We start from the raw sequence: 56,145 nt of genomic DNA, 5'->3' as shown, positions 1-56,145 counted from the left end.
CCAGACCGAGATGGACCGCTGGCACAGCCAGGGCTTCGACGTGGCGCCCTATGCCAAGCTGTTCGCGCAGGTGCGGGCCCGGATCGAGGGCCGATCGCCGCCGCTGCCCGATCCCTTCGGCACCTTTGCCGATGCGGTGGCGGGACAGGCCGTGCTCGATGCGGCGCGGCGATCGGACGCGGAACGGCGCTGGGTGGAGGTGGAGCAGGACTGATGGGACCCAAGCATGACTTTGCCGGGGCTCATGTCCTGGTCACCGGTGGCACGAGCGGGATCGGCGCGGCCACTGCGGCGGGCTTTCGCGCGGCCGGGGCCGAGGTGACGATCACCGGGACCCGGGGCAGCGCGGCCGACTATGACGCGGACCTGTCGGGCTACCGCTATCTCCAGCTCGACGTGGAGCAGCCCGCGCAGATCGACGCCGTGGCCGCCGCGCTGCCCCGGCTTGACGTGCTGGTCAACAGCGGCGGCTTCGCCCTGCCCTCGATCGGGCTCGACGAGTGGGAACCCGACGTGTTCGACCGGGCGGTGCGGATGCTCCTCAACGGCACCTTCCGCATGGCCCGGCGCAGCGTCGACCTGCTGGCGGACAGCACGATCCCCGGAGGCGGTTCGGTGATCGCGATCGCCTCGATGAGCAGCTTCTTCGGCATCCCGATCGTGCCGGGCTATGGCGCCGCCAAGACGGGGCTGGTCGGGCTGACCCGGACCATGGCGGCGCAGTGGGGCGCCCGCGGGGTCCGGGCCAACGCCGTGGCGGCCGGGCTGACCCGCAGCCGGATGACGGCCGGGACCTTCGCCGAGGAGGCCTGGACCGCCCCGATGCTGGCCCGCACCCCACTCGGCCGGCTGGGTGAGCCCGAGGACATTGCCCAGGCGATCCTGTTCCTGGCCAGTCCGGCGGCGAGCTGGATCACCGGGCAGACCCTGGCCGTGGACGGCGGCTATACGATTTCCGGCTGACGCGCTGCGCCGCCGCTGGGTTCAGTCGTCGAGCTGGGGCGCCCAGGCAACCCCGTTGATGTGCCCGCCGCCATCGACGAACAGCGTGTTGCCGGTGACATAGCGCGCATCCTCGCTGGCGAGGAAGGCGGCGACCGGGCCGATGTCGGCCTCGGGATCGCCCATCCGGCCCATCGGATTGGCCGCCTCGATCGCCTCGATCATGCCAGGCTGCTGGGCCATCACCCGCCGCATCGAATCCGCCAGCGCCGCCGGGCAGATGATGTTGCAGCAAATGCCGTAAGGCGCCCATTCGCGCGCGGCGGTGCGGGTCAGGGCCCGCAGGCCCTCCTTGGCGACATTGTAGTCGGCCGTACCGATATGGGCATTGACCCCGTTGAGCGAGGCGATGTTGACGATCCGGCCCCAGCCCTGCGCCTTCATGTGCGGCAGCGCCGCCCGCATCGCCCATTGCGCGGCATAGACCCCGAAGCGCAGGGCGAGATCGAACTGATCGTCGGTCTTGTGTTCGATCCGCTGCTGCCCGCTGCCGCGCCACGCGTTGTTGACCAGGATATCGACCGGCCCGGCCGCCGTCATCATCGCCTCGACGCTGGCGCGATCGGTCACGTCGGTCGGGATGAACCGGGCTGTCCCGCCGCGCGCGCCGATCTGCTCGACACACGATTCACCCAGTGCCGGATCGAACTCGGCCACCACCACGGCCGCGCCCTCGGCAGCGAAGCGCAGGGCAATGCCCCGCCCGATTCCACCGCCGCCTCCGGTGACGACGGCGGTGCGTCCAGCCAGCCTGTTCCCACCCATCGCTCAACCCCTTTCCCTTCCGCAAATGGCAAATGCTCTGCGAATTGTTCTGCTTGTTTGCGTATACTTTACCCGGGCGTGGCCCACAACAAACCCGATCCCCGCTAAGCCGGTCAGCCTTCCCCGCCGGGGCCGACATGGTTCGCCGCCGATCCGAGCAGCACCCGCACCAGATCACCCTGGCGGTTCACCCCGGTCTTGGCGAAGATCGCCTGTAGCTGGGATCGCGCGGTGTTGCGGGTGATGCCCAGCGCCAGGGCCGCCTCGTCCAGGCCCTCGCCATCGGCCAGGCGCGTGGCCAGCCGCGCCTCGGCCGCGGTCAGCCCGAACAGCGCGGCCAGATCGCCCGGGGGCAATGTCGCCGGTTGGGCGGGATCGCGCACGATCACCACCGCGGTGCGGCGCAGCGGGGCGCTGACCGGCCAGTACGGCGGGCCGGGCCGGACGATCAGGGTCAACCGCGCCGCCCCGACCGGATCGGCCAGAGCAACCGAGCAATGGCAGGCGGGATCCAGCCGGGGAGCCTGCGCCCGGGCCATCGCCGCCACCGCGGCGCGCAAGGCGGCCTGATCGGCCGAGGTGGAGGCAACCAGCCGGCCGTCACGCAGGCGCAGCAGGTCGGTCCGGGCCATGATCGTCCGCGCCGTGGCATTGGCCGACAGGACCGTGCCATCCGCGGTCACCACCACGACACCGATGCCGCTCGCCTCCAGCACATATTCCGCCACCAGCCGCGCCCGTTCCGGCTGGGCGATTACCCCGTAGAGCGGGAGCGCGCGAGAGAGATCGGGCGCCAGCGCGGCGAGCAGGTCCATGACCCCCAGCTCATCCCACCCTTTCGGCGCGGCCGGGGCCTCCAGCACCAGCCAGGCGCTCATCCCGTCCGGCAAGGGCACGCGCAGGCCGAGCGCCGGCCCCCCGCGACCCGTGCCGACGATCCGTTGCGGAGCCAGCTCGCCCATGCCCTCCAGCGCGACCAGATCGGGCAGAGGCGGGCCATGCCCGCTTCCGGAGCCATCCTCGCCGCCGATCACCGCGGTTTCGTCCGCGCCGGTTCCGCCCCGGATCACCAGGGCCACACCGCCCGCACCGCTCACCCGCGCCAGCTCGGCCCGAAAGCGCGTCCAGATCGGTCGCTCGGCGAGGCCCGCGAAGAGCAGGTCGACAAGATGCCGGGTGTCGGGGGCGACGCGGTCGATCGGCATGGCAAGGCAGCCTAGGGCGGATTCACCGGGGGGCAAGCGGCAATCGAGCTGCGCATAAGGCAGTCTATGGCTACATGAGGCTGCTATTTGCGAAGCAAGGTAGCCGGAATCGGTACGATGCTGTTGCCCCAACAGGACGCTCGTGGCACCCTTGCACTCACCGCTGGTACAAGCGGGTGGGAGACGAGAACCATGGCAGCCATCCCGGACACGTCGCAAACCAGTGGCGACGCCGTCCTGACCCCGAAGCAAGGCCTGCTGATGCTGGGCGGGGTGATCGTCGCGGTCGCCGGCCTGGTCGCCATCGGCATGATCCTGAAGCTGACCGCGCTGTATGGCGGGTTCCTGTTCGTGCTCTACTGGACCGGTCTGGGCCGGGCCGCGCCGGACCAGTTCTGGCCCGCGCTGCTCGGCGCCCAGGGCGGGATCGCCCTCGCCTGGAGCTTTACCGGTCTCCCGGCACTGCTGGGACCGGTTCCGGGCATGGCAGTGGCCCTCGCGCTGGTCCTGTTGGCGGTCTACCTGCTGCTCCTGCACCGCGCCCGATGGGTGGTGAACCACGCCATGATGCTGTTCCTGACCGTCGGGGCGATCCCGGCGCTGATGGATGGGGCCACCCTGTCGCAGATGTCACGCGCCGTGGTCGTCACCGCGGCCTATGTCGGGGCGCTCGTCCTGGCCGGCCGCCGGCTCGCCGGGCGGCGGGCCTGAAGCCGCGTACCCGCAAGGCGATGATCGTGCCCCTGCCCCCTCGCCCCTGACCGCACCGCGCCGGCGCGCCGGCCCCTTCGATGAGGATGCTCCCGATGACCGATACGCCGTTCGATCCCCGCGCCGATGTCGGCAGCCTCGAGGCGGTCTGGCGCCGGTTCTGCGCCGAACTGGCAGAGGCCGGCGCGGTGCTCAGCCGCGAGGCCACGCCGACCACCGCGCTCGATCAGGCCGAAGGGCTGCGCTACCTCAGCCGCCTCGCGCGGACCTCACTCAACATGCTGGTGGACAGCGCCGATCCGGACTTTCCCCGGCTATTCCTGCTTTGCGACGACAAGCTGAAGATCGGCGCGGACAATCCCGACAACCTCTACCAGCAATGCGTGGTGCGGGGTGACCGGACCTATCGCATCACCGGCCGGCGCAATTCGGTTCCGTACTTCTCGATCGGCAGCAAGGCCAATCGCTATGCGATCGACGGGACCATGGTTTCGACCGGCGAAATCGAGTTCGCCGACATGGCGTTCGGTCCGGATGGGACCTTCGAGATCATCGTCAGCCGCGAGCCGCAGCCGGGCAACTGGCTGCCCATGGCGGACGACACCACCTTGCTGATCGTCCGCCAGACCTTCGACGACAAGCGCACCCAGGTCCCCGCCGACATCCGGGTGGAACGGATCAGCCCCGGCCCGGCCGCACCGGCCCTGCTCACCCCGGCGCAGATCGAAGAGCAGTTGCTGGCCTCGGCCGCCTGGACCCGCGGCACGGCCAACACCTTCGCCACCTGGTCCGAATGGTTCAAGAGCCAGCCCAACCGGATCTACGACGCACCGCAGGAGTTCTTCCAGAAGGCCGGCGGCGATCCGAACATCTGGTATGGACACCTGTACTTCGATCTCCAGCCCGGGGAAGCGCTGGTCATCGAAACCCCGGTTCCTGCCTGCCGCATCTGGAACTTCCAGATCGACAACTGGTGGATGGAATCGCTCGACCACGTCCACCAGAAGGTGTGGGTCAACAACGCGATGGCCCGCTACGAACCGGACGGCAGCGTGGTGGTGGTCTGCGCCGATGCCGACCCGGGCTTCGGCAACTGGATCGATCTTGCCGGGCACCGCAGCGGGACCGGGCTGTGGCGCTGGATCAACGCGGCGGAGCCCGTCGTGCCGCAGGTCCGGGTGGTCAAGCTCTAGGGCGCACGACAATCGAGTGGCGCGTTTTGGCCGGGCCATTTATGTGCAATATCCGTTTATGGAGAGCCAAAAAACGTCACCTGCGCAGATTATTTGGCTTTGAAATCCGCAAAGCCACGTTCTAGAGTGCATCCCGCAACGCCGGCACAGGTTGATTCGGCGGGGAGAGCGCAGCAATGACGGCAAGGCCGCAGCCACGGGCGACCAGCGCATGAGCGCGGCGACCCTCGATCCGGTGTTCGTCGAGGTCACGGCCCCGGGCAGCCCCTTCGAAGTGGGCGAGCGCGGTGGGCTGCGCCAGTTCGTCAACGCCCCGGACGATCTGAACCACCTGATCGAAAGCGCCCGCCGCTTCGGCGAGCGGACCTGCGTGGTCGATTTCGACAGCGACGGGGCCGAGCGCCGTCTCACCTTCACCCAGTTCTTCGACTGGCGCGACCAGCTTGTGCCCATGCTTCACGCCCACCGCGGCGAGCGTGTGGCGATCTGCATGCGCAACCGTGCCGAATGGCTGGTCGGCTTCCTCGCGATCATGCGCGCGGGCGGGATTGCCGTGCTGATGAACAGCCGTGCGTCCGGCCCCGAGCTGGTGGCCATGCTCGAGGACACGGCCCCGGCCGTGGTGCTGGTCGATGCCGAACGCGGCCAGGCGATCCGCGCGGCGGGCTGGCAGGGGCGGATGCTCGACCTGACCCACCCGTTCGATCCGGACGAGATCGCCCGCCGCAGTGCCGGGCCGGTCAGCGCGCACGAGGACGCGGCAGGCGATGACCCCTGCACGATCCTGTTCACCTCGGGCACGACCGGCCGGGCCAAGGGCGCGGTGCTGAGCCACCGCAACATGATCACCGGGCTGCTCAACACCCAGCTCTCCGGGATGATGGTGCTGCACAACATGGCCCGCACCATGGGCCTGCCGGTGGAGACGCTGATCGCCAACCTGCCCCAGGCCGCCTCGCTGCTGGTCTATCCGCTGTTTCACGTCTCGGGCCTGATCTCGGCCTTCCTGTCGCCCTTCCTTGCCGGGTCCAAGGTGGTGGTGATGCGGCGCTGGGATGCCCAGGAGGCGGTCCGCCTGATCGCGCGCGAGGGCATCAGCCTGTTCAGTGCCGTGCCCGCGATGCTGTGGGACCTGCTGCACCGCGCCGAGCTGAGCGACGTCGACATCGCCAGCCTGCGCAACATCGGCAGCGGCGGGCAGGCCCTGCCGGTCAATCTGGTCGAAGCGGTCCATGCGATGTGCCCGCAGGCGCAGATCGGGACCGGCTATGGCATGACCGAATGCACCGGCGCCATCGCCCAGTCGGTTGGCCCGGACTTCATGCGACGCCCCGCGGCGGCGGGCCGGGTGCTGCCCCTAGTCGATGCGCGGATCGAGGACGCCGATGGCCGGGTGCTGGGCACCGGCGAGCTCGGCGAGATCGTGGTGCGCGGGGCGCAGATCATGCTGGGCTACTGGAACCGCCCGGAGGATACCGCCGCCGTGCTGAGCCCCGACGGCTGGCTGCGCACCGGCGACGTCGGGCTGATCGACGAGGAAGGCTATGTCTTCATCGTCGACCGCAAGAAGGACATGGTCATTTCCGGCGGCGAGAACATCTATTGCGCCGAGGTCGAGCGGGCCCTGGGCGAACTGCCGCAGATCCGCGAATGCGCCGCCTTCGGCATTCCCGACGAGCGGCTGGGCGAACGGCTGGTCGCCGTGGTCGTCGCCGAGGGGATCGGCGAGGATGAGGTGATCGAGTGGGTCGCCCAGCGTCTCGCCCGCTACAAGGCCCCGGCCCGGGTGGCGTTCAGCGCCACGACCCTGCCGCGCAACGCCGTGGGCAAGGTCGACAAGAACATCCTGCGCCCGGCCTGGCCAACCCTTATCGGAGAACAATGACATGGCAATGCCCAAGGACATCGGGATCATCGACTGCATGCTGGGCATCCCGGAGGCGGAGGACCGTTCCGACTGGTTCACCAGCTTCCGCCCGCTGATCAAGGACGCGCAAACGCTGCAGCAGTTCTCCATGCCGGCGCAGTACATGTTCAAGGACGTGCCGCAGACCGGCCATGCCGACGACTACGTCCAGTGGACCGTCGCGCAGATGGACGCTCATGGTATCGACAAGGCGCTGGTCGGCTGGAACGACAACCAGACCTCGCGCCGGGCCAAGGAGATGTACGGCGACCGGTTCTTCTTCGATCTGCCGATCGACCCCAACAAGGGCATGGAGGAAGTCCGCCGGATCAAGCGGATCCACGCCGAGGTCGGGCTTTCGGCGGTCTCGTGCTTCCCCGCCGGGACGCTGCCGCAGGTGGCGATCAACCACAAGTACATGTTCCCGATCTATGCCGCCTGTGTCGAGCTCGACCTGCCGATCATGCTCAACGTCGGCATCCCCGGCCCCCGCATCCCGATGGAGACCCAGAAGGTCGAGCATCTCGACGAGGTCTGCTGGTTCTTCCCGGACCTGAAGATCGTGATGCGGCACGGCGCCGAGCCGTGGGAGGCGCTGGCGGTCAAGCTGATGCTGAAGTGGCCGAACCTGTACTATTCGACCAGCGCCTTCGCGCCCAAGCACTATCCGAAGGCGATCATCGACTACGCCAACACCCGCGGCGCCGACAAGGTGCTCTACGCCGGCTATTTCCCGATGGGGCTCAGCCTGGACCGGATCATGAGCGACATGCAGCACGTGCCGCTCAAGGACGAGGTCTGGCCGAAGTTCCTGCGCGACAACGCGCGGCGGCTGTTCAAGCTGTAAGCGGAGCAACGGCGTGACGGGGCTTCTGGCGGGCAAGGTGGCGATCGTGACCGGGGCGAGCCGTGGCATCGGCGCCGCGATCGCCCGGCGCTTTGCCGCCGAGGGCGCCAGAGTGGCGCTGGTCGCCCGCACCGCCGCGCCGGGCGGCGCGCTGCCCGGGTCCCTTGCGGAGACCGTGGCGGCGATCACCGCGGCGGGGGGCGAGGCCCTGACCATCCCGGCCGATCTCGTCAGCGCCGAGGATCGCGCGCGGATCGTGCCCGCCACGGTCGCCCGGTTCGGTCGGCTCGACATCCTGGTCAACAACGCCGCCTGGGCGCGCTTCGTGCCGATCTGGGAGGCCCAGCCGCGCCACTTCGACCTGGCTTTCCAGATGAACCTGCGCGCGCCGCAGGACCTGTCGCAGGCGGCCTTGCCGCATCTGCGCGCGGCAGGAGCGGGGTGGATCCTCAACATTTCCAGCGCCACGGCCGATTGCCCGCCCCCGGCGCCGTGGGACGAACAGGATCGCGCCACGGCCTTCAACCGTGATGGCCATGCCACGCTTTACGGGACCAGCAAGGCGGCGCTTGACCGGCTGACCGCCGGCTGGGCGGTCGAGCTCTCGCGCGAGCCGATCGCGGTCAATGCCCTGGCCCCGGTCGGCGCCGTGGCGAGCGAAGGGGCGCTGGCGGTGGGCGGCTGGGACCAGCGCGACCATCTGGAACCGGTCGAAGCCATGGCCGAGGCCGCTCTGCAACTGTGCCACCGGCCCGCGTCCGAGCTCAGCGGCCAGATCGTGCGCAGCCTGCCGCTGCTGGCGCGGCTCGGCGTGGCGGTTCGGACGCTGGACGGACGCGCGCCGCTGGCCGCGCCTGAGCCGGCCTGACGGGAAGCGCCGGTCATGCCCCAACCCACTTTCTTTGCGTGCGAAGCCGGGAAGTCTGCTTCATTCTCAACGCTTTTCCGGACGGGCAAGACAACCCGGCCCGCCCGGAAATGCCCCGCGCCCCGCGCGGGCATGGCTCTGGAGTCCTTGCCATGACTGCACCTGAAACCGCCCCCGCACTCGCTGACTCGGCCCCGGCCGCTGCGGCCACCGACGCCCGCACCGCGCCTGTCGCCGTCTGGCAGATTCTCGAGAAGCTGAAGGGCCAGGACCTGATCGACTGGCGGGTGGCCCCGGTCGAGGGCCGCGCCTCGATCGAGGAGCGCAACCTCGACATCGGCTTTCCCTTCGGCTGGTACCCGATCGAGCTGTCGGCCAAGCTTGCCGTGGGCGAGGTCAAGCCGCTCCGCTATTTCGCCAGGGACCTGGCGATGTGGCGCGGCGAGGACGGCCAGGTGCGGATCATCGATGCCTACTGCAAGCACCTGGGCGCGCACATGGGCCACGGTGGCAAGGTCCATGGCAACCTGCTGGAATGCCCGTTCCACGCCTGGCGCTATGACGGCGAGGAAGGCGTGGTCCAGGAGATACCCTATTCCAAGGTGATCCCGCCGCAGGTCAAGCGCCGCTGCACCACCACCTACCCGGTGAGCGAGGCCAACCGCTGGATCTGGATGTGGTATCACCCCGAAGGCGCCGCGCCGTTGTGGGAGGTGGCCCACCTGCCCGAGTGCGCCGATCCCGAATGGACCGATTTCGACGTGTTCGAATGGAAGGTCTACGGATCGATCCAGAACATGGCCGAAAACGGGGTCGACGTGGCCCACTTCAAGTACATCCACGGCACGGCCAATGTCCCGCTGGGCGACCTGCGCTGGGGCGAATGGGGCCGCGGTGCCGACGTGAAAGCCAAGATGGGCACGCCCTGGGGCGAGGTCGACGGCCAGATCAGCTATGACACGATGGGGCCGGGGCAGAGCTGGACCCGCTTCACCGGCATCTGCGAGACGCTGCTGGTGGCCTGCATCACCCCGGTCGAGCTCGACGTGGCGCACACCCGGTTCTGCTTCACCCAGCCCCGCAGCCAGGCGGAAGGCGAGCGCGCCGGGCTGGCCCGGGCGATCATCCGCGACATCTGCAAACAGTATGATCAGGACAAGGTCGTGTGGGATCGCCAGAAGTTCCAGCCCGACCCGATCATCTGCGCCGGGGACGGTCCGATCGCCGACTTCCGCAAGTATTACGCGCGCTACTATGTCGAAGGCCAGGGCAAGCCTGCCCACCTGGTGAAGGGCTGAACCGATGGCAACCCGACGCGAGGTGATCGCCGGTGCCGCCGCCGGGGCCGCGGCCATGGCCACCGGGACGACCGGCGCGGCCCGTGCCGCACCGGCCACCACCGGCCTGCTCGACGCCCACGACGCACTGGGCCTGGCCGATCTGGTCCGGCGCCGCAAGGTGTCTCCCGCCGAGCTCATCGACGCGGCGATCGGGCGGGCCGAAGCGCTCAACCCGCGCTACAACTTCATGGCGCAGGTGCTCTACGACCGGGCCCGCAAGGCGGTCTCGGCCGGCTTGCCGGACGGGCCGTTCCGCGGCGTGCCGTGGCTGATCAAGGACCTCAACACCCATATCGCGGGCGAACTGAGCGAGGGCGGCAGCCGCTTCTACAAGGGCAACCGCGCGGCGGTCAGTTCCGAGCTGGTGCGGCGGATCGAGGCCGCGGGTTTCGTGATCTTCGGCAAGACCACGACTCCCGAGTTCGGCCTGACCCCGACCACCGAGAACAAGCTGAACGGCGACACCCGCAATCCGTGGAACCCGGCCCACACCACCGGCGGATCGTCCGGCGGAGCGGCGGCGGCCGTGGCGGCGGGCGTGCTGCCCGCGGCCCATGCCACGGACGGCGGCGGTTCGATCCGCATTCCCGCGGCATGCTGCGGGCTGTTCGGCCTCAAGCCGAGCCGCGGGCGCGTGCCGATGGGGCCCGGCCGCACCGAAGGCTGGGGCGGCCTGTCCGCTCACCATGCGGTGACCCGCAGCGTGCGCGACAGCGCCGCGATCCTCGACGCCACCTGCGGGGTCGAACCCGGATCGCGCTATGGCGCGCCGGGGCCGGAGGGCAGCTTTCTGGCGCAGGTCGGCAAGGCGCCGGGCGCCCTGCGGATCGCCCTGATGGTCACGCCGTTCACCGGCAGCCCGGTCGATCCGGCCGTGGCCGAGGCGACCCGCGCCGCCGCCCGGCTGTGCGAGAGCCTGGGCCACCACGTCGAGGAAGCAGCCCCGACATTCGACATGGCCGCCCTGGGCTTTGCCTCCTTCGCGATCATTGGCGCCTCGGTGGCGGCCGACGTGACCGACCGGGCCAAGGCGACCGGGCTCGATCCGGCGCAACTGCTCGAACCGATCACCCAGGGCTTCGTCGAATACGGCAAGCGCTTCACCGCGATGGACTATGCCCGCGCCAACAACACCTTCCAGCAGGCGGCCACGACCATGGCCGGGTTCCTGACGCGCTATGACGTGATCCTCTGCCCGACACTCGCCGCCCCACCCTTGCCGCTGGGCCGGGTCAACCTGACCCCGGACTGCGATTTCGAGACCTGGGGCCGCCGCGCGGCAGGCTTTGCACCCTACACCCAGATCGCCAACTTCACCGGCCAGCCGGCGATGTCGCTGCCGCTGGCGATGTCGCCCGACGGGCTGCCGATCGGCATCCAGTTCCTGGGCCGTTATGGCGAGGAGGCCCTGCTGTTCCGCCTCGCCGGACAGATCGAACGCGCCGCACCCTGGGCCGGACGCCGCGCCCCGATCGCCTGAACCGGTTGGCCTGAGGTGGCGAGTGCTCTGCCACCTCAAAACTGCAACGGTTTGAGTTGGAGTTTTCGGCCTCAGGCTTCCTTGGCCGGGCAAGGAGGCGGGGCATGAAGGGCATCGAGGTTCACGGATGCGCAGAAAGCGTTCGTCCTTAACCAGGTCGAGGCCGGAACGGCCCGAATCCCCCTCAAACCCGCCGAAAACGGCGACTCAAAAGGCAGATTTCATGTGTCGCTAATCACTCCAGCGGCGGGGCGCCCGATCGTTTGGCCAGGTGGAGCACGACATGGGAATTGACGCTCTCGATCACCGGGGCCTTGACGGTCAGGGTGTCGATGAAGTCGCGCAGTTCGGTGGTGTCGTGCAGGCAGAGCGAGGCATAGTAGTCGATCCGGCCGCTGACCTCGCCCGCTTCGGTGACGCGCGGGTCGGCGCAGAGTGCGGTTTCGAGCACGCGGAAGTCCTCGGGCGAGTGACGTGACAGGGTGATCTCCAGCAGCACCCGCATGGTCGGGCGCAGCTGATCGAGGCTGAGCTCGGCCCGGTAACCGGTGATGATGCCTTCGCGCTCCAGCCGCTTGTGCCGCATCAGGCAGGCCGAGGGCGACAGGCCGACCTCCTCGGCCAACCGCGCATTGGTGATTCTGCCGTCCCGGCGCAGCACCGCAAGGATCTTCCGGTCGATCGCATCAATGTTCGACAGAGCCATGGCTGAACCGAATATCCTTCGTCACGGGCCGCCAAAATAAGCAGCACATTCGTTGAATATTCAACGATACCACAACAATGAACAGAACCATCGCCCATTCGTCCGCTGGTTCCCTCGGCCCGTCGCTGCGCGCGCCTGCCGCGGCTTGGCATGCCCTTGCCGGCTGGCACGTCCGCCCCGCGCGCCTCGACGATCTCGACGGACTGGTCGCCCTGGCCGAGGCCGCCGATCCCGGGATGACCAACCTGCCCGCCGACCGCGAGGCCCTGGCCCGCCGGATCGAGCGATCGCGCGAGGCCTTCGCCGCCAATCTCACCGCGCCGGTCAACGAGCATTACCAGCTCGTGCTCGACAATGGCGCCGGCGAGGTCGTCGGCACGGCCTGCATCCTGTCGCGGATCGGGCAGACCTGGCCGTTCTATTCGTACAAGCGCACCCAGGTGGTGCATCACAGCCCGACGCTGGACGTCCGCCATCCCCATGAACTGCTGCAGATCACCAACGATCTGGGTGGGGCGACCGAGGTGGCCGGGCTGTTCCTGCACCCGGCGATCCGCACCAGCGGCGCGGGTCGCCTGCTGGCGCGCAGCCGCTACCTGTTCATCGCGATGCACCGCCACCGCTTCGCCGAGACCACCATCGCCGAGCTGCGCGGCTGGGTCGCGCCCGGCGGCGGCACCCCGTTCTGGGACGCGCTGGGCCGCAACTTCTTCAACATGAGCCTGTGGGAGGCGGACCGTTACTGCTCGCTCCACGGCAACCAGCTTATCGCCGATCTGATGCCCAAGTACCCGGTCTACGTGTCGATGCTGCCCGAGGCGGCGCGCAATGCGGTGGGCCGGGTGCACGATTCGAGCGCGCCGGCCCTGCGCCTGCTCGAGCTGGAGGGCCTGCGTTTCACCGGCCACGTCGACATCTTCGACGCCGGCCCCTCTGTCGAATGTCCGACCGACCAGTTGCGCACGCTGGTCGAAGGACGCCATGCGACGGTGGCCGAGACCGGTGACCCCGCCGCGAGCACAGCGACCCTGCTCGCGGCGGGGCAACTTGATTCCTTCCGGTGCTGGATCGACCACGCCGCGCCCGGCGAGGACGGCGACGAACGCCTGCGTCTGGCCGGGACCTCGGCCGGACTCGTCGGCGCGGGCGACACGGTGTTCCATGTCGCGCTTTGAACTGGAATCGCGCGATCCCTGCACCGGCGAGGTGATCTGGCACGGAGCGCCGGGCGATGTCGGCCGCGCCGTGGCCGCCGCCCGCACCGCCTTGCCGGGCTGGGCCGGCCGCCCCTTCGCCGAGCGCGCCGCCATCGCCACCGCCTATCGCGACGTGCTGCGCGAACGGGCCGAGGACCTGGCCGCACTGATCGCGCGCGAGACCGGCAAGCCCTTGTGGGAGGCCCGGACCGAGGCGGCGGCCGTGATCGGCAAGATCGACATTTCGATCGCCGCTTACGAAGCCCGCACCGGCACGCGCGAGACCCCGCTGGACGGGATGCGCCAGGCGGTGCGGCACAAACCCCACGGTGTCTTGGCCGTGCTGGGCCCCTACAACCTGCCTGCACACCTGCCGAACGGCCACATTGTCCCCGCGCTGCTGGCGGGCAACGCGGTGGTGTTCAAGCCATCGGAACTAACCCCGGCCTGCGGCGTCTTCCTGGCCGACTGCTGGACCGCGGCGGGCCTGCCCGAAGGCGTGCTCAACCTAGTCCATGGCACTGGCGAGACCGGCCGCCAGCTGGCGGCTCATCCCGATTTGGACGGGTTGCTGTTCACCGGCTCGGCCGCCACCGGCCAGTTGCTCGCCCGGCAGTTCGCCGAAACCCCGCACAAGACCCTGGCGCTCGAACTGGGCGGCAACAATCCGCTGATCGCCTGGGATTTCGGCGAGGCGGTCGAGGCGGCGGCGGAGCTGGTGGTCCAGTCGGCCTACATCACCGCGGGCCAGCGCTGCACCTGCGCGCGGCGGCTGATCGTGGCCGATCATGCGGCCGATGCGCTGATCGCAGCGCTGACCGGGCTGATCGACCGGCTGATCGTCGATGCCCCCTTTGCCACGCCCGAACCGTTCATGGGCCCGGTGATCGACAACCGCGCCGCCGACCGGCTGCTCGATGCGGCCGCCCGGCTGGAGGCGCGCGGCGGTCGCACCATCCGCGCCCTGACCCGGATCGTGCCCGAGCGTCCGTTCCTGCGCCCTGGACTGGTCGACGTGACCGGGCTGACCCTGGCCGACGAAGAGCATTTCGGCCCCCTGCTCCAGGTGACCCGAGTGCCCGACTTCACCGCCGCGATCGCCGCAGCCAACGCCACCCGCTTTGGCCTGGCCGCCGGACTGATCGGCGGGGACGAGGCGCTGTATCGGCGCTTCTGGGCAGAGACCCGGGCGGGCGTGGTCAACTGGAACCGCCCGACCACCGGAGCGGCCTCCAACGCCCCGTTCGGCGGGGCCGGACTGTCGGGCAACAACCGCCCGAGCGCCTGGTACGCAGCGGACTATGTCGCCTGGCCGGTCGCCAGCCTCGAGGCGCCGAGCATCGAACACAGCCCAATCCGCGGGCTGGGCGCCGGGCCCGGGCAATGAGCGCGATCGAGATCAACTTCGACGGGCTGATCGGGCCCAGCCACAACTATGCCGGGCTCAGCCTGGGCAATGTCGCCAGCGCGAGCAACGCCGGCGCGGTCTCGCGTCCGCGCGAGGCGGCGCTGCAGGGCCTGGGCAAGATGCGCCGGCTGATGGACCTGGGACTGGTCCAGGGCTTTCTGCCGCCGCAGCGCCGCCCGCACTGGCCGGTGCTGCAGCGGCTGGGCTTCCGCGGCAGCGCGGCCGAGGTCTGCGCCGCAGCCTGGCGTGCCGATCCGGGCCTGCTCGCCCGGGCGATGTCGGCCTCGGCCATGTGGACCGCCAACGCCGCGACCGTGTCACCCGCCGCCGACAGCGGTGACGGGCGCTGCCACCTGACCGTCGCCAACCTGGCGAGCATGGCCCACCGCAGCATCGAGGCCGAGGACACGCACCGCGTCCTCGCGCGGGTTTTCGCCGATCCGCGCCACTTCGCGGTCCATGCCCCGGTTCCCTCCAGCTATGGCGACGAGGGCGCGGCCAACCACATGCGCATGGCCCGCCAGCACGGCGCGCCGGGAATCGAGCTGTTCGTCTATGGCGAGGCCCGGCCCGGAGGCTTTCCCGCCCGCCAGGACCGGCGCGCGAGCGAGGCCGTGGCGCGGCTCCACGGGCTGGACCCGGCCCGCACCTGCTTCATCGCGCAGAGCCGGGCCGCGATCGACGCCGGGGCCTTTCACAACGATGTCGTGGCGGTGGCCAACGAAGGCGTGCTGCTGGTCCACGAGCAGGCGTTCGAGGACCAGCCGGGCGTCCTGGCCGAGATCCTCCGCAAGCTGCCAGAGGCAGTGATCGTCGAGGTCCCCGTGGCGGAGGTCTCGCTGGCCGACGCGATCGGGTCCTACCTGTTCAACTCGCAGATCGTCACCCTGCCCTCCGGCGAGATGGCGCTGGTCGTCCCGGCCGAGACGCAGGACTGCGCGCCGGTGAAGGCCTGGCTCGACCGTTTCATCGGCGGCAACGGTCCGGTCGGCCGGCTCGAGGTGATGAACGTGCGCGAGTCCATGCGCAACGGCGGGGGCCCGGCCTGCCTGCGGCTGCGCGTGGTGACCGATGAAGCGGGCCGGGCGGCGATCGATCCGGCCTTCCTGCTCGACGCGCCGCGCTGGGAACAGCTCCACCGGCTGGTCGAGGCGCACTGGCCCGAAACGATCGACCCGGCCGAGCTGGGCCAGGCTGACGTCTGGCAGGCCTGGGGCGCGGCCTATGACGCGCTCGACGCCTGGATCGGGCCGCAACCTTGAGCCTGGCGCCCGGCGAGCGCGAGGCCCTGCACGGGCTGGCCGATCAGGGTGAGGCCATGCTGGCGCAGGTCCTGGCCCTGGCCGAGATCAATTCGGGCAGCCGCAATCTGGCCGGGCTGAGCACAGTGGCGGATCGGCTCGCCAGCCTGTTCGGCACGCTCGGCCCGGTCACGCTGCGCGATCCCGCCCCGGTCGACGCGGTGACCCCCGCAGGCGAGACGGTGCCGCTGGCCCTGGGGCGCAATCTCCACCTGTCGGTCCGCCCCGAGGCCCCCGTGCGCGTGCTGCTGACCGGGCACATGGACACGGTGTTCGGTCCCGAAGATCCCTTCCAGACCTGCCGCCGGATCGATGCGACCACGATCAACGGCCCGGGCGTGGCCGACATGAAAGGCGGGCTGGTGGTGATGCAGGCGGCACTGAGCGCGCTGGAGCGATCCCCCTTCGCCGCCCCAATCGGCTGGGAAGTGGTGATCAACAGCGACGAGGAAATCTCGTCCCCCGGCTCGGCGCCCCTGCTGCTCGAGGCGGCCGGGCGGGTGCGCGCCGCGCTGACCTTTGAACCGGCCCTGCCCGATGGCACCCTGGCCGGCGCGCGCAAGGGCAGCGGCAATTTCTCCGCCGTGGTGCGCGGCCGCGCCGCCCATGCCGGGCGCAACCCGGAACAGGGCCGCAATGCGCTGGTCGCGGCGGCGGACCTTGCGCTGGGTCTGGCTCGGCTCGACCTACCCGGTGTTTCGATCAACCCGGCACGGATCGACGGCGGCGGCCCCAACAACGTCGTCCCCGATCTGGCGGTGCTGCGCTTCAATGTGCGGCCGGCCGATCATGCCGGGCAACACGCCGCCGCCCATGCGATCGACGCCCTGGTCGTCCGGATCGCCGCCGCGCACGAGGTGACGATCGACCTCCACGGCCACTTCGCCCGCCCGCCCAAGCCGATGGATGCGCGGCAGAGCGCCCTGTTCGGGCTGGTGCGGGACTGCGGTTCGGACCTTGGACTCACGATCGGCTGGCGCGACACCGGCGGGGTCTGCGATGGCAACAACCTCGCGGCGGCAGGCCTGCCGGTGGTCGATACCATGGGCGTGCGTGGCGGGGCGATCCATTCCGCCGACGAGTTCCTCTGCACCGACAGCCTGGTGGAGCGTGCCCAACTGGCGGCGCTGGTGCTGATGCGGCTGGCCCGGGGCGCACCGCTGCCCACAGGCTGACCGGTCCCCCGTTTTTCGGCAACTCCACCGGGCCTTCGCGCATTGCTGCTGTGACCCGGCACATCCTGTGCCGTTCAGCGAAAGGACCACGCGATGGGCAAGTTGATCGACAAGGCCAAGGGCAACCTCAATGAGGCCGCCGGCAAGCTCAAGCAGCATAGCGCCGATCCGGCGACCTGCGACGAAGGCCAGGCGCAAGAGCTGAAGGGCAAGGCCCAGCAACTCAAGGGTCAGGTCAAGGGTCTGCTGGGCGACGATATCTGACGAGGTCGGGGCGTCCGGTGCGGCCGGACGCCCCGCCGCTCGCGGACTAATCCAGCGGGGCGACCGGGCGCACCGCGTACCACCCGAAGGCCGCGATCACGCCATAGCAGACCGCTGGCAGCAGCAGGCTGAGCGTCAGGTTACCGGTCAGGTCGGCAAGGCCACCGGTCATCAGCGGGATCACCGCGCCGCCGAAGATCGCCACGTTGATGATGCCCGACCCATCGGCCGCGCGGCGCCCCAGCCCTTCGCAAGCGAGGGTGAAGATCGTCGGGAACATGATCGAGTTGGCCAGGCCGATCGCCAGGAGCGACCAGGCCGCGACCGCGCCGGTGGAGCTGATGGAAACGAGGATCAGCGCGATCGCCGCGGCCGAGCAGCCGGCCAGGACCTTGCCCGGTGTGATGCGGGCCAGCACGGCCGAGCCGATGAAGCGGCCGACCAGCGCCCCGCCCCAGTACCACGGGATATAGGACCCGGCGGTCTCGGAATCGACCCCGAGGACGTGGGCTTGCTGCATGTAGTTCACGATCAGCGAGCCGATCGCCACTTCGGCCCCGACATAAAGGAAGATGCAGAGCGCGCCGAAACCGAAGCGGGCGCGACGCAGCAGATCGAAGCTGCCGCGCACCGAGCTCGCCTCGTGGCTTTCGCCCTTCAGGCGGTTGCGGTTGAGCCAGACCACCCCGGCCACAAGGGCGAGGGCGGCGGCGAGACCGAGGTAGGTGTTCACCACGGCCTGGGTCTCGCGCACGCGATAGGCGTCGAGCTCGGCCCCGCTCAGTTGCGCGGCCGTGACCGTTGCCAGGCTGCCGAGAATGATGACCGCACCGACCTTGGGGAAGATCACCGTGCCGAGCGAGTTGAACGCCTGGGCGAAGGTCAGCCGGCTGGGCGCGGTGCGGGCCGGGCCGAGCAGCGAGATCAGCGGGTTGGTCACAACCTGGACGATCACCACGCCGCTGGCCAGGACGAACAGGGCGAGCAGGAACAGCGGGTAGGCCGCGCTCTGCGAGGCAGGGATGAACATCAGGCAGCCGACCATCATGGTCAGCAGCCCGGCCACCGCGCCGCGCATGTAGCCGATCTTCTTGACCAGTTGCGCCCCGGGAATGCCGATCACCGCATAGGCGGTGAAGAAGCAGAACTGGACCAGCATGGCTTGGGTGTAGTTGAGCGTGAACAGCTCCTTCAACTTGGGAATGATCACGTCGTTGAGCGAGGTGATCCCGCCGAAGATGAAGAACAGCGCCAGCACGAAGGCGCGCAGTTCGGGAGCATCGATATGCTGATCGTCGCCTGCGCCGGTCTGCGCGGCCGATCCGGGTGCCAGTGCCATGCTTGTCCTCTCTCGCCCAACCCTTTTCCGGATCGCCTGCCGGGTCTTGGGTGCCCTTGCTTGCCGGATTGCGCGGCGATGTCCATGCCCAAACGTATGCGCGGCCTGGCCCGGCCTGACTACGTTGTCGCCCACTCCCCCGCGCCGGGTTCCCGCAGATGACCGGGCCGGATGTGCGCACGAGGTGCGTCTCAATTCCCGAAAATGCGGTGCCCGCACGATTTTGAGACGACCGCCGGACACCCGTCTGCCATGTCGGGCGGCATGAACCGACGCGACATCCTGACCGGCCTGGCCGGCCTTCCGCTGCTGACCGGCGCGATGCGCCTCAGTGCCAGTCCCACCGGCCGCTTTCCCGGCGAGGATCTGGCCGTGCTGCGCGAAGCCATGGCGATCCACCCCGGTTTGCACCGCTACCTCAGCCCCGCGGCGGTGGAGCGCAACCTGGGCACCTTCGCACGCGACTACGCCCGGGCCGAGGGGCTCGATCAGCGCTATCTCGCCCTCTCGCGCTTTCTGACCACGCTGCGGTGCGGGCACAGTTACGCGAACTTCTTCAACCAGTCCGCCGCCGTCACGAAGGCGCTGTTCGACGGGCCGACGCGATTGCCGTTCCACTTCGTCTGGCTTGGCCGGGACATGGTCGTCCTGGCCGATCACAGCGGCACCGGCGCACTGCCGCGGGGCACCCGGGTGCTGGCCGTCAACGGGCTGCCGGCCGGCGCGCTGCTCGATCGCCTGCTCCCCTACACCCGCGCCGATGGGCACAACGATGCCAAGCGCCGGTCGCTGCTGGGGGTCAGGGGAGCCGAGGAGATCGAATACTTCGACGTGTTCCAGGGCCTGCTGTTCCCGCCCTCCGGCGGGGTTCACCGTCTGGCGGTGGCGCCGCCCGGCGGGGCGGTGCGGACGATCGAGGTTCCCGCGATCGATGCCGCCGCGCGCCGTGCCGCGATGAGCCAGGTGCCCGAGACCAGCGACAAGTCGCGCTGGACCTATCGCGTCCGTCCCGATGGCGTGGCCGTGCTCGATATGCCGGGCTGGGCGATGTACAATTCCAAATGGGACTGGCGCCGCTGGCTGGCTGACCGCCTGGACGACGCCAATGGCACCCGCGGGCTGGTGATCGACCTGCGCATGAACGAGGGTGGTGACGATTGCGGCGATCCGATCCTGGCCCGGCTGATCGACCACGACTTGTCCGGCTGGGGTTTTGCCGGCCGCCTGCGCTTCCGCGAGGTTTCCGCGGCGCTGCGTCCCCATGTCACCACCTGGGACAAGTCGTTCTATTCCATGGGCGTGGGCGGAGCCGACCTGGGCGGAGGCTGGATCGCCCGCCCCGATGACGGCGCGGCCATGCTGATCCAACCCGATTCCCGCCGGCTGAAGGTTCCGGTCGCGGCGCTGATCGGGCCGGCAAACAGCTCGGCCACGTTCGGTTTCGCCAGCGCGGCGCGGCTCAGCGGCAAGATCCGGCTGTTCGGCGAACCGACCGGCGGCAACCGCCGCGGGATCAACGGCGGGGCCTTCCTGTTCACCACCCTGCCGGGCAGCGGGATCGAGTTCGACCTGCCGCTGGTGGGCTATTTCCCGTCGCAGCCCCAGCCCGATGCGGGTCTGGTCCCCGACGTGACGGTGCCGATGACCGCCCGGGCCATTGCCGCCGGAACCGATCCGGCGCTCGACGCGGCCGCGGCCTGGGCGCTGGCCTCCGGGTGAGACCGGACCTCAGGGGTTCAGCGCAGAGGGCCATACAGCAATTCTAAACCCTTGCCCGCGATAGCGAAATTTCGCCGTGTCGGAGTTGCGCCGTGTCCGGATCGAAGGTGTTCGAGGATCGCTACGAACAGATGCTGGCGAACTCGGCGACGGCGGCGATCTGCGCCGGTCCCGACAACCGAATCGTATCGTGGAACGCGGCCGCCGAAGCGCTGCTGGGTTACAGCGCGGCCGAGGCGATCGGTCAGCCGCTGTCGATCATCATCCCGCCGCGCGGGCGAGGCCCATGCCTGCGGCCTCGCCCGCGCGGCGAAGAGCGGCCGGGCGCGGCTCGCCGGGCAAGCGGTGGAAGTGCTGGCCTGCCACGCCGACGGGCGCGAACTGCCGGTCGACCTGTCCTTGTCGATGTGGACCGAGAATGGTCAGCCGATGTTCGGCGCCTTGCTGCGCGATATCGCGGATCGCCAGGCGGCACGGCGACGTCTTGAACATCTTGCCCATTGCGATCTCCTGACCGCGCTGCCCAACCGCAACGCGCTGCATGCCCGGCTGGCCGAGCAGCTCTCCATTGGACCGTGCGGCCTGCTCGCGCTTGATCTGGATGGGTTCAAGGACATCAACGACACCCTGGGTCCCGGGCGCGGTGACGCCCTGCTGGCCGGGGTGGCCCAGCGCCTGGTCAAGGCCACCGAGGACCTTGGCCTGGTCACCCGGCCGGGCGGTGACGAGTTCGCGATCCTGGTGCCCGACTGCGCCGATCCCCTGCGGCTCGACGCGCTTGCCCAGCGCATTTTCAGCATGCTCCGCCTGCCTTTCGAGATCGGCGGGGAAAGCCTGTTCGTCGACACCAGCATCGGCATCGCCCTGGCGCCCGAAGCGGGCGGCACGGTGGAACAGTTGCTGTCGCAAGCCGACCTGGCGCTGTACAGCGCCAAGGCCGAAGGCGGCGGGGTGCGGCGGTTCTTCGCGCCCGCCATGCACAACCGCTCGGAACAGCGACACCGGCTCGGCATCGAATTGCGGCGGGCCTCCAGTCGGCACGAGTTCGAACTGTGGTTCCAGCCGCAGGTCGCTTTCGAAGGGCGCCGCTTGGAGGGGGCCGAGGCGCTGCTGCGCTGGCATCATCCCCAGCACGGTCTGCTGAGCCCCGGGGTGTTCATCGAGGTGCTGGGGCAAAGCTCGATCGCCGAAGACGTGGGCGACTGGATCATTGACCAGGCCTGCGGCGCCATGGCCGGGTGGCGCGCGCAGGGGCTCGATTGCCCGCGCGTCGCGGTCAACCTGTTCCCCACGCAATTGCGCTCCGGACGTCTGTTCGGCGTGGTCACCGCCGCGCTCGCGCGGCATGGACTGGCGCCGGATCAGCTCGAGCTGGAGCTGACCGAGAACACCGTGCTGCGCCAGAGCGACCATTCGACCGAACTGCTGGCCGCGCTGAGAACGCTGGGGGGTGCGGATCGCGCTCGACGATTTCGGCACGGGCTATGCCTCGCTCAGCCTGCTGCAGCGCTTTCCGCTCGACCGGCTCAAGATCGACAAGGGGTTCGTCGCCCGGATCGATGAGGATGCCGGTGCGGCCGAGATCGTCCAGGCTGTCATCGGGATTGCCCGGACCTACGGACTGGGCGTAATCGCCGAAGGGGTCGAGACCAAAGCGCAGGAGCTCACCCTGCGCGCCTTGGGTTGCGCGGAGGCGCAGGGCTTCCGCTATGGCCGACCGATGCCGACGGCCGAACTGCTGGACGCCTGGCGGAACCCACCGGCCCCGAGCAAGACCGCGGCGCGCGCCTGATTCCCTGGCCCGGGAGGGTCGGCGACCGCTGTTCAGGGGCAAAAGCAAGCCGTTTCGGGGGCGATTTTGCTGTTCCGCAGTGGATTACCACCGCAAAACCCCCGAAAACCGCGCTTTCGGAGGTGGACGACCCCCGGACGGCCCGCTAGCAACACCGTCCCACTTATGTTTTCAGGGATTTTCACCGCCATGAACACCAACGAACTCATCGACTCCGTGGCTGCCAGCAACGGCGTGACCAAGGCCGACGCCAAGAAGCTCGTCGAAAGCGTCTTCGCCGCGATCGCCGATGCTGCGGCCAAGGGCGACGAAGTGTCGGTCAACGGCTTCGGCAAGTTCAAGGTCAAGGCCTCGGCCGAGCGCGAGGGTCGTAACCCCGCCACCGGCGAGACCATCAAGATTGCCGCCAGCAAGAAGCTGGCCTTCTCGGCCGCCAAGGCCGTCAAGGACAAGCTGAACGGCTGATCCCTGCCGCAGGCGCCGCCCACCGGGGCGGCGCCTGCCTTGCCTCCCCCTGTCGCGGCGCCTCCCCCCTGTCGTGGCGAGTGTCGCGGCCAATGGCGCAGCGAGTATCGCGACGGGCGGTCCAGGCCGGATCGGCAGGCACAGCCCGACAATGTTCTTTCCAGGTTGCCCGCGGCCTTCGTCGCGGTTAGGTCCAGGGCACCGGGACCGTGCAACCTCCCGGTCAGGTGCGGCTTCCCCTCCAGCGGGTGCGAACCCAAGCGTTGCCTTTCACAACTCCGCCCGGCGGAGGGAAAGGTGTATCGACCATGGCCTCGCAAACCTCCACCGTGCCCCGCGACGGGGCTGATCCCGACATTCTCCCGCGCCCCGATTTCGCCGAGCTGGTCAGGGTTTCGGCGCGGATTGGCTGTCTCAGCTTCGGCGGTCCCGCCGGACAGATCGCGCTGATGCACCGCGAGCTGGTCGAGCAGCGCCGCTGGATCGACGAGAGCCAGTACCTCAGCGCGCTGAACCTGTGCCACCTGCTCCCCGGCCCCGAGGCGCAGCAGCTGGCGATCTGGATCGGCTGGAAGCTTCATGGCGTGCGGGGCGGCCTGGCGGCGGGGTTGCTGTTCGTGCTGCCCGGCGCGCTGGTGATCCTCGCCCTGTCGGTGCTCTATGCCCATGCCGCCCGGCTGGACTGGTTCGCCGCCCTGTTCCTGGGCATCAAGGCGGCGGTCCTGGCGATCGTGCTCCAGGCGCTGCAGCGGGTCGCCGGCCGTGCCCTGAACACCGGGTTCAAACGGGCCATCGCCCTCGCCGCCTTCGTGGCGCTTACCCTGTTTGCCCTGCCTTTTCCCATGGTCGTCCTCGGTGCCGGGGCCATCGGCATGGCCGCGGCCGCCTTCCGCCCGGGTCTGCTCGCCCTGGCAGCCGCTTCTGCCCCGGCGCCGACCAGCCGTCGACCCTGGGGCGAGACCATCCGTGCCGTGATCATCGGATTGACCGCCTGGCTGGCTCCCCTGGCTGCCGTGCTGGTCCTGCTGGGACCGGATCATGTGCTCAGCCGGATCGGGTTGTTCTTTGCCCGGCTGGCGGTGGTCACCTTTGGCGGGGCCTATGCCGTGCTCGCCTATATGGCGCAGCAGGCGGTGACCGGGTTCGGCTGGCTCAGCGCCGGTGAAATGGCCGACGGACTGGGCCTGGCCGAGACCACCCCGGGCCCGCTCATCATGGTCACCCAGTTCGTCGGCTTTCTCGCCGCCTTCCGCACGCCGGCGCCCTTCACCCCCCTGCTGGCCGGGATCCTGGGCGCGGCACTGACCACCTGGGTCACGTTCGCCCCGTGCTTCCTGTGGATCTTCGCGCTGGCGCCATGGATGGAGCGGCTTGAGCAGGCGCAGCGGCTGAAGGGCGGACTGGCCGCGATCACCGCGGCGGTGGTCGGGGTGATCGCCAACCTGACCTTGTGGTTCGCCCTGCATGTCCTGTTCACCCGGACCGTACCGGTGCGCCTCGCCGGCATGCAGGCGACCCTGCCCGACCCCGCCAGTCTGGACTGGCGCGCGGCCCTCCTGGCGATGCTGGCGGCCGGGCTGATCTTCGTCGCCCGGCGCAACATCATCGCCGTGCTGGCGCTCTCGGCTCTGGGCGGGTTGGCGTTGGGATCGGTCGGCTAAACCCTGTCGCCCGCCGGCCCGACCCTCTATTCCCCGGTGAAAACCGGCGCTGTCCGCTCCAGAAAGGCCAGGACCGCGCCCTGGGCATCGCGGGTCCGCAAGGCTTCGCCCATCGAGCGCGCTTCGGCGTCAAGCTGGTCGCCCAACCCGGTCAGGTGCGCATCGGCCAGCAGGCGCCGGATCCCGGCATAGGCCCGGGTCGGCCCTGCGGCGAGCTGCCGGGCCAGGGCCAGCGCCTCGGCATCGACCGCGTCATCCGGGACGACGCGCGTCACGAGCCCCCAGTCGAGCGCCTCGGCGGCCAGCAGGCGGCGGTTGAGCAGCGCCATCTCCTGCGCACGGCGCAGCCCGATCACCCGCGGCAAGGTCCAGCTCGCGCCGCCGTCGCTGGTCAGCCCGATGGCGGCATAAGCGGTGGTGAAGTGCGCACCCTCGCCCGCGATCACCAGGTCGCCGGCCGCCGCCAGGCCAAGCCCGGCACCAGCCGCCGCGCCGCGCACCCCCACCACCAGCGGCGCGTCCATCGCCGCCAGGGCCTTGATCGCATCATGCAGCCGGTTGGCCATCTTCTCGATCATGGCCGCCGGATCGGGATCGAGCCCGAAGGCGCGCAGATCGCCACCGACACAGAAGTGCTTGCCTTCGGCCGTGATCAGCGCGGCGCGGACCGACCGGTCCGCCGTAACGGTCTGGCAAGTGGCGGCGAGCGCCTCGATAAATTCGGCGCTCATCGCGTTGTGCGCCTCGACCCGGGCGAGCACGATGTGGGCCAGCCCATTCTCGATCGTCAGCCTGACCAGCTCGCTCATCCCGTGTCTCCCATGCTGTGCGGCCGTCCCGGGGGGCACGGCGCGATCCTTTCCCAGCGCCATAGCCCAGCTGTTCGGGCCGCGTCGAGGCACCTTGCGCCGGCTTCCCGCGCGGGTCATGCTTGGCGCCACCCCGTCCTGCATACCCATTCCGCCGCGGAGCCCGCCCATGTCCGACTTGCCGACCATTCCCGCCTTCGACCTGTCCGGCCGGGTTGCCTTGCTGACCGGCGCCTCCTCGGGGATCGGCGCGCGCTGGGCCCGCCTGCTGGCGCTGGCGGGGGCGAAGGTGGTGCTCTGCGCCCGGCGGGTCGAGGCCCTGGAGGCGATCATGGCCGAGATCACCGCAGGCGGGGGCGAGGCCCTGGCGGTTGCCACCGACGTGGCCGACGAAGCTTCGATGATCGCGGCCTTCGATGCCGCCGAGGCGCGGTTCGGGACAGTGGACACCGTGATTGCCAATGCCGGCATTTCGCACGGTGGCCCGATCGACCGGCAGTCGGTCGCGGCCTTCGACGAGACCGTGGCGATCAATCTGCGCGGGGTGTTCCTGACCGTGCGCGAGGGCGCGCGGCGGATGATCGCGGGGGGCTCGGCCCAGCATGGGCGCGGGCGCGTGATCATCACCGCCTCGCTCGCCGCCCTGGGGATCGAGCCCGGGCTGGCCGCCTACAGCGCGACCAAGGCCGGGGTGCTGCAGATGGGCAAGGTCATGGCGCGGGACTGGGTGCGGCAGGGGATCAACGTCAACATGATCTGCCCCGGCTATATCCGCACCGGGATCAACGACGCCTGGTTCGACAGCGAGGCCGGGCAGAAGCACATCGCCCGTTTCCACCGGCAGCGCCTGCTGGAGGCCAGCGAACTCGACGTGCCGCTGCTGTGGCTCGCGTCCGACCTGTCGCGCGGAGTGACCGGCACCGCGCTGGTGGTCGACGACGGCCAGGGCCTCTGAGCCGATGGCCCAGGTGACCCGGGCGACCCGGGCGCTCGAGACGGCGGGCGTGGCCTTCACCGTTCACGCCTATGCCTATGATCCCGCCGCCGACAGCATCGGCCTCGCTGCGGCCGAGGCGCTGGGGGTGGACCCGGCGCGGGTGTTCAAGACCCTGATGGTCCTGGCCGATGGCAAGCCGGCCTGCGTGCTCGCCCCCAGCGACGGGGAAGTCGCCCTGAAGCGCGTCGCCGCCGCACTGGCAGCCAAGGCCGCCGCGATGATGAAGCCCGCCGATGCCGAGCGGATCTCGGGCTACAAGGTCGGCGGGATCAGCCCCTTCGGCCAGACCCGCCGGATCCCCGCCGTGATCGACGCCAGTGCGTTCGACTGGGACGCGATTTTCCTGAACGGCGGCCAGCGCGGGCTGCAGGTCCACTTGTCCCCGGGGGAGGCTGAGCGCGTCCTGGGCGCGACGCGCGCGGCGGTGAGCACGCGCGACTGACGAGCGGGGCGCGGGAACCGCCCCCGCCATGGCCGGTTGGCTGGGGGCCGGCCGAGCGCGCCGGGCGGGAGACCGGCGATCGCGACCTTCATGTTTTCCACCGGGATCGAGAACAGTGTCCCGACCATCGAGGGCGGCCGCACCCGGGTCGACGAGATGGAATCCTGCGGGCACTACCGGCGCTGGCGGGAGGACTTCGCCCTCTGTCACGAGATGGGCATCGGCTATCTGCGCTATGGCCCCCCGATCCACACGACGTGGCTGGCACCGGGGCGCTACGACTGGGATTTCGCCGATGCCACCTTCGCCGAGCTGCGCCGGTTGGGAATCGTGCCGATCGTCGATTTGTGCCATTTTGGCTTGCCAGACTGGCTAGGAAATTTCCAGAATGGTGATTTTCCGGTCCTGTTCGGACACTATGGCCGCGAATTCGCGGCGCGGTTTCCGTGGGTGCAGCTCTACACCCCGGTCAACGAGATGTTCATCTGCGCGACCTTTTCGGCCCAGTACGGATGGTGGAACGAGCAGTTGGCGAGCGACCGCGCCTTCGTCACCGCGCTCAAGCACATCGTGAAGGCCAATGTCCTGGCGATGCGGGCGATCCTGACGGTCCGGCCCGACGCGATCTTCATCCAGAGCGAGAGTTCGGAGTACTTTCACGCCGAGAGCCCGGCCGCGATCCGGCCGGCCGAGCTGCTCAACTCGAAGCGCTTTCTCAGCCTGGACCTGAACTATGGGCGTCCGGTCGATTCCGAGATGTACGAATACCTGATGGATGGCGGCATGACCCGCGAGGAATACCATTTCTTCCTCGACAACCGCCTGAAGCACCACTGCATCATGGGCAACGATTACTACAAGACCAACGAGCACCGCGTGGCCGCTGACGGCATGACCTGCGCTTCGGGCGAGGTCTTCGGCTATGACGAGATCACGCGGCAGTACCATGCGCGATACGGGCTGCCGGTGATGCACACCGAGACCAATCTCAACGAGGGGCCGCTGGGCACGGAGAGCGCCGACTGGTTGTGGAAGCAGTGGGCCAACGTCCTGCGCGTGCGCAACGATGGCGTGCCGATCGTCGGTTTCACCTGGTATTCGTTGACCGATCAGGTCGATTGGGACAGTGCGCTCCGGCTGCGCAAGGGCAACGTCAATCCGCTGGGTCTGTACGATCTAGATCGCAAGATCCGCAAGGTGGGCGAGGAGTACCGCAAGTTGATCGCCGCCTGGAAGGATGTCCTGCCCACCCAGTCCATCTGTCTGACCGTCCCGGTGGTTCCGCTGGATGACATCGCGAACATCGGCGAGGCCGGCCGGAGCGGAGTGGCTGCCCATGCCTGAGGCCGGCGTGGCGGCCACTCGCGTGATCCTGACCGCGGGGCCCCTGCGGGTGGTGCTGGCGCCGGAACTGGGCGGTAGCATCGCGAGGTTCGACTGGCTGGAGGACGGTGCGTGCCGGCCACTGATGCGCGGGGCCGGCCCCGACGAGTCCGGCAGCGGCGCAGCCAGCGCGCTGGACTGTGCCTGCTTTCCCCTGGTCCCCTTTGCCAATCGCATCCGCGGCGGCCGCTTCGAATTCCGCGGCGAGACGATCCGGCTGTCCCCAACGATCGCTCACGACCCCTCCCCCCTGCATGGCCAAGGCTGGCGCGTGCCGTGGGAACTGGTCCAGTGCGATGCGGCCAGCGCCGAACTGCGCTTTCGTCATGAACCCGGCGAATGGCCCTGGGCCTACGAGGCACGGCAGACCTTCACCCTCGCGGCCGACAGGCTCGACGTCGTGCTGGCCTGTACCAATCTGGACGAGCGACCGATGCCTTGCGGCCTGGGTCTGCATCCGTTCCACCCCTGCGATCCCGACACCCGGCTTGCCACCCGCGTCGGTGGAGTCTGGACGGTGGACGCATCGGTACTGCCATTGGCGCACGTTCCTGCCGAGGGGCGTTACGATCTTTCCGATCGGGCGATCTGCGACCAGGACCTGGACAACGGCTTCGATGGCTGGTCCGGGACGGCGCTGATCCGTTGGGGCGGGGCCGGCCCGGCGCTGCGCCTGACCTCCCCCGGAACCGGCTTCCTGCAAGTCTATGCCCCGCCCGGGCGCGGCCTGTTCGCGGTGGAGCCGGTGCAGCACGCCAATGGCGCGCTCAACGCTCCGGAAGCCCAGTGGGCCGACCTGGGCCTGGCCGTGCTGGGGCCGGGCGAGACCCGCAGTCTGCACGCCCGCTGGGTGGTGGAACCCGCCTGACGCGCACTCCGCGCACCGCCCCCGGAACCGCCGGCAGGCAGGTAGGCAGGCAAGCCGGACTTTCGGGCGGGCCCTTGATGTTCGGGCGATTTCCGTCAGTGTGGCGACAGCGCCATGGGGAACGGGGATGCCGGGAAAGTTCAGCAGCCAAAGCGCCTTACGCGGCATGTCGGCCGCGGCGGAGCCGTGACCATGCCCCCGGCCGGACCCTTCAATCTGCCCATCCGCCAGGTGGCCTACTTCTGCCCCGACGTGCGCGCCGCCGCCCTGGCGCATCACCGCCTGTTCGGATCGGGGCCGTTCTTTGTCGCTGACCGGATCGCGCTGGCCGCTTCGGTGCATCGCGGGGTGGAGCGGCCCTTCGTGCACAGCTCGGCCTATGGCCAATGGGGCGAGGTGATGGTCGAGTTCGTCCAGCAGGACGAGCCCGGACCCTCGGCGCTGCACGATCTCTATCCGGCCGGTTCGGGCCGCTGGGGCCTGCACCACGTCGCGGTGTTCGTCGACGATGTCGATGCCGCGGCGGCGCAATTCGCCGACCGGGGTTGCCCCTTGGCGCAGCGTTCGGTGATGCCCGGCGGGCTCGTCTTCGCCTTTGCCGACACCAGCGCGGCGCTGGGCCATATGACCGAGCTCTATGCCCCGACCCGCGCCCTGACCGGCTTTTACCGCATGATTGCCGAGGCCGCGCGCAACTGGCAGGGGGGAGATGTGCTGATCCCCCTCTCGCTCTGAGGAGGTCACCCCGGAGATGTCGCTCTGAAGCGGTCGCTTTGACGATATCGCCTTGACCATATCTCTGTGACAACCTGCCGCCGCGATGACCGATCGCGCCGCCAACCTGCCAAACCCGAGGACCCCGTGAGCGAAACCTGGCACTCTGTGATCACCGAAACCGACTTTCCCGCCGAGGGCAAGGCCACGGCCGTGCTTGGCGGCTGGCACGTGCTGGTGGCGCGGACCGAGGATGGCTTACACGCCGTCAACGATCGCTGCACCCATCAGGCGGCGCTGCTTTCGGCTGGCCGGATCCGTCGCGGCGCGGTGATGTGCCCGCTGCACGGGGCCCGCTTCGACGTGGCCACCGGCCGTTGTCTGGGCGCCGCCTACAAGGACCTGCGGACCTTTCCGGTGCGTATCGTCGCGGGGACCATCGAGGTGGCCGTGCCCGATGCCCCGCCCGGCATGGACGAGCGGCCGGTGGGGCTCTGACCCGCGCGACGCCGGGCGCCGAAGCCGCCCTGGCCGACCGGCGCATTCGCCCCGGTGACATTGTCCGGCGTCCGGCTATGGTCATCCCGGGCCGTCCGCCGGACGATCGGGCGCCCGGATGGAGAGAGGATCCAAACCGATGAACCGCCGCTTCCTGCTGACCCGCCGCCCCCATGGCACGCCGGTCCCCGAGGACTTCAGCCTGGTCGAACAGCCGATCCCGGCCGTGCCTGCCGGCGGGCTGGTGGTGCGCAACCATTACTGCTCGCTCGATCCGGCGCAGCGGGGCTGGATGGACGATGTCCCCAGCTACATGCCACCCATCGCGCTGGGCGATCCGGTGCGCGCCTCCACGGTGGGCGTGGTCCACGCTTCGGACAACCCGCAGTTCCAGCCGGGTGACTGGGTGATGGGGCTGAACGGGATCGAGGACTACTCGGCCTGCCATCCGGGCGCCTTCACGATGAAGCTTGACATCACCCAGGTCCCCTCACCCTCGCTGTTCCTCTCGGCGATGGGGGCGGTCGGCCTGACCGGCTACTTCGGCCTGCTCGACGTGGCCAAGCCCCAGCCCGGCGAGGTCCTGCTGGTTTCGGGCGCGGCCGGGGCGGTTGGTTCGGCGGTCGGCCAGATCGGCAAGATCGTCGGTTGCCGCACCATCGGCATCGCCGGCGGCCCCGAGAAGTGCCGCCGGCTGATCGAGGATTACGGCTATGACGTGGCGATCGACTACAAGGGCAAGTCGGTCCGCGAACTGTCCGCCGAAATTCGCCGGGCCGCACCCGGGGGCGTGAACATCGTGTTCGAGAATGTCGGCGGGACGGTGATGGACGCCGAGATGCTGAACCTGGCCAAGTATGCCCGGATCGTGCTGTGCGGGCTGATCAGCGAATACAACCTGACCGAGAAGTACGGCGTCCGCAACCTGTGGCCGATCCTGACCCAGCAGGCCACGCTCTATGGCTATCTGGTGCTCGACTATGCCCCGCGCTTTGCCGAGGCGGGGGCGGTGATGGCCCAGTGGATGGCCGAAGGGCGGCTGCGCATCGACGAGGACATCCAGGAGGGGCTGGAGAACGCCTATGCCGCCTTCATGCGCCTGTTCACCGGCGCCAACACCGGCAAGCTGGTGCTGAAGATCGCCTGATCCCCGCTCTCCGATCCCCCGCCCCCCGTTAGCGGCCCGCTGCAACCCCCGAGACGGAACCGATATGACGATCTCAGCCGAAGTCCTGGACCTTGCCGACCGCGTCGAAGCCTTCGTCCGCGAGGTGGTGTTCCCGCACGAGCACGACCCCCGCCGGGATGCCCACGGGGCCCCGACCGACGCGCTGGTCCAGGAACTGCGCGACAAGGCCCGCGCCGCCGGCGTGCTGACCCCGCACATCCGCCCGGACGGTTCGCACCGCAGCCAGCGCGAGACCGCGGTGCTGCTCACCCGGTCCGGACTGACCCCGCTCGGCTCACTGGCCTGCAACACCAATGCCCCGGACGAGGGCAACATGTACCTGATCGCGCATGTCGGCTCGCCCGAACTGAAGGCGCGGTTCCTTCCGCAGATGCACGATGGCCGGGCGCGGTCGGCCTTCCTGATGACCGAACCGTGGGAGGACGGCGGCGCCGGGGCCGATCCCTCGATGCTCAAGACCACCTGCCGCCGCGATGGCAACCACTGGGTGGTCAACGGGCGCAAGTGCTTCATCACCGGGTTCGAGGGGGCGACGATCGGGATCGTCATGGCCCGGGCCGAGGAAGGGGCCTGCATGTTCCTGGTCGACCTGCCCGACCCGGCGATCCGCATCAAGCATATTCCCAACACCATCGACAGCTCGATGCCCGGCGGTCACGCCACCCTGGCGATCGAGAACCTGCGCATCCCTGCCGACCAGATGCTGGGCAAGGCGGGCGAGGGGTTCAAGTACGCCCAGGTGCGCCTCTCCCCCGCGCGCCTGTCGCACTGCATGCGCTGGCTGGGCGCCTGCCAGCGCGCGCAGGAGATCGCCACCGACTATGCCTGCCGCCGCGAGGCCTTCGGCAAGGTGCTGATCGATCACGAGGGCGTGGGCTTCAAGCTGGCCGAGAACAAGATCCTGCTGCAGCAGTGCGAGCTGATGATCGACTGGTGCGCCGGCGTGCTCGACACCGGCGATCTCGGCACGGTCGAAAGCAGCATGACCAAGGTTGCCGTGTCCGAGGCGCTGATGACCGTGGCCGACAACTGCGTGCAGGTGATGGGCGGGACCGGAGTGACCGGCAAGACCATCGTCGAAACCGTGTTCCGCGAGATCCGCGCCTTCCGCATCTATGACGGCCCGACCGAGGTCCACAAGTGGAGCCTGGCGAAGAAGATCAAGCGCGACTGGAAGACGGCGCAAGCCTGAACGGAGCGTGACGACGATGAACGCCGATGACCTTGCCGCCGCCAACTCGGGCACGACCGCGGTCCGCCCCGGCTATGCCATCGACGAGGTGGCCCTGGCCGACTGGCTGGCGCGCCATGTCGAGGGCTATGCCGGACCGCTGACGGTCGAGCAGTTCCGTGGCGGGCAATCGAACCCCACGTACAAGCTGATCACGCCGGCCCGCGCCTATGTCCTGCGCCGCAAGCCGCCGGGCGAGCTGCTGCCCGGCGCCCACGCGATGGACCGCGAGGCCCGCGTCCTGACCGCGCTGGGCGGGGCGGGTTTCCCGGTCGCGCGGGTCCACGGGTTCTGTGACGATCCCGGGGTGATCGGCACCGACTTCTACGTGATGGACATGGTCGAGGGCCGGGTGTTCTGGGACGCGACCTTCCCCGGCGTCCCGCGCGAGGATCGGCCGGCCTATTTCGACGCGATGAACGCCACGCTGGCCGCGCTGCACCAGCTCGATCCGGCGGCGATCGGGCTGGCCGACTATGGCAAGCCGGGCAATTACTTCGCCCGGCAGATCGGGCGCTGGTCCAAGCAGTACCTCGCCGACGCGCTCGCCGGGCGCAATGCCGACATGGACGCGCTGGTCGAATGGCTGCCCGGCGCGATCCCCCCGGGCGAGGACACCAGCGTGGTCCACGGCGACTTCCGCTGCGACAACATGATCTTCCACCCGACCGAGCCACGGGTGCTGGCCGTGCTCGACTGGGAGCTGTCCACCCTGGGCCATCCGCTGGCCGACTTCGCCTATCACGCCATGATGTACCGCATCCCGCCCGATATCGTGCCGGGCCTGGGCGGGGCCGATCTGACCGCGCTGAACATCCCGGACGAAGCGGCCTATGTCGCGGCCTACTGCGCGCGCACCGGCCGCGACGGCCTGCCCGACTTTCCGTTCTATCTGGCCTTCAACCTGTTCCGGCTGGCCGCGATCTTTCACGGCATCAAGGGCCGGGTGCTGCGCGGCACGGCCGCCAATGCCCAGGCCCGCGAGCGGGCCGAGGCCTTCCCGCAGCTCGCCGCGCTGGCCCGCACCGCGATGATGGAGTGCATCGCCTGGGGGTGAGGCGCGGAACCTGCCGGGGGCGCACCGGTTGCCCCTTGGCAGGCCCCGCACCGGCGGCTCCTGCGGGGAGCCCGCCGTGTCGTCGAACCCGCCGTTCAATCCGTTCTTCATGTTCGCCACCGGGATCGATTCGTCCGCGCCGCGCATCGGTGGCCGTCGGCATGACCAGATGGAGCTGACCGGGCACTATGACCGCTGGGCCGGCGACGTCGATCTGGTGAAGGACCTGGGGACGCGCTATCTGCGCTTCGGCCCGCCGGTCCACCGCGCGTGGCTGGCCGAGGGGCAGTACGATTGGGGCCATGCCGATGCCGTGCTGCAGCGGATGTACCAGTACAACATCGTGCCCATCGCCGATCTGTGCCGGCTGGGCGTGCCCGACTGGCTGGGCGACTTCCAGAACCCGGACATGCCCCGTCTCTTCGCCCGCTATGCCCGGGCTTTCGCCGAGCGTTATCCCTGGGTGCAGCTTTATTCGCCGGTCAGCACGATCTTCGTCACCGCCTTCGCCTCGGCCCGGCTGGGGCTGCTGAACGAGGCGCGCCGTGACGAGCGCAGCTTCGTGACAGCGATCAAGCATCTGTGCGCCGCCTGCGTGATGGCGATGATCGCGATCCTCGAGGTGCGCCCCGATGCGATCTTCATCCAGAGCGAACGCGCCGCCTATGTCCATGCCGACAGCCCGGCAGCGATCGGCCAGGCCGAAACGCTCAACGCGCTGCGCTTCCTGGCGCTGGACCTGATCTATGGCCACCGGGTGGATTCGGGGATCTACGAGTTCCTGCTCGACAACGGCATGACCCGCGAGGAATACCGCTGGTTCATGGAGACCCGGCTGGGCCGCCATTGCGTGCTGGGCACCGACTATTACCCCGCCAACGAACGGCGGGTGGACGAACGGGGGCGTCAGCGGGCCGCCGGAGAGACGCTGGGCTATGACGACATCGTCGTCCAGTACCATGACCGCTACCGCCTGCCGGTGATGCACACCGAGACCAGCGTGCCGCAGGGAATCGACGGCGAAGCCTCGGTGCACTGGCTGTGGAAGGAATGGGCCAATGCCCTGCGCGTCCGCAACAACGGCGTGCCGCTGGTCGGCTTCACCTGGTTCCCGCTGATCGACCAGGTCGGCTGGACCGAGTCCGGACGCGTGACCGCCGGCGATCCGCGCTTTGCGGTCAATCCGGTCGGCCTCTATGACGTCGACCGGCAGATGCGGCCGGTCGGCGCGGCCTACCGCCAACTGATCCGCGACTGGCGCCACCTGCTCCCGGCGCAGAGCGTCTGCCTGCTGCTGCCGATCGTCCTGCCCAGCGAGTACCACGAACCGATGGCCCAGCGCCGCCGCGAGATGATCCACCGCTACTATGCGCAGCGGCCGGAGGACATGCCGGACAATCCGTTCGGGTGAATGACCCTAGGTCTGCGGGGCGCGCGCTGCGGCCCGGGCATAAAACCCGGCCAATCCCGCCACCAGCAGGCCATTCACGGCCAGCCTTGCGACAGGGGGGAATCCCATCATCGCCAACAGGCTGTGAGTGGCAACGATCACGACTGGTCCCAGCAAGAAGGCTTCAAGGACGATCGGACCGGCTGACACATCCGGCCGCAGACGAGCGATCAGGGGCTTTAAGGGCATGTCGCGTAAACCCGGCGCAGCACATATTCCTGCCCCCCTCATAGGACGGGAGACCACCCGGGACAAGCGGATGGCCTTCCAGCTCACGCCGCTGAAGCCGCCACCCCCTTGGTCGTGGTGACCGCCGTGGCCGACGGCGTCCGGCCGACCGGGGCGACCGCCCTGTCCGGCGCGGCGAAGGTCTTGCGGAAGGTGGCCAGGGCCTGGCCGACGATCTGGTCCATGTTGTAGTAGCGGTACGTGGCGAGCCGCCCGACGAAGGTGACGCCGCTCTCCTCGCGCGCCAGGGCCTCATAGCGCTTGAACAGCGCCTGGTTCTCCTCGCGCGGGACCGGATAGTAGGGATCGCCCTCGGCCTGCGGGTATTCGCGGGTGATGCTGGTGCGCGGGTGCGGTTCGCCGGTCAGGTGCTTGTACTCGGTGATCCGGGTGTAGGGCACCGCCTCGTCGGGATAGTTCACCACGGCCACCGGCTGGAGCCACTCCTGCGCCAGCGTCTCGTGCTCGAAGCGCAGCGAGCGGTAAGGCAGCTTGCCGTACCGGTGGCCGAAGTACTCGTCGATCGGGCCGGTGAACACCAGGTGCCGGTGCGGATAGGCCGCCCGCGCCTCGGCATAGTCGGTGCCGAGCAGCAGATCGATGTTCGGATGATCGAGCATGCGTTCGAACATCCGCGTGTAGCCCTCGGCCGGCATGGCCTGGAACTTGTCACTGAAATAGCGCGGATCGGTGTTGGTGCGGGTCGGCACGCGCGAAGTGACCGACTTGTCGAGCTCGCTCGGGTCGAGTCCCCACTGCTTGCGGGTGTAGCCGCGGAAGAAGGTCTCGTAGAGTTCGCGTCCCACCGCCGAGATCACCACATCCTCCGAGGTCCGCACCACGCTGACCGGCTCCGCGCGCGAGGCGAGGAATGCGGCGGCGGCCTCGTCCGTGTCGAGCGACAGGCCGTAGAGCGCGTTGATCGTGGTGCGGTTGATCGGGATCGGGACCAGCCGGTCACCCACGCTGGCCAGTACCCGATGCTCGTAAGGCCGCCATTCGGTGAACCGCGACAGGTAATCGAACACGTCGGCGCTGTTGGTGTGGAAGATGTGCGGGCCGTACTGGTGGATCAGCAGCCCGGCCGCGTCCCGGCAGTCATAGGCATTGCCCGCGACATGGGGCCGCCGGTCGACCACCAGCACGCGCTTGCCGGCCTGGCTGGCCAGCCGTTCGGCCATGACCGCACCGGCAAACCCCGCGCCCACCACCATCACGTCGTAGGCCGGTCCCTGCAAGGTCGACCGTGGCGGCACCGGCCACACCGTCGGTGCCCCGATCGGATGGACCGCGTGTTCGCGGCTCAGCTCGTCCTCGATCAGTCCGAGCATCCGCCCGGCCGTATCGTCCCACTGTGTCCCGGCCAGGAAGCGGTCCGCCTCGGCCAGCCAGTCGGGCGTGGCGCGGATCGCCAGCGCGGCCTCGCAGCCCCGGACGAAACCGTCGAGCGCTCCGGCGATCCACACCCCGGTCATGCCGCCATAGTGGCGCACCACGTCGGTCACCGGCGTCGACACAACAGGACGCCCGGCCGCGAGGTATTCGGGGGTCTTGGTCGGGCTGATGAACCGGGTCGATTCGTTGATGGCGAAGGGCATCAGCGCCACGTCCCAGCCGGCCAGGTAGGCCGGCAGCTCGGCATAGTCCTTGCCCCCCAGATAATGGAGGTTGGGCCGCTGTGGCAGGTCCTCGGGACTGATCTTGACCACCGGACCGACCATCACCAGCGACCAGTCGGGCCGGGCGTCGGCCAGGGCGGCGAGCAGATCGAGATCGATCCGCTCGTCGATCACCCCGTAGAAGCCCAGCCGCGGCCGCGGCAGCCCGGCCTGATCGGACGGCTCCGCCACGGCACCGTCGCGGGCCACGGCGAAGTGGGCCCGATCGACGCTGGAGGGGAAGGGATAGACCTTCGGGTGCCGGTTACGCTTGGCCTCGTAAAGGCTGTAGCCACCGGTGAACACCAGATCGGCCAGATCAAACAGGCGGGCCTCGTTCTCCAGCAGCAGCGGCGGGGCAAAGCGGAAGTTGGCCAGCTCGTCCATGCAGTCATAGACCACGCAGTCGGCCGCGAGATGGGCCGAGAACGGCAGCATCATCGGCGTGTAGTACCAGGTCGTCAGGGATCCTCGGGTCGTGAGGGGTCCTTGGGTCGTGAGCGGTTCATCAGCCGCACCGCGCTCCGTCAGCGCGGCGTCCAGCAAATCGCGCAGCATGGCGCAGGCGGACGGATCGTCGAGCCCGGCAGGCAGTTCGGGCGTGGCCACCTCCACGCCGCTGAGGGGGCAGGTCCGCCGGTCGAGGCGGGGCTGGTGCAGCCCCGCGATCAGGCGCGGCTCTTCCCAGAACAGCACCGCCATGGACCGGGCGAACCGCGTCATCAGATGCTGGGGCCGTTGGAACACGAAGTCCCAACGCAGGTGACTGAAGCAGACAAGCGTGCCGGTTGAGTCGGCCGCAGGGGCCGCGCCGACAAGCGCGCCGGTGATGGCGGCTGAGCCTTCCATCCAGGATTCCTCCATGTTCGGGATAACGAAAGGGGAACCCGTCGTGCGCCGAACTGGTTCCAATGCCTGTTTCAACAACAGGTTAGGATCGGCATGTTCCACGACGCGACGCCTGCGGGCGCACCTTTGGCCAGGGGGTCGCTCAGCCCCTCGGGCCGCCCGCCGCTGGAACTGTGGGGCGGCGCCGAGTGCACGGTGAACCGCACCCGCGAAGGCTATCGCGATCAGTCGCGCCTGACCGGCCACCATCACCGGCCCGACGATCTCGACCGGCTGGCGGCACTGGGCATCCGCGCCTTGCGCTTTCCCCTGCTGTGGGAACGGGTCGCCCCGCGCGACCCCGCCGAGCGTGACTGGCGCTGGAGCGACGCGCGGCTCGGCCGGTTGCGTGCGCTGGGGGTGCGCCCCATCGCCGGACTGGTCCATCATGGCAGCGGCCCGGCCTACACCACGCTGCTGGAGGACAGCTTTGCGCCCGGTCTGGCCGCCCATGCCGCGGCGGCGGCGCAGCGCTATCCGTGGATCGAGGACTGGACCCCGGTCAACGAACCCCTGACCACCGCCCGGTTCAGCGCGCTCTATGGCCATTGGTATCCGCACCTGCGGGATGAGCGCGCCTGCTGGATCGCGCTGCTCAACCAGATCGACGCGGTGCGGCTGGCCATGGCGGCGATCCGCGCGGTCAACCCGCGGGCCCGGTTGATCCAGACCGACGATCTCGGCCGGACCTGGGCCACGGCCCGGCTGGCCGAGCAGGCCGCGTTCGACAACACCCGGCGCTGGCTGACCTGGGACCTTTTGTGCGGTCTGGTCGGCCCGGACCATCCCCTGTGGCCGCGACTGGCCGTACTGGGCTTGCGCGACCGGCTCGAACGGATCCGCGATCAGCCCTGCCCGCCCGACGTGATCGGGGTGAATCACTATCTGACCAGCGATCGGTTCCTCGATCACCGCGTGCGTCACTACCCGCGCGAGACGGTCGGCGGGAACGGGCATGATGCCTATGCCGACATCGCGGCGGTGCGGGTGCTGGACCCGGTGCCGGACGGACTCGCCGGAGCCCTGCGCGAAGCCTGGGCGCGCTATGGCCGGCCCCTGGCCGTCACCGAAGTGCACAACGGCTGCACCCGCGAGGAACAGGTGCGGTGGATCGCGCAGGCCTGGGACACCTGCCGGAGCCTCCGGGACGAAGGGATGGACCTGCGCGCCATGACCGCCTGGGCCCTGTTCGGCAGCCAGGGCTGGAATACGCTGCTGACCGGCCCCGGGGTCTACGAGCCGGGGGCCTGGGACGCGCGCACCGACCCGCCGCGGATCACCGCGGTCGGGCAGCTGCTGGGCCGCCTCTCGCCCGAAGCGCCAGCGCCGGTCCTGACCGGTTCGGGCTGGTGGCAACGCCCGCTGCGCCTGCTTCATGCCCCGGCGCGGCACGCTGTGGCGATGACCGGGCATCGGGCCCATGCCCGACCGGCACCCGGCACCGGGCCATTGCTCATCCTGGGCGCCACCGGCACGCTGGGCCAGGCGTTCGCCCGGGCCTGCGCCCTGCGCGACTTGCCCTGCCGGCTGGTCGGCCGCGATCAGCTTGATCTCGCCCATCCGGCCGGCATCCGCGCCGCGCTGGCCCGGCACCAACCCTGGGGGGTGATCAATGCCGCGGGCTGGGTGCGGGTCGACGCCGCCGAGGACCAACCGGACCATTGCATGGCAGCCAATGCCGCCGGAGCGATCGCCCTTGCCACCGCCTGCGAGGAGCTGGGCCTGCCGAGTGTGGGCTTCTCGAGCGATCTGGTGTTCGGCGAGAGCGGAGCCGAGTGGCTGGTCGAGAGCGACCTGCCCGCCCCGCTCAACGTCTATGGGCGCAGCAAGTCGGCGATGGAACGGGGCGTGCTCGCGCTGGGCGGGCGCCATCTGGTGATCCGCACTGCCGCCTTCTTCTCGCCGGACGACCGGCACAACTTCGCGGTCCATGCGCTGGATCGCCTCCGCCGGGGGCACCCCGTGCGTGCGGCCGGCTGCGTGGTCTCCCCCACCTATGTCCCCGACCTGTGCCACGGCGTGCTCGACCTGCTGATCGATGGAGAACACGGGCTCTGGCACCTGGCCAATGGCGGCGCGGTCAGTTGGGCAGGCTTTGCCGCGCGCCTGGCCGACGCCTGCGGACTGGATGCGGGGCTGGTCGAGGAGGTCAGCGGGGCCGAGCTCGGCTGGGCCGCGGCGCGACCGATGCGCTGTGCCCTGGGCAGCGAGCGGGGGGCACCGCTGCCGGCGCTGGATCATGCCATCGCACGGTTCGCCCAGGCCCTCGCCTGAGCCGGAAAGGTTCCCTCCGCTCGTCGCAAATTATTGATTTATAGAGATATCGATGACAGTCTTGAGCGAATCTCGTTGGAAACTCGGGATCACTCCGGATAGGCCTGCCGCCATGAAAACGCTCACCGAACTCCTGTCCGCCGAGGCTCCGCTTCAGCCCGGCTGCACTCTGCCGAAGCGGACGGGCGATCACGTGATGGTCGGCCGCAATCACGGACCGGTGTTCCGGATCGTGCACGTGCACGCCGATCTGGCCTGGATCCGCCCCCTCACCCATGGCCAGGACGGGCTGGTGCCGCTGGACCGCCTGCGCGCGGTGGAGCCCATGCCGCCGACATGAGGGGCCCGGGCGGGGGACCGTCGCGGTGCCGGGAACCGATGGGCGCCAGCCGCGTTACCCCTGTAGCCATGCTGTTTTCCCGCCCCGCCTCGACCCTCTCCTCCGCGGCCGCCGCCTCGGCCCGGGCGCGCGAGCAGGCCTGGCGGTTGCTGGCACCGGGGGACCGGGTGACCATCGTCGGGCGGGGCGCTTACCGGATCGTCCACTTGTCCGAAGCCCGCGCCTGGGTGACCAGCCTGGAGGATGGCGCGAACCGGCTCGTCGCCGCGCCCTTGCTGCGCCTGCTGGCGAACCCGGCAGACGGAGCGGACCAGGCCTAAACATGCCGACCTGGGTCCGCTCAAACCGGGCCGGGTTAGGTGCGGCACCAAGGTTGAAGTGACGCTGCGCTCAGGCAGGCCCCGGCGGCAGCGGATTGCCCTCACCCAGCGCGCGCTGCATGTAGACCGTGTCCAGCCACCGCCCGAACTTGTGCCCCACGGCGTGAAGCCGCCCCACATGCCGGAAACCGAGACGGCCGTGCAGCGCGACCGAGGCCGGCTCGCCGCCACCGATCACCGCGATCATCTGGCGAAACCCAGCCTCCTCCGCCGCCCCGCAGAGGGCCGCCAGCAGGCGGCTGCCGATGCCCTGGCCGGTCCGGTCGGCGGCGACATAGATCGAATCCTCGCAGGTCGCGGCATAGGCCGGGCGATCGCGCAACTGGGTGGCATAGGCATAGCCGACCGGCTGGCCCGCGTCTTCGGCAACCAGGAACGGCCACCCGCGTGACCGGCACTCGGCGATCCTGGTGGTGATCTCGGCCGGGGTGCGGGGAACGGTGTCGAACGTGGCGGTTCCGGTCAGCACGTGGACGGCATAGATCGCCGCGATCGCGGCGGAGTCCCCGGGCTGGGCGGGTCTGATCGTCAAGGCCATGTCCACCTCCCGCCGCTTCCGACGCGCTTTGGTCGGGGACAGGCTCTAGCCCCGCGTCCCGTTTGGGTGCAACGGGGATGCGAACAAGGCGGGCGCAGGACAGGTCGATCGCGTGGACATTCTCGGTTTTGCCCTGGCGGTGCTGCTCATCGAGCTGACTCCCGGGCCCAACATGGCCTGGCTCGCCGGACTTGCTGCGACCGAGGGTCCGCGCGCCGGGCGTGCGGCCGTGGCCGGTGTCGGGCTGGGTCTGCTGGCCAACGGGATCCTGGCCGCACTGGGGCTTGCCGCGCTGCTCGAAACGGCGCCCCAGTTGTGGAACGCGCTGCGCTATGCCGGGGCCGCGATGATGGTCTGGCTGGCGATCGAGGCCTGGCGCGGCAGCGCCGCCGGGCAGGAACCGGCCGCCCCGGCCCAGGGCCCGCGGCGGGCCTTCGCCACCGGAGCCCTGATCAACCTGCTCAACCCCAAGGCCTATATCTTCTTCCTGGTCGTCGCGCCCGAGTTCACCCGGGGGGCCCGGCTCGACCTGCGCAGCGCGATCGTGCTGGCGCTGGTCAGCGTGGCGATCGCCACCCTGATCCATCTGGTCGTCGTTGCCGCCGGAGCCCGGGCGCACGACTGGCTGGGCGACCCACGCCGCACCCGCACCGTCCGGCGCCTGTTCGCCGTGGTCATGCTCGGCGTCGCGTTCTCGTTCCTCGCCGGGGACCTCGGCCAGACCCGCGGCTGAGGTCCCGGCGGATCACTCCGCCGCGGCGGCGGGCGCGTTCATCTGCGCCCGCACCTGTTCGCGCAACAGCAGCTTGTTGATCTTGCCGGTCGCCCCCAGCGGGATGCTGTCGACGAACAGGTAATCATCGGGCATCCACCACTTGGCGATGCGGCCATCGAGCAGTTCACGCAGATCGTCCGCGCTCACCTCGCTGCCCGGCCGCCGTTCGACCACCAGCACCGGCCGCTCGTCCCACTTGGGATGGGGCACGCCGATCGCCGCGGCATTGGCCACGCCGGGGTGCAGCAGGGCGATGTTCTCGATGTCGATCGAGCTGATCCATTCCCCGCCCGACTTGATCACGTCCTTGGCGCGATCGGTAATCTGCATGGTGCCATGCTCGTCGATCGTGGCAACATCGCCGGTGTCGAAGAAGCCCTCCTCATCGAGGATGTTCCCACCCGCGCCGTTGAGATAGGCACCGGCCACAGCCAGACCACGAGCCATCAGGCGGCCCGGCGTCTTGCCATCCCACGGCAGGGTTGTCCCGGCATCGTCGGCCAGCTTGAGCTCCACTCCGAAGGGGGGGCGGCCCTGCTTGAGGCGATAGGCGATGCGGGTTTCGCGATCGGCGTCGAGCAGTGGCACCGGCAGGGTGCAGATCGTGCCGATCGGCGAGGTTTCGGTCATCCCCCAGGCGTGGATGACCTCAACCCCGTACTCGTCCTCGAACCCGCGCAGGATCGCCTCGGGCAGGGCAGCCCCGCCGATCACCACCCGGCGCAGCCAGGGCAGCTTGAGCCGGTGCTCGCGCAGGTACTGCAGCAGGGCCAGCCACACGGTCGGCACGGCGGCGGTCAGGGTCACCCGCTCGCTCTCGAGCAGCTGGTAGACCGAGGCGCCGTCAAGCTGGCAGCCCGGCATGACGATCTTGGCTCCGGCCGCCGGGCAGGAGAAGACCAGCCCCCAGGCATTGGCGTGGAACATCGGCACGACCGGCATCACCACATCCTCGGCGCCGACCCCGATCCCGCCGCTGGCCATGCCCATCATGCCGTGCAGCACGTTGGACCGGTGCGAATAGAGCACGCCCTTCGGATTGCCGGTCGTGCCCGAGGTGTAGCACAGCCCGCAGGCCGATCGCTCGTCGAACCCGCCCCAGGTCACGGGGCCGGATGCCGCAGCCAGCCAGTCCTCATAGCACAGCGCACCCAGGGCATTGTCCGGCATCGCGCCGGAATCGGCGATGATCACGTAATGTTCGAAAGGCAGCTGGTCGCGCACCTTTTCCACCAGGGGAACGAAGGTCGTGTCGAGCACTAGCACCCGGCTGCCCGCGTCCCGGGCGATCCAGGCGATCTGGTCCGGGTGGAGCCGGGGGTTCAGCGTGTGCAGGACCGCACCGATGCCCATCGCCCCGAACCAGCATTCGACATGACGCTCGCTGTTCCAGGCGAGGGTCGCGACGCGGTCACCCGGGGCGATGCCGAGGGCAAGGAGGGCAGCCGACAGCCGCCGCGAACGCGCCTCGATGGTGCGGTAGTCGGTGCGGTAGACCTGGCCGTCGAGGCGCCGGGTCACCACCTCGCGCCCGCCATGCACGCGCGCGGCGTGATCGATGATCCGGTCGACCGTCAGCGGCCAGTCCTGCATCAAGCCCAGCATCAGGCGGGTCTCCCTTCAGCCATCGTCCGCTCCCGGTTGGCCGCGCTTCCGGCGGTCCGTGTTGTCTGTCTAGTCCCGCACGGAAGGCGCAGCAACCGGCCTTGTGCCGGGACCCGCCGTGCGATGCGATGGCCCCAGTCATGGCACGGCGACGGTGTGATACTGTTTCGATAATGTTACGGATTGTATCGCTTCAAACGCGCAGCACCGTTTCATTCCATACTACAGTTAGAGGTGCAGGGAGGGCCCGCGTCAAGAACAAAGCATGATACGGGGCCTGACCATGAACACCACCGGTTCGATCAGCGCGGGAGCGCGCAAGCTCGGTATCCTGCTGTTCGCCACGTTCGCGATCGCGGTCACCCTGACCGCCCTGGCGCTGAGCCAGGTGAGGCTGGGCGGAAACCTGGATCAGCAGAACCGGGTGACCAGCGAGTTCATCGCCGACGTCCTGCCTCCCACGCTCTATCTGGTCGAGCCGATGCTGCAATCGACCCTGATCGCATCGGACCCGGAGGGAATTGCCGAACGCGAGCAGGAACTGGGCAAGCTCGAAACCGGCTACCATGAACGGCTCAAGTTCTGGCGCGATTCGACGCTCGATCCCGCACTCCGCGCCCAGATCGACCAGCGGCTCGTCCCGCTGGGGCAGCGCTTCTGGAAGCAGGTGCATGACGGCCTGATCCCGGCCGGACGGACCGGCGATCCCGAGCGGATCAACATGGCGCACGATGCGCTGGAAGATATCTACGCCGAACACCGCAAGGAAATCGATGCGGTGGTCAGCGCCGCCAATGCGCACAACGCGGCGCTGCAAGAATCGAGCGGAGCCATCAGCACCTGGTCGATGTGGGGGCTGCTGGTCCTGGCGCTCGGCCTGACCGCACAGATGGTCTGGACCCAGCGCCTGTTGCGCCGCCATGTCCTGGCACCGCTGGGAGAGACCGCCGAGACGATGACGCGGATGGCCAATGGCGATCTGGAGGCCGGCCGGACCGAGCTGCACCGCGGCGACGAGATCGGCGCCATGACCCGTGCGATCGAGGTGTTCCGCGCCTCGGCCGCGCGGCAGGTCGCCGATGCCGGAGCCCAGCGCACCGTGGTCGATGCGCTCAGCGGCGCGCTGGGCGAACTGGCCGATGGCCGGCTCGATTCCGCGATCCACCAGCCCTTCGCCAGCGACTACGAGCCGTTGCGCCAGGCCTTCAACACCACGGTCGCGCGGCTCGGCGAACTGATCCGCGACGTGTCGACCTCGGCCCGGGGGGTCAGCAACGGGGCCTCCGAGATCCTGTCGGCATCGGACGACCTCGCCAGCCGCAACGAGCGCCAGGCCGGCAGTGTCGAGGAAACCGCAGCCGCCATGCGCCAGGTCACCCTGAGCATCGCCGACACCGCGCAAAAGACCGCCGAGGTGCGCGAAACGATGCGCAGCACGCACAGCGAGGTGACCGCAGGCGGCGAGACCGTGCAACGCACCGTCGCGGCGATGAGCGAGATCGAGTCCTCCTCGCGCGAGATCAACCAGATCATCTCGGTGATCGAAGGCATCGCCTTCCAGACCAACCTGCTGGCGCTCAACGCCGGGGTCGAGGCGGCGCGGGCCGGTGATGCCGGCAAGGGTTTTGCCGTGGTCGCGAACGAGGTGCGCGCCCTGGCCCAGCGATCGAGCGACGCCGCCCACGAAATCAGCGCCCTGATCGGCAAGTCGACCGGGCGCGTCAGCGAAGGCGTCACGCTGGTCGCCGAGACCGGGGCACTGCTCACCCGCATGGTCCAGCGGATCGCCGGGATCAACGAGCAGATCGGCGAGATTTCGGTGGCCGCCCAGCAGCAGGCAACCAATCTCGAACAGGTCAACGGTTCGGTCTCGGACATGGACCGGGTCACCCAGCAGAACGCCGCAATGGTCGAGGAAACCACCGCGGCGGCCCGCTCTCTGGCGCAGGAGGCCGATCGCATGGCCGGGCTGGTTGCGCGCTTCTCGGCCGCCGGCGGAGAGCCGTCGCGGAGCGAGCGGCAGCGGCCAGCGCCCGTGGCCCGCATGGCAGCTCCGCGCCCCGCCGTGGCGGCCCCGGCGCCGCGCTTCGATGGGGCCCTGGCCTTGGCCCCGGCTCCGGCCGGCGACTCCGACTGGGCAGAGTTTTGAATGCCCTTTTTGGTTTTACCAATTCACAAAAACTTGACAGACCGAAACGGCTGGGCCAGTCGCAGGCGGAGTAACCAGTCAGCCGAGTCCTGCCCATGAAAATCACCTCAGCCCGCGTGATCGTGACGTGTCCCGGTCGCAATTTCGTGACCCTGAAGGTGGAGACGGACCAGGGGGTGTACGGGATCGGGGATGCGACGCTGAACGGCCGCGAGAAGGCGGTGGTGTCCTATCTTGAGGATCACGTGGTGCCGTGCCTGGTGGGGATGGACCCGGGTCGGATCGAGGACATCTGGCAGTACCTGTACCGGGGGGCCTACTGGCGGCGCGGACCGGTGACGATGCGGGCGATCGCGGCGGTCGACATGGCGCTGTGGGACATCAAGGGCAAGATGGCCGGGATGCCGGTCTACCAGTTGCTGGGCGGGCGCAGCCGCGACGGGGTGATGGTCTATGGCCATGCCAACGGCAGCGACATCGCCGAGACGGTCGAGGCGGTGGGGCACTACATCGACCTGGGCTACAAGGCGATCCGGGCCCAGACCGGGGTGCCGGGGATCAAGGACGCCTATGGGGTTGGCCGCGGCAAGCTCTACTACGAGCCGGCCGATGCGGCCCTGCCCTCGGTCACCGGGTGGGACACGCGCAAGGCGCTGAACTATGTCCCCAAGCTGTTCGAGGAGCTGCGCAAGACCTACGGCTTCGACCATCACCTGCTGCACGACGGGCACCACCGCTACACCCCGCAGGAGGCCGCCAACCTGGGCAAGCAGCTGGAACCCTTCCAGTTGTTCTGGCTGGAGGACTGCACCCCGGCCGAAAACCAGGAGGCGTTCAAGCTGGTCCGCCAGCACACCACCACGCCGCTCGCCGTGGGTGAGATCTTCAACACCATCTGGGACTGCAAGGACCTGATCCAGAACCAGTTGATCGACTATATCCGCGCCACCGTGGTCGGCGCCGGTGGCCTCACCCACCTGCGCCGCATCGCCGATCTCGCCAGCCTCTACCAGATCCGCACCGGCTGCCACGGCGCCACCGACCTGTCCCCCGTCACCATGGGCTGCGCGCTGCACTTCGACACCTGGGTCCCCAACTTCGGCATCCAGGAGTACATGCGCCACACCCCCGAAACCGACGCCGTCTTCCCGCACGACTACCACTTCGACCAGGGCGAGCTGTTCGTCGGCGACACCCCCGGCCACGGCGTCGACATCGACGAGACCCTCGCCGCCAAGTACCCCTACAAACCCGCATACCTCCCCGTCGCTCGCCTCGAGGACGGCACCATGTGGAACTGGTGAGCATGTCCGGTGAGCGGGCCGGGCCGCGCGCCGTCTTCATCGGGGAGGCCATGCTCGAGCTGTCCCACGCCGGGGACGGATGGCACCTGGCCTATGGCGGGGACACGCTCAACACCGCCATCCATCTGGCGCGCGCCGGTATCTCCACCGCTTATCTGACCGCGCTGGGCAGCGACCCGTTCAGCGCGGACCTGACCCGGCGCTGGGCCAGCGAAGATCTGGACACCAGCCTGGTCCTGACCGACCCCACCCGCACCCCGGGGCTTTACGCGATCACCTGCGACGATGCGGGGGAGCGCAGCTTCACGTACTGGCGCGGCGAGAGCGCGGCCCGCCGCCTGTTCGCCTGCCCCGGGATCGAGGCGGCCTGCGGGTGGGCCGCGCAGGCCGATCTGCTCGGCTTCTCGCTGATCTCGCTGGCGATCCTGCCCGAAGAGGGGCGCGAGGCGCTGTTCGACCTGGCCCGGCAGGTCCGTGCGCGCGGGGGCGTGGTGGCCTTCGACGGCAACTATCGCCCGCGGCTGTGGTCCGATCCGGCTGCCGCCCGCGCCGCCCGCGACGCGGCGATCGCCCTGGCCACGATCGGCCTGCCGACCCGTGAGGATGAAGGGCTGCTGGGGGCGCCCGACGATCCCGCCGCGATCGCCGCGCACTGGCAGGGGCTGGGCTGCGGCGAGACCGTGGTCAAGCTGGGCGCCGCAGGCTGCCGCCTGCCCGACGGGGCGATCTGCGCGCCCGAGGCGGTGCTCGCCCCGATCGACACCAGCGGAGCGGGCGATGCGTTCAACGCGGGCTACCTGGCGGCCCGGCTGCGGGGTGCGGCCCCTGCCCTCGCCGCGACCGAAGGGCATGCCCTGGCGGGCTGGACGATCATGCGACGCGGCGCGATTCCCCCGCGCGAGGCCTGAAGCGCCGAACGGTCGGGCCAGTCGGGGCGCGGATCGATCCGCCCACCCGTTTGTATTCCGCGATGGAACAGGGCACCTTGCCCCGGCGCGGGTGATGGCCAGGAGGCGGGCATGATCGAGATGGTGATCGAACAGCGGCGGCGCAGCCTGGGCGGCGGGCTGGAGGTCGGGCGCGTCCTGCCCTTTGCCAAGCGGCGCATGGTGGGGCCCTTCGTCTTCTTCGACCACATGGGGCCGATGGACCTGGCCGCCGGAGTCGACCGCAGCGTGGACGTGCGGCCCCATCCCCATATCGGCCTGTCGACCGTGACCTACCTGTTCACAGGCGAGATGATGCACCGCGACAGCGTCGGGTCCGAGATCGCGGTGCGTCCGCGCGAGGTCAACTGGATGACCGCTGGGCGCGGCATCACGCACAGCGAACGATTCGAGAAGGCCCGGGCCATGGGCGATCACCTCCACGGCATCCAGGCCTGGGTCGCCCTGCCCGAAGCCGACGAGGAATGCGATCCGGCCTTCACCCACCTGGACGGCGACGCGCTGCCGACCTGGACCGAGCGCGGGGCGAGCGGCCAGCTCATCGCCGGCAGCGCCTTTGGCCTGACCGCGGGCGCACCGGTGTTTTCGCCGATGTTCTACATCGCCCTGACCCTGGCGCCCGGGGCCACGGCGGAGCTTCCCACCGGCCACCGCGAGCGGGCGCTCTACATCGCGCAGGGCGCGATCACGCTCGACGGGCGGGACTGGCAGACCGGCCAGATGCTGGTGCTGGACGCCAACGCCGCGGCGATCCGTTCGGCCGGCGGGGCCCTGGTCATGGTGCTGGGCGGCGAACCAGTGGGCGAGCGGTTCCTCTACTGGAACTTCGTCTCCTCGCGACAGGAGCGCATCGCCGAAGCCGCCGCCGACTGGCGCGCCGGGCGGATGAAGCTGCCCGATCTCGACAATGGCGAGTTCATTCCCCTGCCGGACGACCCGGGCCTGCCCTCCCGTCCGTTGCCCTGAGGGGCGTTGAAACGGCGGGTTTTGCCCGGGATTGGACCTTTGTTTCCTCCCCGGTACGGGGAGGGGGAGGATCAGGAACCTCCCCTCCCCACCGATGTCAGCCGTTACACCAGCCGCACCATGGGTCCGCACCACCTGGAGCCGGTCCTGGCCAGGCGGACCGTTCAGAACAGCCGCAACCGCGCCACCTCGTCCGGGCTCAGGGCGATCCGGAAGAGGTCTGCGAGCACGGCGCGGAAATCCTCGGCTCGGGTGAGGTCCCTGGCCTCGCTGCGGCCGGCGGCATGGACCGACAGCCGGGTGCCATTAAGCGCGGCGAAGCCATCCGGCAGCACGATCGAGGCACGGCAGGCCAGGGTGAAGCGGGTGTCCGGGCGCGAGCTGGCCCACCAGCTCCCCAGCTCGAGGTCAATCGGCGCGACCGCGGCCAGGCCGAAGCTGTACTGCGCGGCCCAGCCATCGCTGCCCAGGGTCCGGCCATCGGTCGCCCCGGCCGGGCCCATCCGCTCGATCAGCCATTCGCCCAGCGGATCGTCCGGGGCGGCGCGCCGCACCAGCCGGTGGCGGGCACCATCCGGGGTCGTGGCCTCCGCCCCGTCGACCAGCGGCAGCGGCGGCACATAGCTGCCCCCGAAGCCGGCATCGGCCAGCCAGGATTCGGTTCCGACCTGAACCAGCCGCAGCGTGTGCGTCCGGGCCGGCGCGGCGGCGAGGTCGCCCGGGCCATCGAGGCCCAGCCAGACCCGCGCCAGCAAGGGGCGGTTGGGCAGGCCCAGCTCGTCCAGCATGGCCCCGAACAGGGCGTTGTGTTCAAAGCAGTAGCCGCCCCGCGCGCTGCCGAGCTTGGCCCAGATCGCGGCGAGATCGAGCGCGATCGGCCGGCCCAGCAGGACATCGAAGTTCTCGAAGCCGATCGCCATGCGGTGCGCCCGCTGCAGCTCGGCCAACCCCTCCGGACTGGGGGAGGGGCGGTGGGCCAGGCCGATGCGGATCAGGTAATCGTCGAGCATGGTCCTTGCCGTTAGGCCGCCGCGGTCTGCGCCGCAATCGCCGCCAGGTGCGCGGCGATCGCCTCGGCGGGGAGGAACGATCCGGTCAGGCTGTTGGCCGCCAGCCGGGCCAGATCCGCGCGCGACAGCCCGCGCGCGGCGGCGACAGCACGATAGTTGTCGGCGATATAGCCCCCGAAGTAGGCCGGGTCGTCGGAATTGACCGTGGCGTGGAGCCCGGCCGCCAGCATTCGGTCGATCGGATGGTCGGCCAGATCGGACACGACGCAGAGCTTGAGGTTGGACAGCGGGCAGACCGTCAGGGTCATCCCGCCAGCGGCCAGCCGCGCGACCAGGGCGGGGTCCTCGAGCGCGCGGTTGCCGTGATCGATCCGGTCCACCCCCAGGATGTCGAGCGCCTCGCGGACATAGTCAGGCGGTCCCTCCTCGCCGGCGTGGGCGACCAGCTTCAGCCCTTTCGCCCGCGCCGCGGCGAAGACCCGGGCGAACTTGGCGGGGGGATGGCCCAGCTCGCTGGAATCGAGCCCGACCGCGGTGATCCGGTCGAGCCAGGGTTCGGCCATGGCCAGGGTGGCGAAGGCGGCCTCTTCCGACAGGTGGCGCAGGAAACACAGGATCAGCCGGCTGGTCAGGCCGAACCGGCGCTCCGCCTCGGCCATGGCAGAGAGCAGCCCTTCGATCACCGTGGCAAAGGCGATGCCGCGATCGGTGTGGGTCTGCGGATCGAACATGATCTCGGCATGGACCACCCCGTCGGCGGCGGCCCGGGTGAAGTAGGCCATGGCCAGATCGTGGAAATCCTGCCGCGTCACCAGCACGCTTGCCCCGGCGTAATAGATGTCGAGGAAGTCCTGCAGGTTGGAAAAGCGATAGGCCGCGCGCACCGCTTCGACGCTGGCGAAGGGAATGGTCACCCCGTTGCGGGCGGCCAGGGCGAACATCAGCTCGGGCTCGAGCGTGCCCTCGATATGAAGGTGGAGCTCGGCCTTGGGCAGGCGGACGATAAAGTCGTCGAGGCTGGTCATGGGGCGCTTGTAGCGCATTCGCTGCCCGCTGGCACGGGGCGGTCAGGGGCGCGGAATGGGATAGCCGTCCATCCGCTTGATCCGGCGCAGCGAAAAGCTGGACTGCATCGACGAAACGCCGGGCAGTTCGGCCAGGCAGTGGCGGTGGATCCGGTCGTACTGTTCCAGATCGGGCACGGCGACGCGCAGCAGATAGTCGGCCGAACCCGACATCAGGTGGCACTCCAGGATGTCATCATAGCGCTGCACCGCCGCCTCGAAGCGATCCATCGCCTCGCGGCTCTGGCTGGTCAGGGTGATGTCGACGAAGACCTCCAGCGCCAGGCCCAGGCTGCGCGGATCGAGCCGGGCGGCATAACCGCTGATGATGCCCTGCTGTTCCAGCGCCTTGATCCGGCGGTGGCAGGCCGAAGCCGAGACTCCCGCCTTCTCCGCAATCTCGGCGATCGACTGGGCCGAGTCCCGCTGGAGGATCTGCAGAATGGCGCGATCGGCCCGATCCATAAGAATTTCCCGACTATACCGGCTTTGGCGGGATATCTTCCCGCAATGCTGCCGCCAAGGCAAGACATTAGGTTAAATTCCGCAGCCTTGCCGGACTATCATCCCGACACCATAATTCCCGAGCTGGAAGGAGTGCCTGCGATGCTGGTCGGAACCGTTCGCGAGATCAAGAATCACGAATACCGCGTGGGCCTGACCCCGGAGAGCGTCCGCGAACTGGTCGCCCACGGTCATGCGGTGCTGGTCGAGACCGGAGCCGGTCTGGGCATCGGCGCGGCCGACGAGGCCTATGTCGCCGCCGGGGCGCGGATCGCGCCCGATGCCGCCACGGTGTTCGAAACCTGCGAGATGATCGTCAAGGTCAAGGAGCCGCAGGCGATCGAGCGGGCCCAGTTGCGCCAGGGCCAGATCCTTTACACCTACCTGCACCTCGCCCCCGATCCGGAGCAGACCGCCGATCTGGTTAAGTCCGGAGTGACCGCGATCGCTTACGAGACGGTGACCGGCCCGGGCAACACCCTCCCCCTGCTCAAGCCGATGAGCCAGGTCGCCGGACGCATGGCGATCCAGGCCGGCGCGACCGCGCTGGAAAAGGCCCATGGCGGGCGCGGTGTGCTGCTGGGCGGCGTGCCCGGGGTGCAGCCGGGCAAGGTCGTGGTGATCGGCGGCGGCGTGGTCGGGTTCAACGCCGCGCAGATGGCCGTGGGCCTGGGCGCGGACGTGACCATTCTGGATCGCGATGCCGACGTGCTCGAACGGCTCGACAACCATTTCGAGGGCCGCGTGCGGACCGTGTTCTCCAGTCGCGGGGCGGTGGCCGATCTGGTCGCCGATGCCGATCTGGTGGTCGGCGCAGTGCTGATCCCGGGGGCCGCCGCGCCCAAGCTGGTCACCCGCGACATGCTTTCGGCGATGCGCGCCGGGGCCGTGCTGGTCGATGTCGCGATCGATCAGGGCGGGTGCTTCGAAACCAGCCATGCGACGACCCATGCCGAGCCGACCTATGTGGTAGACGGGATCGTGCACTACTGCGTCGCCAACATGCCCGGCGCCGTCGCCCGGACCAGCACCTATGCGCTGAACAACGTGACCCTGCCCCATGCGCTGCAGATCGCCGACCATGGCTGGAATGCGGCGCTGCGCGCCAATCCGCACCTGGCCGCGGGCCTCAACGTCCATGCCGGCAAGGTCGCCTACGAGGCGGTCGCACGGGAACTGGGGTACGAATATACCCCGGTCGGTGAATTGACGGCCTGACCGGTAACGAACGTTTTGCCTTTTGCGTCTCTTCTGCGCCGCGGCTAGTATTCGGCCGCGGCTAGGGAGACCAGGGATGTTCGATTTTCTTCGCAAGCAGTTCGTCGATGTCATCGAATGGCTCGAGCAGCCCGGCGAGCTGGCCTGGCGTGTGCCCTTCGCCGACCGCGAGATCCAGAACGGCGCCCAGTTGACCGTCCGGGAGGGGCAGATCGCTTCGTTCATGAATGAGGGGCGGATGGCCGATTACTTCGGCCCGGGCCAGCACACGCTGGAAACCGCCAACCTGCCGCTGCTGTCCAACCTGATGAACTGGGACAAGGGCTTCCAGTCGCCGTTCAAGTCGGACGTGGTGTTCCTGTCGCTGAAGGAGCAACAAGGTCTGAAGTGGGGCACGGCCCAGCCGGTGACCGTGCGCGACGCCGAGTTCGGCGCCCTGCGCCTGCGCGCCTTCGGCAGCTATTCGTTCCGCATCAACGAGGTGGCCCCCTTCGTCACCCGCTTGCTCGGCACGCTGGAAGGCCTCCAGGTCACCACGTTGGAGCCCCAGTTGCGCGCCGCGATCCAGACCGCGATGGCCACCGCGCTGGGTGGCAGCGGCATCGCCTTCCTGGATCTGGCCGCCAACCAGCAGGCCCTGTCCGACCGGATCAAGGCCGAGGTCGACAAGGCCTTTGCCCAGTGGGGCCTGAGCTGCCTGTCGTTCTTCGTCGAATCGATCTCGTTGCCTGACGAGGTCCAGGCCCATCTCGACAAGGCCAGCGCGATGCGGGTGCTGGGCGATCTGGGCAATTACACGCGCTTCCAGGCGGCCGAGGCGATCGAGCAGGCCGCCGCGCAGGACGGCGGCGGCGTGGCCGGGATCGGCGCGGGGGTGGCTGCGGCGACCGCGCTGGGCGGCGCCATGGCGCAGGGACTGGGCCAGGCTCCGGCCGCTGCGGGGGCCGCGGCGGCAGCCGTGGCGGCGGCGCCGCAGGAGGATCCGCTGGCGACGATCGAGAAGCTCCACAAGCTCGTCACGCTCGGGGCCTTGAGCCAGGCGGAATTCGACGCGAAGAAGGCCGAGCTGCTCGCGCGCATTCGCTGAGCGCGTCAGCCGGGGGGAACGCGACATCGTGCTGAACTGTCCGTCGTGCGGAGCCGAGGTGCCGGTGCGCGGCGCCGCCCTGCCCTATGCGACCTGCCCCTACTGCCAGACCCTGATCCTGCACGATGCGCGGGGGGTGGAGGAGGTCGGCAAGGTCGCGGTCCTGCCATTCGATGTCTCGCCAATCCAGCTCGGCACCGTGCTGCGCCCCGGGGACCAGCGGCTGACCGTGGTCGGGCGGGTGCGCTGGGCCTGGTCGGGCGGATCGTGGAACGAGTGGCTGGCCCAGGCCGACGACGGCACCCCATGCTGGCTGGGCGAAGCGGCGGGGCTCTACATGCTGACGGTCGAGGCCCAGCAGTGGCTCGATCTGCCCGAATTGCGCGATTTCGTCGCCGGTGGGCCGATCGCTCCGGGGCTCGCGGTCCAGCTTGGCGCCCGGCGGCTGGTGGCGAGCGACATCAAGGAGGTCGAATGCCTGGGCAGCGAGGGTGACCTGCCGCTGCCGACCCAGGTCGGCACGCGCATGGCCAGCATCGATTTCCGCGGGACCGAGGGTGAGGTCCTGTCGCTCCAGCGCGACGGGCGCGGCGCTTCGGCCTGGTTCGGGGCAAGCTGGGACCTGGCCGGGCTGCGCGCCACCAACCTGCGCGCGATCGCGGGCTGGACCCTGCCGAAGGACCTGCAATGACCGCCGCCCGCGCAATCACCTGCCCGGCCTGCGGCGGGACGATCGAGGTCCGCGCGGCGGGGTTCAGCGTGAACCTGGCTTGCGTGCACTGCGGATCGCTGCTTGACGTCTCGCGGCCCGAGGTCGTGCTGATCGAGCGGCATGCCGAGGCCGCCCGGGCCTATGCCCTGCCGCTGGGCACGCGCGGGGTGCTGTACGGGGATGAATGGGCCGTAGTTGGCGCCACCCTGCGCTCCGACGGGGAGGCGAGCTGGCAGGAGTTCCTGCTGTTCAATCCCTATCGCGGCTACCGCTGGCTGGTCCTGTTCGAAGGCGACTGGCAATTCGGCACGCCTCTGACCGACCGGCCGCAAGGCGACGGGGTCCGCATCGTCTGGCGCGGCGAAGGCTATGCCGCCGTCTCGGATCCGACCGTCACCACCAACCAGGCCGTGGCCGGCGAGTTCTACTGGCGCCTGGCGGCCGGGGACACCGCCCAGTGCACCCTGTTCGAACGGGGCGACGAGGTGCTCTCGCGGGAGTGCACCGCCGACGAGGAGAACTGGACTCACCTGGTGCCACTGCCGGGCGCCCTGATCGCCGAGGCTTTCGGCCCCGCCCCGACACAGCCGGGGCGGCGCCGCAGCGCGCCGCAAGGCTTCTCCGCGGCCGGGGCCAAGCCGCAGCGGGAGACGGGCGATCGGGACGATCTGGTCTGGATGTTCGGGCTCGCCACGATCACCGCGATCGTAGCGCTGTTCGCCATGGTCCTGCTCGCGGGACCGGTCAGCGTGGTCACGGGCCGGATCCAGGTCCCGGTCGGGAGCCGGACCCAGCCCGAGCGGATCGGCACGATCACCGTCACCCGCCCCTACCAGTTCGTCACGATCACGGCCGACACGGATAACTTCCACAACCGCTGGGTCGATCTGGACTACAGCCTGGTCGATCGTGCCACGCAGCAGTCGACCGACGCCTACGGGCTGGTCGAATACTACACCGGCACCGATTCGGACGGGGCATGGAGCGAAGGCAGCCATCGGACAGAAACGATGATCAGCCGCGTCCCGCGCGGCACCTACGATGTCTATGTCGGTGCCGAGGCGCATGGCTGGCCGAGCGATCCGGTGCAAACCCCCGATGCCTGGTACGGCACCGAAACGATCAGCGTGAAGATAGACGCCCGCACCGGCGCCATGTCGTGGGGCATGTGGGTCACCCTGCTGCTGGGCCTGCTGGCCTGGCCCGGCCTGATCCTGTGGTGGAGGAACCGCGAGGATGACTAGCCGCCTGATCGTCTTTGCCTTGTGGTGCGCCGCGCTGCTGATCGGCTCGGTCTACAGCACTTACCACGCCTATTCGTTCTACAGCGACGATGCCGACCGCCCCAGCGCCTCGGGTGCGGGCGGCGGGCCGCGCCACAAGTGATCCGCGCCCTTTGAAAGGACCTGCCATGCTCACCTCCGACGTGTTTTTTGCCACGATGATCTATGCGGCACTGGGGATCGTGATCTTCATCGTCAGCTTCGTCCTGGTCGACCGCCTGACCCCGGGCGAGC

The 56,145-nt window shown here is 69.4% G+C and carries 55 protein-coding genes and 1 pseudogene (2 of these 56 cut by a window edge); 44 read left to right on the top strand and 12 right to left on the bottom strand.

Annotated elements, in window-relative coordinates:
* Together H7F49_RS00770 and H7F49_RS00765 are read left to right on the top strand one after the other, a co-directional pair.
* A protein-coding gene (locus tag H7F49_RS00770; RefSeq protein ID WP_185681647.1) for a Gfo/Idh/MocA family protein crosses the window boundary here: on the top strand, window positions 1-214 show its 3' portion. The gene continues 920 nt to the left of window position 1, outside the view; 214 of the gene's 1,134 nt are visible here — the last part of the coding sequence; its start codon lies beyond the left edge, outside the window; the stop codon is at window positions 212-214.
* Window positions 214-963, top strand: coding sequence for an SDR family NAD(P)-dependent oxidoreductase (locus H7F49_RS00765; RefSeq protein ID WP_185681646.1), 750 nt, complete (start codon window positions 214-216; stop codon window positions 961-963). The genes H7F49_RS00770 and H7F49_RS00765 overlap by 1 nt, the downstream gene beginning before the upstream one ends.
* A gap of 21 nt (window positions 964-984) precedes the next feature.
* On the opposite strand, the gene H7F49_RS00760 is transcribed toward H7F49_RS00765, so the two are convergent.
* Window positions 985-1,767 carry an SDR family NAD(P)-dependent oxidoreductase gene (locus tag H7F49_RS00760; RefSeq protein WP_185681645.1) on the bottom strand — a complete coding sequence of 261 codons (783 nt, stop codon included), beginning with the start codon at window positions 1,765-1,767 and terminating at the stop codon, window positions 985-987.
* A 113-nt stretch (window positions 1,768-1,880) separates the two neighbouring features.
* Complete coding sequence (locus tag H7F49_RS00755; RefSeq protein ID WP_185681644.1) at window positions 1,881-2,972, bottom strand: helix-turn-helix transcriptional regulator; 1,092 nt, start codon at window positions 2,970-2,972, stop codon at window positions 1,881-1,883.
* A 192-nt stretch (window positions 2,973-3,164) separates the two neighbouring features.
* Here H7F49_RS00755 and H7F49_RS00750 point away from each other — a divergent pair, with 192 nt between their 5' ends.
* From H7F49_RS00750 to H7F49_RS00720, 7 genes are all read left to right on the top strand, one after another.
* Window positions 3,165-3,683: a hypothetical protein gene (locus H7F49_RS00750; protein WP_185681643.1), complete on the top strand. Its 519-nt coding sequence runs from the start codon at window positions 3,165-3,167 to the stop codon at window positions 3,681-3,683.
* A gap of 95 nt (window positions 3,684-3,778) precedes the next feature.
* The gene (locus H7F49_RS00745; protein WP_185681642.1) at window positions 3,779-4,876 is read left to right on the top strand and encodes a DUF1214 domain-containing protein; all 1,098 of its coding nucleotides are present in this window, start codon (window positions 3,779-3,781) and stop codon (window positions 4,874-4,876) included.
* 211 nt (window positions 4,877-5,087) lie between these two features.
* The gene (locus tag H7F49_RS00740; RefSeq protein WP_185681641.1) at window positions 5,088-6,761 is read left to right on the top strand and encodes a class I adenylate-forming enzyme family protein; all 1,674 of its coding nucleotides are present in this window, start codon (window positions 5,088-5,090) and stop codon (window positions 6,759-6,761) included.
* 1 nt (window position 6,762) lies between these two features.
* The gene (locus H7F49_RS00735) at window positions 6,763-7,629 is read left to right on the top strand and encodes an amidohydrolase family protein (protein WP_185681640.1); all 867 of its coding nucleotides are present in this window, start codon (window positions 6,763-6,765) and stop codon (window positions 7,627-7,629) included.
* Between the two features lie 13 nt (window positions 7,630-7,642).
* Window positions 7,643-8,497, top strand: coding sequence for an SDR family NAD(P)-dependent oxidoreductase (locus H7F49_RS00730; RefSeq protein WP_185681639.1), 855 nt, complete (start codon window positions 7,643-7,645; stop codon window positions 8,495-8,497).
* Window positions 8,498-8,649: 152 nt separating this feature from the next.
* On the top strand, window positions 8,650-9,795 hold the full coding sequence (locus H7F49_RS00725) for a Rieske 2Fe-2S domain-containing protein (protein ID WP_185681638.1): 1,146 nt from the start codon (window positions 8,650-8,652) through the stop codon (window positions 9,793-9,795).
* 4 nt (window positions 9,796-9,799) lie between these two features.
* The gene (locus H7F49_RS00720; protein WP_185681637.1) at window positions 9,800-11,317 is read left to right on the top strand and encodes an amidase; all 1,518 of its coding nucleotides are present in this window, start codon (window positions 9,800-9,802) and stop codon (window positions 11,315-11,317) included.
* Between the two features lie 235 nt (window positions 11,318-11,552).
* On the opposite strand, the gene H7F49_RS00715 is transcribed toward H7F49_RS00720, so the two are convergent.
* A complete protein-coding gene (locus H7F49_RS00715; protein ID WP_185681636.1) occupies window positions 11,553-12,023 on the bottom strand; it encodes an Lrp/AsnC family transcriptional regulator in 471 nt (156 codons plus the stop codon).
* 77 nt (window positions 12,024-12,100) lie between these two features.
* On the opposite strand from H7F49_RS00715, the gene H7F49_RS00710 reads away from it, so the two are divergent.
* The 5 genes from H7F49_RS00710 (at window position 12,101) to H7F49_RS00690 (ending at window position 17,367) form a co-directional block, all read left to right on the top strand.
* Window positions 12,101-13,198: an arginine N-succinyltransferase gene (locus tag H7F49_RS00710; protein ID WP_185681635.1), complete on the top strand. Its 1,098-nt coding sequence runs from the start codon at window positions 12,101-12,103 to the stop codon at window positions 13,196-13,198.
* Window positions 13,185-14,606: a succinylglutamate-semialdehyde dehydrogenase gene (gene astD, locus H7F49_RS00705; protein WP_185681634.1), complete on the top strand. Its 1,422-nt coding sequence runs from the start codon at window positions 13,185-13,187 to the stop codon at window positions 14,604-14,606. The genes H7F49_RS00710 and astD overlap by 14 nt, the downstream gene beginning before the upstream one ends.
* Window positions 14,603-15,889 (top strand): N-succinylarginine dihydrolase, encoded by a 1,287-nt coding sequence (locus H7F49_RS00700; RefSeq protein WP_185681633.1) that lies wholly within the window; start codon window positions 14,603-14,605, stop codon window positions 15,887-15,889. Before astD ends, H7F49_RS00700 begins: the two co-directional genes overlap by 4 nt.
* Window positions 15,886-17,103 carry a hydrolase gene (locus tag H7F49_RS00695; protein ID WP_268958919.1) on the top strand — a complete coding sequence of 406 codons (1,218 nt, stop codon included), beginning with the start codon at window positions 15,886-15,888 and terminating at the stop codon, window positions 17,101-17,103. Before H7F49_RS00700 ends, H7F49_RS00695 begins: the two co-directional genes overlap by 4 nt.
* Window positions 17,104-17,196: 93 nt before the next feature.
* Window positions 17,197-17,367: a CsbD family protein gene (locus tag H7F49_RS00690; RefSeq protein WP_185681632.1), complete on the top strand. Its 171-nt coding sequence runs from the start codon at window positions 17,197-17,199 to the stop codon at window positions 17,365-17,367.
* Window positions 17,368-17,413: 46 nt separating this feature from the next.
* Here H7F49_RS00690 and H7F49_RS00685 read toward each other — a convergent pair whose 3' ends face one another.
* Entirely contained in the window at window positions 17,414-18,706 is a 1,293-nt protein-coding gene (locus tag H7F49_RS00685; RefSeq protein WP_185681631.1) for a sugar MFS transporter, read from the bottom strand.
* Between the two features lie 264 nt (window positions 18,707-18,970).
* Between H7F49_RS00685 and H7F49_RS00680 the strand changes: the two genes are divergently transcribed.
* The 6 genes and pseudogenes from H7F49_RS00680 to chrA all read left to right on the top strand — a co-directional run bounded on the left by H7F49_RS00680 (window position 18,971) and on the right by chrA (window position 24,343).
* Window positions 18,971-20,425 (top strand): S41 family peptidase, encoded by a 1,455-nt coding sequence (locus H7F49_RS00680; RefSeq protein WP_185681630.1) that lies wholly within the window; start codon window positions 18,971-18,973, stop codon window positions 20,423-20,425.
* A gap of 92 nt (window positions 20,426-20,517) precedes the next feature.
* Window positions 20,518-20,691: pseudogene (locus H7F49_RS19730) on the top strand (PAS domain S-box protein); the annotation flags it as partial.
* 79 nt (window positions 20,692-20,770) lie between these two features.
* Complete coding sequence (locus H7F49_RS00670; protein ID WP_328806415.1) at window positions 20,771-21,988, top strand: sensor domain-containing protein; 1,218 nt, start codon at window positions 20,771-20,773, stop codon at window positions 21,986-21,988.
* Window positions 21,876-22,217 carry an EAL domain-containing protein gene (locus H7F49_RS00665; protein WP_185681627.1) on the top strand — a complete coding sequence of 114 codons (342 nt, stop codon included), beginning with the start codon at window positions 21,876-21,878 and terminating at the stop codon, window positions 22,215-22,217. Before H7F49_RS00670 ends, H7F49_RS00665 begins: the two co-directional genes overlap by 113 nt.
* 189 nt (window positions 22,218-22,406) lie before the next feature.
* Entirely contained in the window at window positions 22,407-22,682 is a 276-nt protein-coding gene (locus H7F49_RS00660; protein WP_185681626.1) for an HU family DNA-binding protein, read from the top strand.
* A gap of 308 nt (window positions 22,683-22,990) precedes the next feature.
* Window positions 22,991-24,343, top strand: a complete 1,353-nt coding sequence (gene chrA, locus H7F49_RS00655; protein WP_185681625.1) for a chromate efflux transporter — start codon at window positions 22,991-22,993, stop codon at window positions 24,341-24,343.
* A gap of 26 nt (window positions 24,344-24,369) precedes the next feature.
* On the opposite strand, the gene H7F49_RS00650 is transcribed toward chrA, so the two are convergent.
* On the bottom strand, window positions 24,370-25,152 hold the full coding sequence (locus H7F49_RS00650) for an enoyl-CoA hydratase-related protein (protein ID WP_185681624.1): 783 nt from the start codon (window positions 25,150-25,152) through the stop codon (window positions 24,370-24,372).
* 169 nt (window positions 25,153-25,321) lie between these two features.
* On the opposite strand from H7F49_RS00650, the gene H7F49_RS00645 reads away from it, so the two are divergent.
* From H7F49_RS00645 to H7F49_RS00600, 10 genes are all read left to right on the top strand, one after another.
* Window positions 25,322-26,107: an SDR family NAD(P)-dependent oxidoreductase gene (locus H7F49_RS00645; RefSeq protein ID WP_185681623.1), complete on the top strand. Its 786-nt coding sequence runs from the start codon at window positions 25,322-25,324 to the stop codon at window positions 26,105-26,107.
* A gap of 4 nt (window positions 26,108-26,111) precedes the next feature.
* On the top strand, window positions 26,112-26,591 hold the full coding sequence (gene ybaK / locus H7F49_RS00640) for a Cys-tRNA(Pro) deacylase (protein WP_185681622.1): 480 nt from the start codon (window positions 26,112-26,114) through the stop codon (window positions 26,589-26,591).
* A gap of 90 nt (window positions 26,592-26,681) precedes the next feature.
* Window positions 26,682-27,935, top strand: coding sequence for a family 1 glycosylhydrolase (locus H7F49_RS00635; protein ID WP_185681621.1), 1,254 nt, complete (start codon window positions 26,682-26,684; stop codon window positions 27,933-27,935).
* Window positions 27,928-28,842 carry an aldose 1-epimerase gene (locus H7F49_RS00630; protein ID WP_185681620.1) on the top strand — a complete coding sequence of 305 codons (915 nt, stop codon included), beginning with the start codon at window positions 27,928-27,930 and terminating at the stop codon, window positions 28,840-28,842. The genes H7F49_RS00635 and H7F49_RS00630 overlap by 8 nt, the downstream gene beginning before the upstream one ends.
* A 192-nt stretch (window positions 28,843-29,034) precedes the next feature.
* Window positions 29,035-29,577 (top strand): VOC family protein, encoded by a 543-nt coding sequence (locus H7F49_RS00625; RefSeq protein ID WP_185681913.1) that lies wholly within the window; start codon window positions 29,035-29,037, stop codon window positions 29,575-29,577.
* A gap of 126 nt (window positions 29,578-29,703) precedes the next feature.
* Complete coding sequence (locus tag H7F49_RS00620; protein ID WP_185681619.1) at window positions 29,704-30,054, top strand: Rieske (2Fe-2S) protein; 351 nt, start codon at window positions 29,704-29,706, stop codon at window positions 30,052-30,054.
* 139 nt (window positions 30,055-30,193) lie between these two features.
* Window positions 30,194-31,201 carry an NADP-dependent oxidoreductase gene (locus tag H7F49_RS00615; protein WP_185681618.1) on the top strand — a complete coding sequence of 336 codons (1,008 nt, stop codon included), beginning with the start codon at window positions 30,194-30,196 and terminating at the stop codon, window positions 31,199-31,201.
* 64 nt (window positions 31,202-31,265) lie between these two features.
* Entirely contained in the window at window positions 31,266-32,435 is a 1,170-nt protein-coding gene (locus H7F49_RS00610) for an acyl-CoA dehydrogenase family protein (RefSeq protein ID WP_185681617.1), read from the top strand.
* Window positions 32,436-32,451: 16 nt separating this feature from the next.
* Complete coding sequence (locus tag H7F49_RS00605; RefSeq protein WP_185681616.1) at window positions 32,452-33,531, top strand: phosphotransferase; 1,080 nt, start codon at window positions 32,452-32,454, stop codon at window positions 33,529-33,531.
* A gap of 76 nt (window positions 33,532-33,607) precedes the next feature.
* Window positions 33,608-34,942: a glycoside hydrolase family 1 protein gene (locus tag H7F49_RS00600; RefSeq protein ID WP_214647586.1), complete on the top strand. Its 1,335-nt coding sequence runs from the start codon at window positions 33,608-33,610 to the stop codon at window positions 34,940-34,942.
* Window positions 34,943-34,948: 6 nt separating this feature from the next.
* Here H7F49_RS00600 and H7F49_RS00595 read toward each other — a convergent pair whose 3' ends face one another.
* Both H7F49_RS00595 and glf read right to left on the bottom strand, forming a co-directional pair.
* On the bottom strand, window positions 34,949-35,098 hold the full coding sequence (locus H7F49_RS00595; RefSeq protein WP_185681615.1) for a hypothetical protein: 150 nt from the start codon (window positions 35,096-35,098) through the stop codon (window positions 34,949-34,951).
* 155 nt (window positions 35,099-35,253) lie between these two features.
* Complete coding sequence (glf, locus tag H7F49_RS00590; RefSeq protein WP_235981499.1) at window positions 35,254-37,716, bottom strand: UDP-galactopyranose mutase; 2,463 nt, start codon at window positions 37,714-37,716, stop codon at window positions 35,254-35,256.
* A 93-nt stretch (window positions 37,717-37,809) separates the two neighbouring features.
* Between glf and H7F49_RS00585 the strand changes: the two genes are divergently transcribed.
* The 3 genes from H7F49_RS00585 to H7F49_RS00575 all read left to right on the top strand — a co-directional run bounded on the left by H7F49_RS00585 (window position 37,810) and on the right by H7F49_RS00575 (window position 40,689).
* Complete coding sequence (locus H7F49_RS00585) at window positions 37,810-40,029, top strand: SDR family oxidoreductase (RefSeq protein WP_185681614.1); 2,220 nt, start codon at window positions 37,810-37,812, stop codon at window positions 40,027-40,029.
* Between the two features lie 112 nt (window positions 40,030-40,141).
* Window positions 40,142-40,369 (top strand): hypothetical protein, encoded by a 228-nt coding sequence (locus H7F49_RS00580; RefSeq protein ID WP_185681613.1) that lies wholly within the window; start codon window positions 40,142-40,144, stop codon window positions 40,367-40,369.
* Window positions 40,370-40,437: 68 nt separating this feature from the next.
* Window positions 40,438-40,689, top strand: a complete 252-nt coding sequence (locus H7F49_RS00575) for a hypothetical protein (RefSeq protein WP_185681612.1) — start codon at window positions 40,438-40,440, stop codon at window positions 40,687-40,689.
* A gap of 70 nt (window positions 40,690-40,759) precedes the next feature.
* Here the strand turns inward: H7F49_RS00575 and H7F49_RS00570 are convergent, their stop codons facing one another.
* A complete protein-coding gene (locus H7F49_RS00570; protein ID WP_185681611.1) occupies window positions 40,760-41,287 on the bottom strand; it encodes a GNAT family N-acetyltransferase in 528 nt (175 codons plus the stop codon).
* Window positions 41,288-41,399: 112 nt separating this feature from the next.
* On the opposite strand from H7F49_RS00570, the gene H7F49_RS00565 reads away from it, so the two are divergent.
* Window positions 41,400-42,020, top strand: a complete 621-nt coding sequence (locus H7F49_RS00565; protein WP_328806410.1) for a LysE family translocator — start codon at window positions 41,400-41,402, stop codon at window positions 42,018-42,020.
* Between the two features lie 12 nt (window positions 42,021-42,032).
* Here the strand turns inward: H7F49_RS00565 and H7F49_RS00560 are convergent, their stop codons facing one another.
* Window positions 42,033-43,667 (bottom strand): long-chain-fatty-acid--CoA ligase, encoded by a 1,635-nt coding sequence (locus H7F49_RS00560; protein WP_185681610.1) that lies wholly within the window; start codon window positions 43,665-43,667, stop codon window positions 42,033-42,035.
* Window positions 43,668-43,950: 283 nt separating this feature from the next.
* On the opposite strand from H7F49_RS00560, the gene H7F49_RS00555 reads away from it, so the two are divergent.
* The 4 genes from H7F49_RS00555 (at window position 43,951) to H7F49_RS00540 (ending at window position 49,033) form a co-directional block, all read left to right on the top strand.
* Window positions 43,951-45,816, top strand: a complete 1,866-nt coding sequence (locus H7F49_RS00555) for a methyl-accepting chemotaxis protein (RefSeq protein ID WP_214647585.1) — start codon at window positions 43,951-43,953, stop codon at window positions 45,814-45,816.
* Window positions 45,817-45,911: 95 nt separating this feature from the next.
* Window positions 45,912-47,120 (top strand): D-mannonate dehydratase ManD, encoded by a 1,209-nt coding sequence (gene manD, locus H7F49_RS00550; protein ID WP_185681608.1) that lies wholly within the window; start codon window positions 45,912-45,914, stop codon window positions 47,118-47,120.
* 50 nt (window positions 47,121-47,170) lie between these two features.
* Window positions 47,171-48,028 (top strand): sugar kinase, encoded by an 858-nt coding sequence (locus H7F49_RS00545; protein WP_185681909.1) that lies wholly within the window; start codon window positions 47,171-47,173, stop codon window positions 48,026-48,028.
* Between the two features lie 111 nt (window positions 48,029-48,139).
* Window positions 48,140-49,033, top strand: coding sequence for a pirin family protein (locus H7F49_RS00540; protein WP_185681607.1), 894 nt, complete (start codon window positions 48,140-48,142; stop codon window positions 49,031-49,033).
* 164 nt (window positions 49,034-49,197) lie between these two features.
* Here the strand turns inward: H7F49_RS00540 and H7F49_RS00535 are convergent, their stop codons facing one another.
* From H7F49_RS00535 to H7F49_RS00525, 3 genes are read right to left on the bottom strand one after another with little or no spacing between them, the layout of a single operon-like run.
* Window positions 49,198-50,043 carry an arylamine N-acetyltransferase family protein gene (locus tag H7F49_RS00535; RefSeq protein ID WP_185681606.1) on the bottom strand — a complete coding sequence of 282 codons (846 nt, stop codon included), beginning with the start codon at window positions 50,041-50,043 and terminating at the stop codon, window positions 49,198-49,200.
* 11 nt (window positions 50,044-50,054) lie between these two features.
* On the bottom strand, window positions 50,055-51,068 hold the full coding sequence (locus H7F49_RS00530) for an adenosine deaminase (RefSeq protein ID WP_185681908.1): 1,014 nt from the start codon (window positions 51,066-51,068) through the stop codon (window positions 50,055-50,057).
* Between the two features lie 42 nt (window positions 51,069-51,110).
* Window positions 51,111-51,572 carry an Lrp/AsnC family transcriptional regulator gene (locus H7F49_RS00525; RefSeq protein WP_185681605.1) on the bottom strand — a complete coding sequence of 154 codons (462 nt, stop codon included), beginning with the start codon at window positions 51,570-51,572 and terminating at the stop codon, window positions 51,111-51,113.
* A 141-nt stretch (window positions 51,573-51,713) separates the two neighbouring features.
* Here H7F49_RS00525 and ald point away from each other — a divergent pair, with 141 nt between their 5' ends.
* From ald to H7F49_RS00495, 6 genes are all read left to right on the top strand, one after another.
* Entirely contained in the window at window positions 51,714-52,829 is a 1,116-nt protein-coding gene (gene ald / locus H7F49_RS00520) for an alanine dehydrogenase (RefSeq protein WP_185681604.1), read from the top strand.
* A 76-nt stretch (window positions 52,830-52,905) separates the two neighbouring features.
* Window positions 52,906-53,916 carry an SPFH domain-containing protein gene (locus H7F49_RS00515; RefSeq protein WP_185681603.1) on the top strand — a complete coding sequence of 337 codons (1,011 nt, stop codon included), beginning with the start codon at window positions 52,906-52,908 and terminating at the stop codon, window positions 53,914-53,916.
* 28 nt (window positions 53,917-53,944) lie between these two features.
* A complete protein-coding gene (locus H7F49_RS00510; RefSeq protein ID WP_185681602.1) occupies window positions 53,945-54,607 on the top strand; it encodes a DUF4178 domain-containing protein in 663 nt (220 codons plus the stop codon).
* Window positions 54,604-55,872 carry a DUF4178 domain-containing protein gene (locus H7F49_RS00505; RefSeq protein WP_185681601.1) on the top strand — a complete coding sequence of 423 codons (1,269 nt, stop codon included), beginning with the start codon at window positions 54,604-54,606 and terminating at the stop codon, window positions 55,870-55,872. The genes H7F49_RS00510 and H7F49_RS00505 overlap by 4 nt, the downstream gene beginning before the upstream one ends.
* The gene (locus H7F49_RS00500) at window positions 55,865-56,014 is read left to right on the top strand and encodes a hypothetical protein (RefSeq protein WP_185681600.1); all 150 of its coding nucleotides are present in this window, start codon (window positions 55,865-55,867) and stop codon (window positions 56,012-56,014) included. Before H7F49_RS00505 ends, H7F49_RS00500 begins: the two co-directional genes overlap by 8 nt.
* Before the next feature lie 25 nt (window positions 56,015-56,039).
* On the top strand, window positions 56,040-56,145 hold the 5' portion of the coding sequence (locus H7F49_RS00495) for a DUF350 domain-containing protein (protein ID WP_185681599.1). 104 nt of this gene lie beyond the right edge of the window; only the first 106 of its 210 coding nucleotides appear in the window; the start codon lies at window positions 56,040-56,042; its stop codon lies beyond the right edge, outside the window.

Source organism: Novosphingobium aerophilum, from assembly GCF_014230305.1.
Lineage (GTDB): Bacteria > Pseudomonadota > Alphaproteobacteria > Sphingomonadales > Sphingomonadaceae > Novosphingobium > Novosphingobium aerophilum.
This window is presented reverse-complemented; position numbering and strand designations above follow the sequence as displayed.

Coding starts and splice junctions, on each gene's coding strand:
- H7F49_RS00500 (WP_185681600.1), top strand. CDS start 55,865: ATGACTAGCCGCCTGATCGTCTTTGCCTTGTGGTGCGCCGCGCTGCTG.
- H7F49_RS00760 (WP_185681645.1), bottom strand. CDS start 1,767: ATGGGTGGGAACAGGCTGGCTGGACGCACCGCCGTCGTCACCGGAGGC.
- H7F49_RS00645 (WP_185681623.1), top strand. CDS start 25,322: ATGTCCGACTTGCCGACCATTCCCGCCTTCGACCTGTCCGGCCGGGTT.
- H7F49_RS00690 (WP_185681632.1), top strand. CDS start 17,197: ATGGGCAAGTTGATCGACAAGGCCAAGGGCAACCTCAATGAGGCCGCC.
- H7F49_RS00650 (WP_185681624.1), bottom strand. CDS start 25,152: ATGAGCGAGCTGGTCAGGCTGACGATCGAGAATGGGCTGGCCCACATC.
- H7F49_RS00745 (WP_185681642.1), top strand. CDS start 3,779: ATGACCGATACGCCGTTCGATCCCCGCGCCGATGTCGGCAGCCTCGAG.
- H7F49_RS00515 (WP_185681603.1), top strand. CDS start 52,906: ATGTTCGATTTTCTTCGCAAGCAGTTCGTCGATGTCATCGAATGGCTC.
- H7F49_RS00560 (WP_185681610.1), bottom strand. CDS start 43,667: ATGCTGGGCTTGATGCAGGACTGGCCGCTGACGGTCGACCGGATCATC.
- H7F49_RS00540 (WP_185681607.1), top strand. CDS start 48,140: ATGATCGAGATGGTGATCGAACAGCGGCGGCGCAGCCTGGGCGGCGGG.
- H7F49_RS00685 (WP_185681631.1), bottom strand. CDS start 18,706: ATGGCACTGGCACCCGGATCGGCCGCGCAGACCGGCGCAGGCGACGAT.
- H7F49_RS00505 (WP_185681601.1), top strand. CDS start 54,604: ATGACCGCCGCCCGCGCAATCACCTGCCCGGCCTGCGGCGGGACGATC.
- H7F49_RS00575 (WP_185681612.1), top strand. CDS start 40,438: ATGCTGTTTTCCCGCCCCGCCTCGACCCTCTCCTCCGCGGCCGCCGCC.
- H7F49_RS00735 (WP_185681640.1), top strand. CDS start 6,763: ATGGCAATGCCCAAGGACATCGGGATCATCGACTGCATGCTGGGCATC.
- H7F49_RS00605 (WP_185681616.1), top strand. CDS start 32,452: ATGAACGCCGATGACCTTGCCGCCGCCAACTCGGGCACGACCGCGGTC.
- H7F49_RS00765 (WP_185681646.1), top strand. CDS start 214: ATGGGACCCAAGCATGACTTTGCCGGGGCTCATGTCCTGGTCACCGGT.
- H7F49_RS00710 (WP_185681635.1), top strand. CDS start 12,101: ATGAACAGAACCATCGCCCATTCGTCCGCTGGTTCCCTCGGCCCGTCG.
- chrA (WP_185681625.1), top strand. CDS start 22,991: ATGGCCTCGCAAACCTCCACCGTGCCCCGCGACGGGGCTGATCCCGAC.
- H7F49_RS00545 (WP_185681909.1), top strand. CDS start 47,171: ATGCTCGAGCTGTCCCACGCCGGGGACGGATGGCACCTGGCCTATGGC.
- H7F49_RS00570 (WP_185681611.1), bottom strand. CDS start 41,287: ATGGCCTTGACGATCAGACCCGCCCAGCCCGGGGACTCCGCCGCGATC.
- H7F49_RS00630 (WP_185681620.1), top strand. CDS start 27,928: ATGCCTGAGGCCGGCGTGGCGGCCACTCGCGTGATCCTGACCGCGGGG.
- ybaK (WP_185681622.1), top strand. CDS start 26,112: ATGGCCCAGGTGACCCGGGCGACCCGGGCGCTCGAGACGGCGGGCGTG.
- H7F49_RS00585 (WP_185681614.1), top strand. CDS start 37,810: ATGTTCCACGACGCGACGCCTGCGGGCGCACCTTTGGCCAGGGGGTCG.
- H7F49_RS00750 (WP_185681643.1), top strand. CDS start 3,165: ATGGCAGCCATCCCGGACACGTCGCAAACCAGTGGCGACGCCGTCCTG.
- H7F49_RS00525 (WP_185681605.1), bottom strand. CDS start 51,572: ATGGATCGGGCCGATCGCGCCATTCTGCAGATCCTCCAGCGGGACTCG.
- H7F49_RS00580 (WP_185681613.1), top strand. CDS start 40,142: ATGAAAACGCTCACCGAACTCCTGTCCGCCGAGGCTCCGCTTCAGCCC.
- H7F49_RS00530 (WP_185681908.1), bottom strand. CDS start 51,068: ATGACCAGCCTCGACGACTTTATCGTCCGCCTGCCCAAGGCCGAGCTC.
- manD (WP_185681608.1), top strand. CDS start 45,912: ATGAAAATCACCTCAGCCCGCGTGATCGTGACGTGTCCCGGTCGCAAT.
- H7F49_RS00680 (WP_185681630.1), top strand. CDS start 18,971: ATGAACCGACGCGACATCCTGACCGGCCTGGCCGGCCTTCCGCTGCTG.
- H7F49_RS00740 (WP_185681641.1), top strand. CDS start 5,088: ATGAGCGCGGCGACCCTCGATCCGGTGTTCGTCGAGGTCACGGCCCCG.
- H7F49_RS00715 (WP_185681636.1), bottom strand. CDS start 12,023: ATGGCTCTGTCGAACATTGATGCGATCGACCGGAAGATCCTTGCGGTG.
- H7F49_RS00700 (WP_185681633.1), top strand. CDS start 14,603: ATGAGCGCGATCGAGATCAACTTCGACGGGCTGATCGGGCCCAGCCAC.
- H7F49_RS00635 (WP_185681621.1), top strand. CDS start 26,682: ATGTTTTCCACCGGGATCGAGAACAGTGTCCCGACCATCGAGGGCGGC.
- H7F49_RS00555 (WP_214647585.1), top strand. CDS start 43,951: ATGAACACCACCGGTTCGATCAGCGCGGGAGCGCGCAAGCTCGGTATC.
- H7F49_RS00535 (WP_185681606.1), bottom strand. CDS start 50,043: ATGCTCGACGATTACCTGATCCGCATCGGCCTGGCCCACCGCCCCTCC.
- H7F49_RS00755 (WP_185681644.1), bottom strand. CDS start 2,972: ATGCCGATCGACCGCGTCGCCCCCGACACCCGGCATCTTGTCGACCTG.
- H7F49_RS00615 (WP_185681618.1), top strand. CDS start 30,194: ATGAACCGCCGCTTCCTGCTGACCCGCCGCCCCCATGGCACGCCGGTC.
- H7F49_RS00725 (WP_185681638.1), top strand. CDS start 8,650: ATGACTGCACCTGAAACCGCCCCCGCACTCGCTGACTCGGCCCCGGCC.
- glf (WP_235981499.1), bottom strand. CDS start 37,716: ATGGAAGGCTCAGCCGCCATCACCGGCGCGCTTGTCGGCGCGGCCCCT.
- astD (WP_185681634.1), top strand. CDS start 13,185: ATGTCGCGCTTTGAACTGGAATCGCGCGATCCCTGCACCGGCGAGGTG.
- H7F49_RS00625 (WP_185681913.1), top strand. CDS start 29,035: ATGCCCCCGGCCGGACCCTTCAATCTGCCCATCCGCCAGGTGGCCTAC.
- ald (WP_185681604.1), top strand. CDS start 51,714: ATGCTGGTCGGAACCGTTCGCGAGATCAAGAATCACGAATACCGCGTG.
- H7F49_RS00610 (WP_185681617.1), top strand. CDS start 31,266: ATGACGATCTCAGCCGAAGTCCTGGACCTTGCCGACCGCGTCGAAGCC.
- H7F49_RS00660 (WP_185681626.1), top strand. CDS start 22,407: ATGAACACCAACGAACTCATCGACTCCGTGGCTGCCAGCAACGGCGTG.
- H7F49_RS00720 (WP_185681637.1), top strand. CDS start 9,800: ATGGCAACCCGACGCGAGGTGATCGCCGGTGCCGCCGCCGGGGCCGCG.